The sequence below is a fragment of the Streptomyces spinoverrucosus genome, assembly GCF_006539505.1.
GTDB lineage: Bacteria > Actinomycetota > Actinomycetes > Streptomycetales > Streptomycetaceae > Streptomyces > Streptomyces spinoverrucosus.
On record NZ_BJND01000016.1, the window covers coordinates 171,232 to 226,102 of the forward strand.

General features: G+C 71.1%; 54 protein-coding genes and 7 tRNA genes (2 of these 61 running past the window's edge). 45 read left to right on the forward strand and 16 right to left on the reverse strand.

What is annotated here, in order from left to right:
• The 5 genes in view from SSP24_RS10960 to SSP24_RS10980 are tightly spaced (at most 27 nt apart) and all read left to right on the forward strand, a layout consistent with a single transcriptional unit that may run on beyond the window.
• On the forward strand, positions 1–295 hold the 3' portion of the coding sequence (locus SSP24_RS10960; RefSeq protein ID WP_141309314.1) for a DUF58 domain-containing protein. Its footprint begins 614 nt before the window's first position; 295 of the gene's 909 nt are visible here — the last part of the coding sequence; the start codon falls outside the window, past its left edge; its stop codon occupies positions 293–295.
• Positions 292–1,242: a VWA domain-containing protein gene (locus tag SSP24_RS10965; protein ID WP_141309315.1), complete on the forward strand. Its 951-nt coding sequence runs from the start codon at positions 292–294 to the stop codon at positions 1,240–1,242. Before SSP24_RS10960 ends, SSP24_RS10965 begins: the two co-directional genes overlap by 4 nt.
• Positions 1,243–1,266: 24 nt before the next feature.
• The gene (locus tag SSP24_RS10970) at positions 1,267–2,139 is read left to right on the forward strand and encodes a S1C family serine protease (RefSeq protein ID WP_218037077.1); all 873 of its coding nucleotides are present in this window, start codon (positions 1,267–1,269) and stop codon (positions 2,137–2,139) included.
• Positions 2,140–2,166: 27 nt separating this feature from the next.
• Positions 2,167–2,835 carry a response regulator transcription factor gene (locus SSP24_RS10975; RefSeq protein WP_141309316.1) on the forward strand — a complete coding sequence of 223 codons (669 nt, stop codon included), beginning with the start codon at positions 2,167–2,169 and terminating at the stop codon, positions 2,833–2,835.
• On the forward strand, positions 2,832–4,046 hold the full coding sequence (locus SSP24_RS10980) for a sensor histidine kinase (RefSeq protein WP_141309317.1): 1,215 nt from the start codon (positions 2,832–2,834) through the stop codon (positions 4,044–4,046). Before SSP24_RS10975 ends, SSP24_RS10980 begins: the two co-directional genes overlap by 4 nt.
• 2 nt (positions 4,047–4,048) lie before the next feature.
• Here SSP24_RS10980 and SSP24_RS10985 read toward each other — a convergent pair whose 3' ends face one another.
• On the reverse strand, positions 4,049–4,723 hold the full coding sequence (locus SSP24_RS10985; RefSeq protein ID WP_141309318.1) for a lysophospholipid acyltransferase family protein: 675 nt from the start codon (positions 4,721–4,723) through the stop codon (positions 4,049–4,051).
• A 330-nt stretch (positions 4,724–5,053) separates the two neighbouring features.
• Between SSP24_RS10985 and SSP24_RS10990 the strand changes: the two genes are divergently transcribed.
• From SSP24_RS10990 to SSP24_RS11000, 3 genes are all read left to right on the forward strand, one after another.
• Positions 5,054–6,226 carry a glycerophosphodiester phosphodiesterase gene (locus SSP24_RS10990; protein ID WP_141309319.1) on the forward strand — a complete coding sequence of 391 codons (1,173 nt, stop codon included), beginning with the start codon at positions 5,054–5,056 and terminating at the stop codon, positions 6,224–6,226.
• A gap of 76 nt (positions 6,227–6,302) precedes the next feature.
• Positions 6,303–6,809 carry an RNA polymerase sigma factor gene (locus tag SSP24_RS10995; protein WP_141309320.1) on the forward strand — a complete coding sequence of 169 codons (507 nt, stop codon included), beginning with the start codon at positions 6,303–6,305 and terminating at the stop codon, positions 6,807–6,809.
• A 44-nt stretch (positions 6,810–6,853) separates the two neighbouring features.
• Positions 6,854–7,351: a GNAT family N-acetyltransferase gene (locus tag SSP24_RS11000; protein ID WP_141309321.1), complete on the forward strand. Its 498-nt coding sequence runs from the start codon at positions 6,854–6,856 to the stop codon at positions 7,349–7,351.
• A 69-nt stretch (positions 7,352–7,420) separates the two neighbouring features.
• Here SSP24_RS11000 and SSP24_RS11005 read toward each other — a convergent pair whose 3' ends face one another.
• Positions 7,421–7,855, reverse strand: a complete 435-nt coding sequence (locus SSP24_RS11005) for a hypothetical protein (protein ID WP_141309322.1) — start codon at positions 7,853–7,855, stop codon at positions 7,421–7,423.
• Positions 7,836–8,195 carry a hypothetical protein gene (locus SSP24_RS11010; RefSeq protein ID WP_141309323.1) on the reverse strand — a complete coding sequence of 120 codons (360 nt, stop codon included), beginning with the start codon at positions 8,193–8,195 and terminating at the stop codon, positions 7,836–7,838. Before SSP24_RS11010 ends, SSP24_RS11005 begins: the two co-directional genes overlap by 20 nt.
• 69 nt (positions 8,196–8,264) lie before the next feature.
• Here SSP24_RS11010 and SSP24_RS11015 point away from each other — a divergent pair, with 69 nt between their 5' ends.
• The 9 genes from SSP24_RS11015 to SSP24_RS11055 all read left to right on the forward strand — a co-directional run bounded on the left by SSP24_RS11015 (position 8,265) and on the right by SSP24_RS11055 (position 20,326).
• Positions 8,265–8,915 (forward strand): HAD family hydrolase, encoded by a 651-nt coding sequence (locus tag SSP24_RS11015; RefSeq protein ID WP_141309324.1) that lies wholly within the window; start codon positions 8,265–8,267, stop codon positions 8,913–8,915.
• Positions 8,916–9,263: 348 nt separating this feature from the next.
• On the forward strand, positions 9,264–10,298 hold the full coding sequence (locus SSP24_RS11020; protein ID WP_141309325.1) for a methionine ABC transporter ATP-binding protein: 1,035 nt from the start codon (positions 9,264–9,266) through the stop codon (positions 10,296–10,298).
• Positions 10,295–11,032 carry a methionine ABC transporter permease gene (locus tag SSP24_RS11025; protein ID WP_167529561.1) on the forward strand — a complete coding sequence of 246 codons (738 nt, stop codon included), beginning with the start codon at positions 10,295–10,297 and terminating at the stop codon, positions 11,030–11,032. Before SSP24_RS11020 ends, SSP24_RS11025 begins: the two co-directional genes overlap by 4 nt.
• 61 nt (positions 11,033–11,093) lie before the next feature.
• Entirely contained in the window at positions 11,094–11,921 is an 828-nt protein-coding gene (locus SSP24_RS11030) for a MetQ/NlpA family ABC transporter substrate-binding protein (RefSeq protein WP_141309326.1), read from the forward strand.
• 145 nt (positions 11,922–12,066) lie between these two features.
• Positions 12,067–12,705: a GNAT family N-acetyltransferase gene (locus SSP24_RS11035; RefSeq protein ID WP_141309327.1), complete on the forward strand. Its 639-nt coding sequence runs from the start codon at positions 12,067–12,069 to the stop codon at positions 12,703–12,705.
• Positions 12,706–12,820: 115 nt separating this feature from the next.
• Complete coding sequence (gene cbiE / locus SSP24_RS11040; protein WP_141309328.1) at positions 12,821–14,032, forward strand: precorrin-6y C5,15-methyltransferase (decarboxylating) subunit CbiE; 1,212 nt, start codon at positions 12,821–12,823, stop codon at positions 14,030–14,032.
• 364 nt (positions 14,033–14,396) lie between these two features.
• On the forward strand, positions 14,397–18,074 hold the full coding sequence (cobT, locus tag SSP24_RS11045) for a nicotinate-nucleotide--dimethylbenzimidazole phosphoribosyltransferase (RefSeq protein ID WP_141309329.1): 3,678 nt from the start codon (positions 14,397–14,399) through the stop codon (positions 18,072–18,074).
• Between the two features lie 136 nt (positions 18,075–18,210).
• A complete protein-coding gene (gene cobA, locus SSP24_RS11050) occupies positions 18,211–19,443 on the forward strand; it encodes a uroporphyrinogen-III C-methyltransferase (protein ID WP_141309330.1) in 1,233 nt (410 codons plus the stop codon).
• A gap of 64 nt (positions 19,444–19,507) precedes the next feature.
• Positions 19,508–20,326, forward strand: a complete 819-nt coding sequence (locus SSP24_RS11055) for a TrmH family RNA methyltransferase (RefSeq protein ID WP_141309331.1) — start codon at positions 19,508–19,510, stop codon at positions 20,324–20,326.
• 3 nt (positions 20,327–20,329) lie between these two features.
• On the opposite strand, the gene SSP24_RS11060 is transcribed toward SSP24_RS11055, so the two are convergent.
• On the reverse strand, positions 20,330–21,754 hold the full coding sequence (locus tag SSP24_RS11060) for a serine/threonine-protein kinase (RefSeq protein ID WP_167529568.1): 1,425 nt from the start codon (positions 21,752–21,754) through the stop codon (positions 20,330–20,332).
• Between the two features lie 196 nt (positions 21,755–21,950).
• Between SSP24_RS11060 and SSP24_RS43990 the strand changes: the two genes are divergently transcribed.
• The 4 genes from SSP24_RS43990 (at position 21,951) to SSP24_RS11080 (ending at position 24,142) form a co-directional block, all read left to right on the forward strand.
• The gene (locus SSP24_RS43990) at positions 21,951–22,220 is read left to right on the forward strand and encodes a DUF8836 family protein (protein ID WP_141309333.1); all 270 of its coding nucleotides are present in this window, start codon (positions 21,951–21,953) and stop codon (positions 22,218–22,220) included.
• Positions 22,221–22,425: 205 nt separating this feature from the next.
• A complete protein-coding gene (locus SSP24_RS11070) occupies positions 22,426–22,632 on the forward strand; it encodes a hypothetical protein (RefSeq protein ID WP_141309334.1) in 207 nt (68 codons plus the stop codon).
• A 206-nt stretch (positions 22,633–22,838) separates the two neighbouring features.
• Entirely contained in the window at positions 22,839–23,774 is a 936-nt protein-coding gene (locus tag SSP24_RS11075) for a phosphotransferase family protein (RefSeq protein ID WP_141309335.1), read from the forward strand.
• Between the two features lie 80 nt (positions 23,775–23,854).
• On the forward strand, positions 23,855–24,142 hold the full coding sequence (locus tag SSP24_RS11080) for a TFIIB-type zinc ribbon-containing protein (RefSeq protein WP_141309336.1): 288 nt from the start codon (positions 23,855–23,857) through the stop codon (positions 24,140–24,142).
• A gap of 79 nt (positions 24,143–24,221) precedes the next feature.
• Here the strand turns inward: SSP24_RS11080 and SSP24_RS11085 are convergent.
• From SSP24_RS11085 to SSP24_RS11105, 5 genes are all read right to left on the reverse strand, one after another.
• Positions 24,222–24,293: transfer RNA gene (locus SSP24_RS11085), tRNA-Val, on the reverse strand.
• A 46-nt stretch (positions 24,294–24,339) separates the two neighbouring features.
• A tRNA-Val gene (locus tag SSP24_RS11090) sits at positions 24,340–24,411 on the reverse strand.
• A gap of 26 nt (positions 24,412–24,437) precedes the next feature.
• A tRNA-Val gene (locus SSP24_RS11095) sits at positions 24,438–24,509 on the reverse strand.
• A 1-nt stretch (position 24,510) separates the two neighbouring features.
• Positions 24,511–24,584: transfer RNA gene (locus SSP24_RS11100), tRNA-Cys, on the reverse strand.
• A 38-nt stretch (positions 24,585–24,622) separates the two neighbouring features.
• Positions 24,623–24,695 (reverse strand) — tRNA-Gly (locus SSP24_RS11105).
• A gap of 178 nt (positions 24,696–24,873) precedes the next feature.
• Here SSP24_RS11105 and SSP24_RS11110 point away from each other — a divergent pair.
• The 3 genes from SSP24_RS11110 to SSP24_RS11120 are packed head-to-tail and all read left to right on the forward strand — an operon-like array spanning position 24,874 to position 27,698.
• Positions 24,874–26,001 (forward strand): chorismate-binding protein, encoded by a 1,128-nt coding sequence (locus SSP24_RS11110; protein ID WP_229864950.1) that lies wholly within the window; start codon positions 24,874–24,876, stop codon positions 25,999–26,001.
• On the forward strand, positions 25,998–26,819 hold the full coding sequence (locus tag SSP24_RS11115; RefSeq protein ID WP_141309337.1) for an aminotransferase class IV: 822 nt from the start codon (positions 25,998–26,000) through the stop codon (positions 26,817–26,819). The genes SSP24_RS11110 and SSP24_RS11115 overlap by 4 nt, the downstream gene beginning before the upstream one ends.
• Positions 26,820–26,873: 54 nt before the next feature.
• Positions 26,874–27,698, forward strand: coding sequence for a GNAT family N-acetyltransferase (locus SSP24_RS11120; protein WP_167529562.1), 825 nt, complete (start codon positions 26,874–26,876; stop codon positions 27,696–27,698).
• A 63-nt stretch (positions 27,699–27,761) separates the two neighbouring features.
• Here the strand turns inward: SSP24_RS11120 and SSP24_RS11125 are convergent, their stop codons facing one another.
• Entirely contained in the window at positions 27,762–28,280 is a 519-nt protein-coding gene (locus tag SSP24_RS11125) for a DsbA family protein (protein ID WP_141309339.1), read from the reverse strand.
• Positions 28,281–28,504: 224 nt separating this feature from the next.
• Here SSP24_RS11125 and SSP24_RS11130 point away from each other — a divergent pair, with 224 nt between their 5' ends.
• Together SSP24_RS11130 and SSP24_RS11135 are read left to right on the forward strand one after the other, a co-directional pair.
• Complete coding sequence (locus SSP24_RS11130; protein WP_141309340.1) at positions 28,505–28,951, forward strand: hypothetical protein; 447 nt, start codon at positions 28,505–28,507, stop codon at positions 28,949–28,951.
• Positions 28,952–29,061: 110 nt separating this feature from the next.
• Positions 29,062–29,265, forward strand: coding sequence for a hypothetical protein (locus SSP24_RS11135; protein WP_141309341.1), 204 nt, complete (start codon positions 29,062–29,064; stop codon positions 29,263–29,265).
• Positions 29,266–29,354: 89 nt separating this feature from the next.
• On the opposite strand, the gene SSP24_RS11140 is transcribed toward SSP24_RS11135, so the two are convergent.
• Both SSP24_RS11140 and SSP24_RS11145 read right to left on the reverse strand, forming a co-directional pair.
• Positions 29,355–29,915, reverse strand: coding sequence for a CGNR zinc finger domain-containing protein (locus SSP24_RS11140; RefSeq protein ID WP_141309342.1), 561 nt, complete (start codon positions 29,913–29,915; stop codon positions 29,355–29,357).
• A gap of 402 nt (positions 29,916–30,317) precedes the next feature.
• Positions 30,318–30,731, reverse strand: a complete 414-nt coding sequence (locus SSP24_RS11145) for an SsgA family sporulation/cell division regulator (protein ID WP_004002642.1) — start codon at positions 30,729–30,731, stop codon at positions 30,318–30,320.
• A gap of 191 nt (positions 30,732–30,922) precedes the next feature.
• On the opposite strand from SSP24_RS11145, the gene SSP24_RS11150 reads away from it, so the two are divergent.
• From SSP24_RS11150 to SSP24_RS11190, 9 genes are all read left to right on the forward strand, one after another.
• Positions 30,923–31,375, forward strand: coding sequence for a TIGR02611 family protein (locus tag SSP24_RS11150; RefSeq protein WP_141309343.1), 453 nt, complete (start codon positions 30,923–30,925; stop codon positions 31,373–31,375).
• A gap of 76 nt (positions 31,376–31,451) precedes the next feature.
• Positions 31,452–31,523: transfer RNA gene (locus SSP24_RS11155), tRNA-Val, on the forward strand.
• A gap of 569 nt (positions 31,524–32,092) precedes the next feature.
• Positions 32,093–33,379 (forward strand): ABC transporter substrate-binding protein, encoded by a 1,287-nt coding sequence (locus tag SSP24_RS11160; protein WP_141309344.1) that lies wholly within the window; start codon positions 32,093–32,095, stop codon positions 33,377–33,379.
• Positions 33,379–34,350, forward strand: a complete 972-nt coding sequence (locus tag SSP24_RS11165) for a carbohydrate ABC transporter permease (RefSeq protein WP_141309345.1) — start codon at positions 33,379–33,381, stop codon at positions 34,348–34,350. Before SSP24_RS11160 ends, SSP24_RS11165 begins: the two co-directional genes overlap by 1 nt.
• On the forward strand, positions 34,347–35,222 hold the full coding sequence (locus SSP24_RS11170) for a carbohydrate ABC transporter permease (protein WP_141309346.1): 876 nt from the start codon (positions 34,347–34,349) through the stop codon (positions 35,220–35,222). The genes SSP24_RS11165 and SSP24_RS11170 overlap by 4 nt, the downstream gene beginning before the upstream one ends.
• Before the next feature lie 7 nt (positions 35,223–35,229).
• Complete coding sequence (locus SSP24_RS11175; RefSeq protein WP_141309347.1) at positions 35,230–35,820, forward strand: hypothetical protein; 591 nt, start codon at positions 35,230–35,232, stop codon at positions 35,818–35,820.
• A gap of 95 nt (positions 35,821–35,915) precedes the next feature.
• Positions 35,916–38,660, forward strand: a complete 2,745-nt coding sequence (locus SSP24_RS11180) for an exo-rhamnogalacturonan lyase family protein (RefSeq protein WP_141309348.1) — start codon at positions 35,916–35,918, stop codon at positions 38,658–38,660.
• 146 nt (positions 38,661–38,806) lie between these two features.
• Positions 38,807–39,265: an SRPBCC family protein gene (locus SSP24_RS11185; protein ID WP_141309349.1), complete on the forward strand. Its 459-nt coding sequence runs from the start codon at positions 38,807–38,809 to the stop codon at positions 39,263–39,265.
• A 39-nt stretch (positions 39,266–39,304) separates the two neighbouring features.
• Positions 39,305–39,376: transfer RNA gene (locus SSP24_RS11190), tRNA-Val, on the forward strand.
• Positions 39,377–39,420: 44 nt separating this feature from the next.
• On the opposite strand, the gene SSP24_RS11195 is transcribed toward SSP24_RS11190, so the two are convergent.
• A complete protein-coding gene (locus SSP24_RS11195) occupies positions 39,421–40,146 on the reverse strand; it encodes a 3'-5' exonuclease (RefSeq protein ID WP_141309350.1) in 726 nt (241 codons plus the stop codon).
• 189 nt (positions 40,147–40,335) lie between these two features.
• On the opposite strand from SSP24_RS11195, the gene SSP24_RS11200 reads away from it, so the two are divergent.
• From SSP24_RS11200 to thrS, 3 genes are all read left to right on the forward strand, one after another.
• Positions 40,336–40,902: a DUF4365 domain-containing protein gene (locus SSP24_RS11200; RefSeq protein ID WP_167529563.1), complete on the forward strand. Its 567-nt coding sequence runs from the start codon at positions 40,336–40,338 to the stop codon at positions 40,900–40,902.
• Positions 40,899–42,116, forward strand: coding sequence for a hypothetical protein (locus tag SSP24_RS11205; RefSeq protein WP_141309352.1), 1,218 nt, complete (start codon positions 40,899–40,901; stop codon positions 42,114–42,116). The genes SSP24_RS11200 and SSP24_RS11205 overlap by 4 nt, the downstream gene beginning before the upstream one ends.
• A gap of 99 nt (positions 42,117–42,215) precedes the next feature.
• Positions 42,216–44,192 carry a threonine--tRNA ligase gene (gene thrS / locus SSP24_RS11210; protein ID WP_141309353.1) on the forward strand — a complete coding sequence of 659 codons (1,977 nt, stop codon included), beginning with the start codon at positions 42,216–42,218 and terminating at the stop codon, positions 44,190–44,192.
• Between the two features lie 32 nt (positions 44,193–44,224).
• Here thrS and SSP24_RS11215 read toward each other — a convergent pair whose 3' ends face one another.
• Complete coding sequence (locus SSP24_RS11215; RefSeq protein WP_141309354.1) at positions 44,225–44,881, reverse strand: potassium channel family protein; 657 nt, start codon at positions 44,879–44,881, stop codon at positions 44,225–44,227.
• 79 nt (positions 44,882–44,960) lie between these two features.
• Here SSP24_RS11215 and SSP24_RS11220 point away from each other — a divergent pair, with 79 nt between their 5' ends.
• Positions 44,961–45,509, forward strand: a complete 549-nt coding sequence (locus SSP24_RS11220) for an HIT family protein (RefSeq protein WP_174864639.1) — start codon at positions 44,961–44,963, stop codon at positions 45,507–45,509.
• A gap of 41 nt (positions 45,510–45,550) precedes the next feature.
• Here the strand turns inward: SSP24_RS11220 and SSP24_RS11225 are convergent, their stop codons facing one another.
• Positions 45,551–47,212: an AbeC-like domain-containing protein gene (locus SSP24_RS11225; RefSeq protein WP_141309356.1), complete on the reverse strand. Its 1,662-nt coding sequence runs from the start codon at positions 47,210–47,212 to the stop codon at positions 45,551–45,553.
• A gap of 214 nt (positions 47,213–47,426) precedes the next feature.
• Entirely contained in the window at positions 47,427–49,625 is a 2,199-nt protein-coding gene (locus SSP24_RS11230; RefSeq protein ID WP_141309357.1) for an elongation factor G-like protein EF-G2, read from the reverse strand.
• A 271-nt stretch (positions 49,626–49,896) separates the two neighbouring features.
• On the opposite strand from SSP24_RS11230, the gene pgsA reads away from it, so the two are divergent.
• The 6 genes from pgsA to pdxT all read left to right on the forward strand — a co-directional run.
• Positions 49,897–50,580, forward strand: a complete 684-nt coding sequence (gene pgsA, locus SSP24_RS11235; protein WP_141309358.1) for a phosphatidylinositol phosphate synthase — start codon at positions 49,897–49,899, stop codon at positions 50,578–50,580.
• Positions 50,577–51,485: a phosphatidylinositol mannoside acyltransferase gene (locus SSP24_RS11240; protein ID WP_141309359.1), complete on the forward strand. Its 909-nt coding sequence runs from the start codon at positions 50,577–50,579 to the stop codon at positions 51,483–51,485. Before pgsA ends, SSP24_RS11240 begins: the two co-directional genes overlap by 4 nt.
• Entirely contained in the window at positions 51,482–52,645 is a 1,164-nt protein-coding gene (locus SSP24_RS11245) for a glycosyltransferase family 4 protein (protein WP_141309360.1), read from the forward strand. The genes SSP24_RS11240 and SSP24_RS11245 overlap by 4 nt, the downstream gene beginning before the upstream one ends.
• A 40-nt stretch (positions 52,646–52,685) precedes the next feature.
• Positions 52,686–53,228, forward strand: coding sequence for a LemA family protein (locus SSP24_RS11250; protein ID WP_141309361.1), 543 nt, complete (start codon positions 52,686–52,688; stop codon positions 53,226–53,228).
• 126 nt (positions 53,229–53,354) lie between these two features.
• On the forward strand, positions 53,355–54,266 hold the full coding sequence (gene pdxS / locus SSP24_RS11255; RefSeq protein WP_141309362.1) for a pyridoxal 5'-phosphate synthase lyase subunit PdxS: 912 nt from the start codon (positions 53,355–53,357) through the stop codon (positions 54,264–54,266).
• 7 nt (positions 54,267–54,273) lie between these two features.
• On the forward strand, positions 54,274–54,871 hold the 5' portion of the coding sequence (pdxT, locus tag SSP24_RS11260; protein WP_141309363.1) for a pyridoxal 5'-phosphate synthase glutaminase subunit PdxT. Its footprint extends 14 nt past the window's final position; only the first 598 of its 612 coding nucleotides appear in the window; its start codon is at positions 54,274–54,276; its stop codon lies beyond the right edge, outside the window.

A 54,871-nucleotide genomic window follows, 5' to 3' on the forward strand; every position in this document is an offset into this window, starting at 1 on the left:
CCACCAGGTCCTCGCCGTCGAGACGGTCGACCCACGGGAGCTGGAACTGCCCGCCGTCGGCCTGCTCACGGTGGTGGACCCGGAGACCGGGCGGCGCCGCGAAGTCCCCACGCACGCACGGCGGTTGCGCGAGCGCTACGCCGAGGCCGCGCTGGAGCAGCGGGCGCTGATCCGGCAGTCCATCCGCCGGGCGGGCGCCGCGCATCTGCGGCTGCGCACGGACCGGGACTGGGTGCGGGACATCGTGCGGTACGTGGCGGCGCAGCGTCGGCGCACGGGAGGAGGCGCGGCATGAGCCTGCGTTCCCCCGGCTGGCTGCTGCTGCTCCTGCCGCTCGCCGCGCTGATCGCCGCGTACCTGGTGACACAGCGCCGGCGCAACCGGTACGCCGTCCGCTTCACCAACCTCGACCTGCTGGACAAGGTCGCCCCGAACCGGCCCGGCTGGCGGCGGCATGTCCCGGCCGCGGCCTTCTGCGCCATGCTCGCGCTGCTGGTCGTGGGGTTCGCCCGGCCGACCGCCGAGGTCCAGGTGCCGAGGGAACGGGCCACGATCGTCGTCGCCTTCGACGTCTCCACCTCCATGGAGGCCACGGATGTGGAGCCGACCCGCTTCGAGGCCGCCCAGCAGGCCGCGCTGGCGTTCGTGGACCGGCTGCCGGAGCGGTTCAACGCGGGACTCGTCCCGTTCAGCGGCTCCGCCACGGTCGCGGTGCCGCCGACCACCGACCGCGAGGTGCTGCGCTCGGCGATCCAGCGGCTGACCACCGGCGCGGGCACGGCCATCGGCGACGCCGTCGTCGCCGCCCGCGACGCGGTCCGCGCCCTCGACGAACGGGCCGAGACCGAGCCGCCGCCCGCCCACATCGTGCTGCTCTCCGACGGCTCCAACACCACCGGCCGCTCGGTGGAGTCGGCGGCCCGGGAGGCGGCGGCCGACCGCATCCCGGTGTCGACCATCGCCTACGGCACGCCGGACGGCACGATCACCCTCCCGTCCGGCGACAGCGTGCCGGTCCCCGTCGACGGCCCCGCCCTGGCCGGGCTCGCCTCGACGACCGGCGGCGACTTCCACGAGGCGGCGACCGGGGAGGAGCTCCAGGCGGTCTACGAGGACATCGGCAGCTCCGTCGGCCATCGCACCGAGGAACGGGAGATCTGGCAGTGGTTCGTGGCGGCGGGACTGCTCACGGCGCTGCTCGCCGCCGCCACGTCCTTGCTGTGGTTCTCCCGGATTCCGTGACCACCGACTCAAGGAGGCAGGACCGTGACCGATCCCAGCTCCCACCCCGGTCTGGGCGCCCCGCGAGGGCCCGCGTTCCTGGCCGGGCGGGCACCCGCGTTCCCCGGCCCGCCCGCACCATCGGCCGAGGCGCCGGCCGCCGCGCACGCCGCCCCGCCACCGGCCCCACCGTCCGGCCGTACCCCCCGTCCTTTCGTCGCAACCCTCCTCGCCGCCGTCCTGGCAGGCGGTGCCGCGGGATACGCGGCCGGGGCCCTCGGCGACGCCGACCCGGCCTCCGCTCCGGCGGCCGCGCTGCGGGCGGGGGACCTCGAAGCGGTCGCCGCGCGGGTCCTGCCGAGTGTGGTGTCCGTCGAGACGACACGCGGACAGGGGTCGGGGTTCGTCTTCGACGAGCGGGGGCGGATGCTCACCAACGCCCATGTGGTGGAGGGTAGTTCGGAGGTGACCGTCGAGTTGCAAGACGGGCGGCGGCTGCGGGCGGAGGTGATCGGCGACGACCCCCAGTACGACGTGGCCGTCCTGGAACCCGAGACCGCGCGCGGCCTGGACGCCGCCGAGCTGGCCACCGGCGGACGACCGGCCGTGGGGGACACCGTGCTCGCGATCGGGTCGCCGCTGGGCCTGAGCGGGACGGTGACGTCCGGGATCGTCAGCGCGCTGGACCGGCCGGTGCGGCTGGGGGACGGCGGGCAGCGCAGGGCGGTGCAGACCGACGCGTCGATCAATCCGGGCAACTCGGGTGGGCCGCTGGTGGACGCGGAGGGGCGGGTGATCGGCATCAATACGGCCATCGCGACGTTGGACCAGGAGAGGGGCGGGTCCATCGGGATCGGGTTCGCGATTCCGGTGGGGGACGCGGTGGATGCGGCGCGGACCATCATTGACGGCGGGTGAGCGCCTGCTGGGTCATCGGGAGGTCACATGAGACTGCTCGTTGTCGAGGACGAGGAAGACCTGGTCGTCGCTCTGCGGGTCGGGCTGGTGCGTGCCGGATACGCCGTCGACGTGGCGCCCGATGTCGACACGGCGACCGAGAAGCTCGCCGTCAACGACTACGACCTGGTCCTGCTGGACCTGAACCTCCCCGACGGCGACGGATTCGCCGTGTGCCGCGACATCCGCGCCACCCCCGGAGGACCCCGCATCCTCATGCTCACCGCGCGTGACCGGCTCGCCGACCGAGTGCGCGGGCTCGACGAAGGGGCCGACGACTACCTGGTGAAGCCCTTCGCGCTGCCCGAGCTGCTCGCCCGTATCCGAGCCCTGCTGCGCCGCGAGGACGGCGGCACCTCGGTCGTCGAGGTCGGTGAGCTGCGCCTGGACACCGCCCGGTTCGAGGCCTACCGCGGGCAGCGGCGGCTGCAACTCACGCCCAAGGAGTTCGGCGTCCTGCACTACCTGATGACCCGTCCCGGGCGTGTCGTACCGGCCGAGGAACTGCTGGAGCACGTCTGGGACGAGCACGCCGACCCGTTCACCAACACCGTCCGCGTCACCGTCGGCTCCCTGCGGCGCAAGGTCACGGGCGAGGACGAGCCGCTCATCGAGACGGTGATACGGCAGGGCTACCGCCTCAAGGAGACGCCATGAAGCGACCGCGCCGCCCGGCTCTCCCCGCCTTCACCCACACCATCCGCTTCCGCCTCACCGTCCTCTACTCCGGCCTGCTCTTCCTGCTCACCGCCCTCGTCCTGGGCGCCACCTACCTGGCGGTGGAGCGCAGCGGCGAGGCACACCCGGTGAGCAACCAGTTCCGGGCGAAGAAGTACGTCAACGACGTCTACATGGGGGAGATCGACGTCGTGAAGCTCCAGGAGGTCGAGGCGGCCGTCAACTACGAGACCCTCGGCAACCTGCGCAACTTCTCCTTCGCCCTGCTCGGCGGGCTCGCCGTCGCCAGCCTGGTCATCGGCTGGATCCTCTCCGGCCGTGTGCTGCGCCCCGTACGCGCCATCTCCCGCACCGCCGCCGAGATCCAGGCCACCGACCTGTCCCAGCGGATCCGGCTGACCGGCCCCAAGGACGAGCTGCGCGAACTCGCCGACACCGTCGACTCCATGCTCGACCGCCTCGACGAGGCCTTCCGCGCCCAGCGCCAGCTCATCGACGACGCCTCGCACGAGCTGCGCAGCCCCCTCGCGATCATCCGCGCCAACGTGGACGCCGTACTGACCTCCGAGGAGTCGGACGAGGAGGAACGGCGCGCCGCCGCGCGGAGCGTGGACCGGGCGACGACCCGGATGACCCGGCTGATCGAGGACCTGCTCGCCACCGCCCGCCGCAACGCCCCCGCCCTCGCCGACACCGACGTCGACCTGGCGGCGGCGGCCGGTGAGGCCTGCGAGGAGTTCGCCCCGCTCGCCACCGAACGCGGCCTCACCCTGCACCGCCGCTTGACCTCGGGCCTGACCGTCATCGGCGATCACGACGCCCTGCGCCGCGCTGTCGGCAACCTGCTCTCCAACGCCGTACGCCTCGCCCCACCCGGCACCCGCATCACCGTCGCGGCCGGCCGCTCGGACGGCTGGCTCTGGACGGCCGTACGGGACGAGGGCCCCGGCATCCTCGACGACGACCAGACCCGCGTCTTCGACCGCTTCTGGCGCGCCCGGGGCAACGGCGGCAGCCGCGACCGCCACGCCGGACTGGGCCTGGCGATCGTCCGCCAGATCGTCGAGTCCCACGGCGGCCAGATACGCCTCTTCTCACGCGTCGGGGAGGGCTCGACGTTCGTCCTGTGGTTCCCCGCACCCGGCACCGGCCACAGCAACGGCGGACCGCCGGAGGACGCGCCTCTCTAGGGCTACGCCGCTTCCTTGGCCTTCGTGGCGTACATGTCCACGTACTCCTGCCCGGACAGCCGCATGACCTCCGTCATCACGGAGTCCGTCACGGCCCGCAGCACGTAGCGGTCCCGGTCCATCCCGTCGTACCGGGAGAACTCCAGCGCCTCACCGAAGCGCACCGTCACCCGGGCCGGCCGGGGAAAGCCCGCCCCGCCGGGCTGGATCCGGTCGGTGCCGATCATGGCGAACGGGACGACGGGCGCGCCGGTCATCAGGGTGAGCCGGGCGATGCCGGTGCGCCCCCGGTACAGGCGGCCGTCGGGGGAGCGGGTGCCCTCCGGGTAGATGCCGAAGACCTTGCCCTCCTCCAGGATCCGGCGCCCGGTCATCAGCGCCGCTACCCCGCCCTTGCCGCCGTCGCGGTCGACCGGGATCATGCCGACGCCGGTGAAGAACCACGCCATCAGCCGGCCCTTGAGGCCCTCGCCGGTGACGTACTCGTCCTTGCCGATGAAGAACACCTGACGGTCGCAGACCAGCGGCAGGATCATCGAGTCGATGAACGTGAGGTGGTTGCCGGCCAGGATCACCGGGCCGTCGCCCGGAATGTGCTCCACGCCCTCCACCCGGGGGCGGAACATCAGGCGCATGATCGGACCGAGCACTGCCTTGATGAGCGCGAAGCGGGACAACGGGCCCTCCGGGGTCAACGGATTCGGTGTGAGTCTGTGCGGGTTGTGAGTCTGTGCAGGTGAGGACGATACTCGCGGCCCCCGGACGAGCGCACATCGGGGACATGGGGTTCACCGAGGTCTTACGCACTGTTGACGTACGTTTACCTGCGGTGGCGTGCCGCAGCCTACGCGTAACCCGGCGGCGACGATGTGACCGACATCGCGCAGGCGACGACATCCATCGTCATCCATCGTCAGCCACGCGTTCGAAATGAGGCCTCCCGTCTGACACATCGACACCCCTACGATCTGCCAGCACCGACCACATGCACGGCAGGGAGGCCGCTGATGGGAACGCAGAAGTCGAACGAGCAGCCGCAGGAGCAGACGCACACCGGGCGGCGTGCGCTCCTCGGCGCTGCCGTGCTCGGCGCGGGCGGAGCCGTCCTCGGTCTGTCCGGCACGGCGAGAGCCGATGCGCGTCATGGAGGCCGAGGAATGAAGAGCCTGCCCGTGCCGACGATCGTCGCCCACCGCGGCGCCAGCGGCTACCGCCCCGAGCACACCCTCGGCTCCTACCAGCTGGCCCTCGACATGGGCGCCGACATCGTCGAGGCCGGCGACCTGGTGCCCACCAAGGACGGTCATCTCGTGTGCCGGCACGAGCCCGAGATCGGCGGAACCACGGACGTCGCCGACCACCCCGAGTTCGCCGACCGCAAGACCACCAAGGTCCTCGACGGCGTCTCCGTCACCGGCTGGTTCACCGAGGACTTCACCCTCGCCGAGCTGAAGACCCTGCGCGCCACCGAGCGCATCCCGGCCAACCGCCCGCACAACACCCTCTACAACGGCCGCTGGGAGATCCCCACCTTCGAAGAGGTGCTCCAGTGGCAGGACCAGCAGACCCGGGCGCGCGACAAGCAGGTCTGGATCTACCCCGAGCTCAAGCACCCCACGTACTTCCGGGGGCTCGGCCTCTCCCTGGAGGAGCGGGTCGCCAAGCTGCTGCGCAAGTACCGCAAGGACCGCTGGAACTCGCCGGTCATCCTGCAGTCCTTCGAGCCGACCAGCATCCAGCGCCTGCACAAGCTGGTCGACAACCCGCTCGTCGTGCTGCTGTCCGACGCGAGCAGCCGCCCCTGGGACTTCGTGGAGCACGGTGACCCGCGCACCGTCGCCGACCTGATCAAGCCGGCCGGCCTGCGCGAGATCGCCTCCTACGCCCAGGGCATCGGCCCCACCCTCGACCTGATCATCCCGAAGGACAGCGCCGGCCGCCTCACCCGGCCGACCACCCTCGTCGCCGACGCCCACAAGGTCGGCCTCAAGTTGCACCCCTGGACCCTGCGCAACGAGAACCCGTTCCTGCCCGCGAACTTCCGCAAGGGCACCGACGCGGACGCCTACGGCGATGTCTTCGGCGCCTACAAGGCGTACTTCGCCACCGGCATCGACGGCATCTTCACCGACCAGCCGGACACCGGTCTGCTGGCCCGCGAGGACTTCGTCAACAACTGAACCATCCCCACCCCGGTCGGGGTGACAGTCGGCAGCCCGGGCAACCCACCGCCCGGGCGGCCGCGTCGTGCCGCATATGACGCACGACCTGCTCATCTCCCTGCGCCCCCTGCTCACCGCCGAGGCATCCGCCGAGGCACACGCCGCCGGCACCGAGCCCGGCGACCTGGAACAGGCGGTCTGGCTCCGCCTCCTGGAACTCCTCGACGCCGACGGTCCGCCCAGCGACCCCGAGCGCTGGCTGCGCCGCGCCGTGCGCTTCGAGGCCCGCCGCTCCCGTCGTACGACCCGGCGCGAACGGCCGTACGACACCGAGCCCGCCGACGAGACCGCCCACACGCCCGAACAGCTCGCCGTCACCGCGGCCCGCGCCCGGGCCCTGCGCGCGGCGGTGCGCCGACTGCCCGGCCGTTGCCCCGCCCTCCTGGAAGCCCTGATGTCCCCCAACGACCTCACATACCGGGAGATCGCGGGGGAGTTGGGTATCTCACAGGGGAGTCTCGGGCCGGAACGTTCCAGATGTCTGGGATGTCTGCGGCGATTGCTGGCCTCGGAGGTTGCGGCTCGCGGAGCACGGGGATAGGAGTGAGGGACAACAGGCAACAGGTGAGCGGGAGGCGTGCACACATGGGCATGAGCGTGATCATCTCCGAGGCGACCGACCAGGACGTCGAGCAGATCTTCAAGCTGCAGTACCTGTGCTTCCAGAGCGAGGCGGCGCTGTACGGCAACTACCGCATCGACCCGCTCGTCCAGCCCCTCGATTCGGTCCGTCAGGAAGTCGCGGAGGACTGCGTCTTCGTGGCCCGGCTCGGCGACGAGGTGGTCGGCTCGGTGCGCGGCACGATCACCGAGGACGGCGCGGCCTCCATCAGCCGCCTCTGCGTCCATCCCCGCCTCCAGGGCCACGGCATCGGCGCCCGCCTCCTCGGCGCGGCGGAGTCGGCCCTCGCGCAGCAGCGCGGCGCCAAGAAGTTCCGCCTCCACACCGGCCACCGCAGCGAGGGCAACCTCCGCCTGTACCGCAAGGTGGGTTACGAGACGGTGGGCACGTCAGAGGGCACGGACGGCGTCCCGATGGTCGTACTCGAAAAGCAGGCAGGCCCGTACGCCACAACGGCGTGAGGTGACGTCCCTAAGGGGCGCGGGGAACTGCGCGATCAACCACAACGCACCCGCACCCGCCGACAACGCTCAACCAGGCTGCTCGGCCCGCGCCCTCCGCAACCAGAACATCGCAGTGACCGGCAAAAGCACGGGAATGAACAAATACCCCATGCCGAAGTCGGACCACACAGTCGCGTCAGGAAACGCGGACGGCTCCACCAACGTCCACGTACCCACCGTCAACACCCCGAGCAGCTCGGCCCCGCAGCACACCAACGCCGCCCGCCGCGCCGTCTCCCCACCCCGCACCAACGAGTACGTGATGAACCCGTACACGACACCGGCAAGCGCCGACAGCGAATAAGCCAGCGGCGCCTTGTCGAACTCCGTCGCGATCTGAAACACGGATCGCGACACCGCCCCGACGACCATCACGCCGTACAGCCACACCAGCAGCATCCCGGGCCCGCTGATCAGCCGGGACTGCGTCGCGCTCGCCACCTCAGCCTCCCCAGATGTCATAGAGCCGCACCTCCAGGACAGCCAGCACCACACCGCCGGCGGCAACCGTCACCGAACCCCACTTGGAGCGCTCGGCCAGCGACATGAACCCCGCGGCCGGGACGCACGCGAACGCCCCCAGCAGATACGCCACGAAAATGGTCGTCCCCTGCTCCGGCCGCTCGCCGCGCGCCAGCTGCACCACGCCGACCACCAGCTGCAGCAAGGCCAGCACCGACACCACGGCCATCCCGATGAAGTGCCAGTCCTTGGTCGGCTCGTCACGGTACGCGGCCCACCCGCACCACGCGGCAAGCAACAGCGCGGCGACCCCGGTCGCCACCGTCAGGGCATCAAGCATGCAGCGACCCTAATACGGGCCAAAAGGCCTGATGCGGCCGCCCCCGGGGTGCCCCGTAGGGTCGAGGGCATGAAGATCCACGCGCAAGCCCTCCTGTTCGACAACGACGGCACCCTCGTCTCCTCCCTCGAATCCGTCCACCGCTGCTGGACCAGCTGGGCGGGGGAGTACGGCATCACCGCGGAGCGCTTCGCGCAGGTCGAGTTGCACGGCCGGACCGCCGCCGAGATAGCCGCCGACCTGCTGCCGCCCGAGATCGTCCCGGAGGCCGTCGCGCGGATCGAGATGCTGGAGGTGGCGGACGTACCCAACGGCGGCGTGCGCCTGCTCCCCGGCACGTACGACTTCCTCACCGCCCTGCCCGCCGACCGCTGGGCCGTCGTCACCTCGGCCACCCGCCGCCTGGCCGAGGCCCGCCTGGACGCCGTCGGCATCCTCCCCAAGACCCTGATCGCCGCCGACGACGTCACCCGCGGCAAGCCCGACCCCGAGCCCTACCTGCTCGCCGCCCGCGAACTGGGCGTCGACCCGGCCGCGTGCGTCGTCTTCGAGGACGCCCCCGCCGGACTGAGGGCCGGCCGCGCCGCCGGGATGACCACCGTGGCCTTGGCCACAACCCACCCCGCCCACGAGCTGACCGCCGACCTGGTGGTCGAGGACCTGTCGGCCTTGTCCGCCCTGGTCACCGCCGACGGCGTGGAGATCTCCACCCGGGACTGACGACTGTCCACCGCTGTCCGCAATGCGGACAGCGGTTCTTGGTCGGCTTCATACGTCTGCTTTACTGATCGCATGACCACGACGAGCAGCCGCATCCCTGCGACCGAGGCGACCATGACGCCCGGTGCTCGCTGTATGTGTCGTCGAATGTGCGCCTTCTAGAGGGCCCCTGCATCTCTGAGCCTCGCGCCCCGAAGCGAGCCGCCGTGGCATGTCCGTACGCCGTCCGCCGTACGTGACCCAGCTTCCCCCACTGCCTGAACGGCGTGGGGGACCCCCATCGCGCACCTCTTAACCTCCGTACCAGGGCACACCCACGCCCGCGTACTCGACAGTGACGGAACCCACGTGATCACCACCTCGGGCCTGACCAAGGTCTACCGCTCCCGCGGCCGCGAGGTCACCGCCCTCGACGGCGTCGATCTGCACGTCCGCGAAGGCGAGGTGTACGGCGTCATCGGCCAGTCCGGCGCCGGCAAGTCCTCGCTCATCCGCTGCGTCAACCTCCTGGAGCGCCCCACCTCCGGCACGGTCACCGTCGCCGGCCAGGACCTCACCGCCCTCGCCGGGCGCGGCCCGCGCGCCGGCCGGGAACTCCGCCGCGCGCGCAGCCGGATCGGCATGGTCTTCCAGCACTTCAACCTGCTGTCCTCCCGGACAGTGCAGGACAACGTCGAGCTGCCGCTGGAAATCCTCGGCACATCGGGGAAGGAACGTTCCCGCAAGGCACTTGAGCTGCTCGACCTGGTGGGTCTGGCGGACAAGGCCAAGGCCTACCCCGCCCAGCTCTCCGGCGGCCAGAAGCAGCGCGTCGGCATCGCCCGCGCCCTGGCCGGTGACCCCAAGGTGCTGCTCTCCGACGAGGCCACCAGCGCCCTCGACCCGGAGACCACCCGCTCGATCCTGAAGCTGCTGCGCGACCTGAACCAGCAGCTCGGCCTGACCGTCCTGCTCATCACGCACGAGATGGACGTCGTCAAGAGCATCTGCGACTCGGCCGCCCTGATGGACAAGGGCCGCATCGTCGAGTCCGGCACGGTCAGCGAGCTGCTCGCCACCCCGGGCTCGGAGCTGGCCGCCGCGCTCTTCCCGGTCGGCGGCGAGGCCACCGGCGACGACAGGACGGTCCTCGACGTCACCTTCCACGGCGAGTCCGCCACCCAGCCGGTCATCTCCCAGCTGGCCCGCACCTACAACATCGACATCTCCATCCTCGGCGCCGCCATCGACACCGTCGGCGGCCTCCAGGTCGGCCGGATGCGCATCGAACTGCCCGGCCGCTACGAGGACAACGTCGTGCCGATCGGCTACCTGCGCGAACAGGGCCTGCAGATCGATGTCGTCGGCGCCGAGCCGGTACTGGTCAAGGAAGGTGCCAAGTGACCTGGTCCGAGATGCAGCCCCTGCTGGAGCAGGCGTGTACCGAGACGCTCATCATGGTCGGCTGGTCCACCCTGATAGCCGTCGTCGCCGGACTTCCCATCGGCGTGCTGCTCGTCCTCACCGACAAGGGCGGCCTGTTGCAGAACACCGTGGTGAACAAGGTCATCGGTCAGATCGTGAACGTCGGCCGCTCGATGCCGTTCATCATCCTGATGGTCGCGCTGATGAGCTTCACCCGCTGGGTCACCGGCACCACCATCGGCAGCGAGGCCGCGATCGTGCCGCTGGCCATCGGCGGCATCCCGTTCTTCGCCCGCCTGGTCGAGACGGCCGTCCGCGAGGTGGACCACGGGCTCGTCGAGGCTGTCCAGTCGATGGGCGGCAACACCTGGACCATCGTCCGCAAGGCCTTGGTCCCCGAGGCGCTGCCGTCCCTGATCGCCTCCACGACGACCACGATCATCGCCCTCATCGGCTACTCCGCCATGGCCGGCACGGTCGGCGGCGGCGGCCTCGGCGACCTCGCCGTCCGCTACGGCTACCAGCGCTTCGAGACCGGCCTGATGTGGATCACCGTGGCGATCCTCGCCGTCGTCATCTCCCTCATCCAGTTCGCCGGCGACTCCGCGGCCCGCTCCCTGCACAGCCGCGGCGGCCGCTCCGGCCCCGGCCCCAAGCTCCGCCTGCTGAAGGCGAAGGAGCCGGCCGCGACCGACGTCACCAAGGTCGCGTAACCCCTGTACTCCCCGTCCACCCACGACGGGGTCGCACCACCCAGAAGGAAAGGCACTTTTCGTGCGTAACACCGCCAAGATCACCACCGCCGCCCTCGCCGCCGGAGCCCTCACCTTCGGGCTCACCGCCTGCGGCTCCTCCGACTCCGGCGCCGCCTCCACCGACGGCCCGCTCGTCGTCGCCGCCAGCCCGACCCCGCACGCCGAGATCCTCACCTACGTCAGGGACAACCTGGCCCAGCAGGCGGGCCTCGACCTGGAGGTCAAGGAGTTCACCGACTACGTCACGCCGAACACGGCGACGGAGGACGGCTCGGTCGGCGCCAACTACTTCCAGAACCAGCCGTACCTCGACGACTTCAACAGGAAGAACGGCACCCACATCGTGCCCGTCGTCACGGTCCACCTGGAGCCGCTCGGCCTGTACTCCCACAAGGTCAAGAGCGCCGACGACCTGAAGAGCGGCGCCACCGTCGCCGTCCCCAACGACACGGTCAACGAGGCGCGGGCACTGAAGCTGCTCGCCGACAACGGCCTGATCACCCTCAAGGACGGCGTGGGCAACGAAGCGACCCCCGCGGACATCACCGAGAACCCGAAGAAGCTGAAGTTCAAGGAGCTGGAGGCGGCCCAGACCCCGCGCTCCCTGGACGACGTGGACGCCGCGGTCGTCAACGGCAACTACGCCATCGAGGCCGACCTCAAGCCCGCCGGGGACGCGCTCGTCCTGGAGTCCGCGAAGGACAACCCTTACGGCAACTTCCTCGCCGTGAAGGAGGGCAACGAGGACGACCCGCGCGTGAAGAAGCTCGCCGAGCTGCTCACCTCCCCCGAGGTGAAGAAGTTCATCGAGGACGAGTACGACGGCTCGGTCATCGCGTCCTTCTGATCCTTCTGAGCGACGCCGCTTTTGTTCGCACCCGGGGTTCACTTCATCACGAAGAGTGGACCCCGGGTGTGTGGTTCAGTGCTTTCATGCTGCATGCTGGGCAGTTCAGCAGGTCCTGACGGTTCGAAGGTTACGGAGCGGCTACATGACGAGCACCTTCCCCACCATCTCCATCAGCACGGAGCGGTTGGTGCTGCGTCCCCTCGACGAGGACGACATCCCCGCCCTGGCCGAGATGATGAACGACGAGCAGGTCACGGCCTGGACGGACGTCCCCCAGCCCTTCACCGAGGCCGGCGCCCGCACCTGGATCACCGAGTACGCCCCCACCGAGCGCGCCGCCGGCCGAGGCCTCGACCTCGCCGTCACCGAGTTCCTCACCCAGCGTCTGGTCGGCATCATCCAGCTCGGCAAGACGAACTGGCATGTGCGCTCCACCGAGATGTCGTACATCATCGCCCCCTGGGCCCGCGGCGAGGGCTATGCCTCCGAGGCTGCCCTGGCCACCGCCCAATGGCTGTTCGGCGACCAGAAATTCGAACGCATCGAGCTGCGCACGGCCGCCGACAACACGGCCTCGCAGCAGGTCGCCCAGAAGATCGGCTGCATCAGCGAGGGGGTGCTGCGGGGCGCTTGCATAGCGCGCACCCGCACCGACGACGGTGCCTGGGCCGAGGTGCGCACCGACTACATCGTGTGGAGCCTGCTGCCCGAGGACATCGAGGGTGCGGGGGACCAGCTGGCCGACACGAGTGGTTTCACTTCGTACTCCGACTGGAACTGATGGCACGGGCGACGCCGCCCGCGCGGGTCCGGGCCGCACCAGGTACTCTCACGGAGCCTGCCCGCCCGCGGGCTGCCCCCGACGACCTGCGCAAACCCCCTGGAGACTGACGACGATGGCCGACCGGGTCACGGTGATCGGCTGGGACGGCTCTCCGCTGACCGCCGCGGCACGCGCCGCCCTGGGCGCCGCCACCCTGGTCGCCGGTGCTGCCCACCACCTGGCACTGCCCGAGGTGCCGCCCACGGCCGAGCGCATCCGGCTCGGCAGCCTCGCCCTCGCCGCCCGCCGGATCGCCGCTCATCGCGGCACCGCGGTGGTGCTCGCCGACGGCGACCCCGGCTTCTTCGGCGTCGTACGGACCCTGCGCTCACCCGAGTTCGGCCTGGAGGTCGAAGTCGTCCCCGCCGTCTCCTCCGTGGCCGCCGCCTTCGCGCGCGCGGGCATGCCCTGGGACGACGCCCACGTGGTCGTCGCACACCCTCGCACCCTGCGACGCGCGGTGAACGTATGCCGCGCCCACACCAAGGTCGCGGTCCTCACCTCACCCGGCGCCGGCCCCGCCGAACTCGGCCTGCTCCTCGACGGCATCCACCGCACCTTCGTCATCTGCGAGGAACTCGGCACCGCGCGCGAACAGGTCACCGTCGTCACCTCCGACAAGGCCGCCGACCACACCTGGCGCAACCCCAACGTCGTCATCGTCATCGGCGGCCCGGTCGGGGCACAGGAGGGCGGCGGCTGGATCGCCGGACGGGACCCGGGCACGGGCCCCCGCGGCTGGACCCTGCCCCCCGAGGCGTACGACGGTGAACTGGGCGAAGGCGAGACCGAGCTGCTCCGCGCGGCCCAACTCGCCCGGCTGGGGCCCCGTGTCGGCGACCTGGTGTGGGACATCGGCTGCGGCAGCGGCGCCTTCGCCACCGAGGCCGCCCGCGCCGGCGCCGCCGTCATCGCCGTCGACCGGGACTCCGGCGCCTGCGCCCGCACCGACGCCGCTGCACGCCGCTGCGCGGTCCAGCTCCAGATCGTCCACGGCACCGCCCCGCACGTCCTGGAGAACCTGCCCGAACCCGACGTCGTCCGCGTCGGCGGCGGGGGAGCGGCCGTGGTCTCCGCGGTCGCCGACCGCCGCCCGCAGCGCATCGTCGCGCACGCCGCCACCCGCGACGCGGCCGAACTCATCGGCCGTGACCTCACCGAGCACGGCTACGACGTCGAGTGCGCCCTGCTGCAGTCCGTCGAACTCGACACCCGGGCCTGGACGGAGAAGGAGCGGAGCGTCGCGTTCCTGCTCAGCGGCGTGCTGCCCAGTCGCGCGTCCTGATCCGTTGCCGTCCCCGTGATCCGGTTGTCGTACCGCGCGCGGTAGGCTGGCCGATCGTTGTACCGCACTCGGACGCCCGGCGCTTCGTCGGTCAATGTCCGGAAAGCACGCCCGTTTTGGGCTGAGTGTGGTACGGCAGAACCCGAGGACGCGCAACGTGGCGCAGTCCACAGCGGGCCGTCGCGAATGAAGCTGACGTGACGGCGGAAGGGCCGCGACAATGCCACTGAATGGCTTTGTCGCCTTTTCCGGCGGGTCGTTCGTGCCGCTGGGCACGCACGCTCGTTCTTCACAGCGGGGCGGTCGATGCGCCGTTCCGGGTGAGCTGGTCGTAGGAGCATCAACCGATGGGCGAGGGGTACGCATGACCGACACCGGCCAGGTCCCGGGCGAGGGACTGCCGGAGAACGCAGGCCTGGTGGAACAGCCGGGCGTTCCCGTTCCCGGCGCGTACACCTATGTCTCCGAGACGCCCGCCGAGGACGAAGACCTGCTGCTGCCCGGCGCGCAGGGCGCCTGGGGCAACGAGGTGGCCCCGCCCCCGCCCGAGCCGGTCGTCGAGGCCGTCCACGAACCCGGGGCGCACGAGCTGTCCGGCCGCGACAGCGGCTCGGTCGACCTGACCGGCGTCCGCCTGCCGGGCCCGACGCCGCCCCCGCCGTCACCGGCGCCCGCCTCCACGCCGCGCCGCCCGCTGCACCTGGGCCCGCCGATCCCCGACGCCTCCGCCAGCCCGGTCCGCTCCCTCGCGGACCGCGGCCCCGCGGGCGCGCCGGTACGGCAGCCGGGGCCGCCCACGACCGGGCCCGAGTACCTCGACGTCCCGCGCGTCCGCGAGATGCCGCCGCAGGCGGCGGTGCCGCAGGGCGCGGTGCCGTGGGGCGGCGCTGCCCAGGCTGCCGCGACGCAGCCTGCTCCGGTGCAGACGCCGGTGAGCGCTGAGGCGACGCCTGCGGAAACGGTTGTTCCGGCGGGGCGGGTGCACGGGCAGACCCATGTGGAGGCCCAGGCGGAGGTGCAGGCACCGGCGCTGGTGCAGGCCCAGGCCCAGGTGGAGGCGCCCGAAGCGGCGCAGGTGCAGGGCCAGGCGGAGGTGCAGGCACCGGCGCAGATGGAGGCTCAGGCCCAGGTGGAGGCGCCCGCATCGGCACAGGTGCAGGCCCACGCTGAGATGCACGTACCGGACGATGTGCAGGCGCAGGCTGAGATGCACGTACCCGCCGAGGCGCAGGCGCAGGCTGAGGCGCACGTACCGGCCGAGGTGCACGCGCAGGCCCAGAGCGAGCCGGAGCCGTTGGGTGCGGCGCAGGCCGCGGTGGCGCGGATCGCCTCGGAGGCTGTGGCGTCCGGGGCTTCCGGGCAGGGTGAGGCCTACGCCGGGGAGGCGGGGGCCGCTGCCGACCCGTCGTCCGGCCCGGACGCGGGGACCGGCGATGACGCGGCGGTTCCGGCAGATGTCCCAGCCGATGCGGGGGCCGTCGACGCGCAGCCGGTGCCGTCGGACGCCGGGGAGACCCCGGGTACCCCGGCCATCGCGGAGGAAGCGGAGCCGATTGCTGAGCCCGCGCCTGTTCCCGAGCCGGAGCAGCTTCCCGAGACCCCGGAGGGCGCGCCTGCTCACGGCGCCGAGGAAGCACCGGCTGCGGAGGCGGCACCGACCGCCGAGGAGGCACCGTCAGTCGACGTGGTGCAGGCCCAGGACGCAGACGTGGCCGAGCCCGAGCCCGCGCCCGCCGCCGAGGCCGTCCCGGCACCAGCTCCCGAGCCCGACCCCGCCCCCGAGCAGCCCGCTGCCGTGGACATGGAAGCGCAGACCGTAGCCCCGGCCGCGGACGAGCCCCTCACCCAACCGGTCCCGCACCACGCGTACATCGACCCCGAACCGGAACCCGTCGCGCCCGCCGAGGAACAGCCGCAGGACACCGCTCCCGACGCCACCCCGGCGCCCCAGCCGGAGCAGCCGCTGGGCCAGTTCGTCCCGGTGGAGGGCTCCGTGCCGACCACCCCGCACCTCGCGCCCACCCCACCGCACCCGATCGTCCTCCCCACCCAGGAGCAGCTGCCCGAGCCCCCGGCACAGCCGGAAGCCGCGCCCACGGTCCCCGCGCCCCGCGAAGCCGACCCCAAGCTCACCCCGGCCGCACCGGAAGAGACCCCAGCCCCCGAACCCGTACAACTGGTACAGAACGCGGAGGACTTGGAAACCCGGGCCGCCGACCAGGAAGACCAGGAAGACGAAGCCCAGCAACCCACGCAACACCCGAAAGAAACAAGCACAGCCCCCGCGGCAGAAGCCCCCCAGCCCACCGGCCCGGCCGCGCCCCCCTACGACGACGCCGAGCGCGAGGCCGTACTGAAGGTCATGCGCGAGCGGCGTGACATCCGCAACGGCTTCCGCAGCGACCCCATCCCGCACGAGGTGCTGCTCCGCGTCCTGGAGGCCGCCCACACCGCACCCTCGGTCGGCCACTCGCAGCCCTGGGACTTCGTCGTCATCCGCTCCGCCGAGACCCGGCGCACGATGCACGAACTGGCCATGCGCCAGCGCGACGCCTACGCCAAGTCCCTCCCGAAGGGCCGGGCGAAGCAGTTCAAGGAACTGAAGATCGAGGCCATCCTCGACACCCCGGTGAACATCGTCGTCACCGCCGACCCGACCCGCGGCGGCCGCCACACCCTCGGCCGCCACACCCAGCCGCAGATGGCCCCGTACTCCTCCGCGCTCGCGGTCGAGAACCTCTGGCTCGCCGCCCGCGCCGAGGGCCTCGGCGTCGGCTGGGTCAGCTTCTTCGACGAGCGCGAGATGGTCCGCGCCCTCGGCCTGCCCGAGCACCTGGAGGTCGTGGCGTACCTGTGCGTCGGGTACGTCGACGAGTTCCCGGAGGAGCCCGAGCTGATGCAGGCGGGCTGGTCCAAGCGCCGCCCGCTGTCCTGGGTCGTCCACGAGGAGACGTACGGCCGTCGGGCCCTGCCCGGCGAGGAGCCGCACGACCTGCTCGGCGAGACCGTCGCGCAGATCCGGCCGCTGGACGCCAAGGCGCTCGGCGAGGCGTGGGAGCGGCAGAAGCGGATGACCAAGCCGGCCGGCGCGCTCGGCATGCTGGAGATCATCTCCGCCCAGCTGTCCGGTCTGTCCCGCCAGTGCCCGCCGCCGATCCCGGAGCCCGCCGCCGTCGCGATCTTCGCGGGCGACCACGGTGTGCACGCCCAGGGCGTCACCCCCTGGCCGCAGGAGGTCACCGCCCAGATGGTGGCCAACTTCCTCGGCGGGGGAGCGGTCTGCAACGCCTTCGCCAACCAGGTGGGCGCCGAGGTGTGCATCGTCGACGTGGGCGTCGCCGCCGAGCTGCCGTCCACCCCGGGCCTGCTGCCGCGCAAGGTCCGCCCGGGTACCGCCGACATGACCACCGGCCCCGCGATGACCCGCGAGGAGGCCAAGCAGGCCATCGAGGTGGGCATCGAGACGGCCCGCGACCTGGTGGCGGCCGGCAACAAGGCCCTGCTCACGGGTGAGATGGGCATCGCCAACACCACCGCGTCCGCCGCTCTCATCTCGGTTTACACGGGCGCGGACCCGGCGGAGGTCACGGGCCGGGGCACCGGCATCAACGACGAGACCCTCGCCCGCAAGACCGAGGTCGTCCGCCGCGCCATCGAGCTGCACCAGCCGGACCCGGCCGACCCCATCGGCGTCCTCGCCGCGATTGGCGGCCTCGAACACGCCGCCGTCGTCGGCCTCCTCCTCGGCGGCGCGTCCCTGCGGACGCCGGTGATCCTGGACGGCGTCAGCGCCGGCGCCGCGGCCCTGGTGGCCCGCGCGATCGCCCCCGAGGTGCTCGCGGCCTGCATCGCGGGCCACCGCAGCGCGGAGCCCGGCCACGTGGCCGCCCTGAACAAGCTGGGCCTGCGCCCCCTGGTCGACCTGGACCTCCGCCTCGGCGAGGGCACGGGCGCGCTGCTGGCGCTGCCGCTGGTCCAGAGCACGGCCCGGGCGATGCACGAGGTGGCGACGTTCGACTCGGCGGGGGTCACCGAGAAGTAGGTCCCTGGGCCGGGTGGGCGTTCCGTCGCGCCCACCCGACCCGGGCCGTACGCTGAACGCACTCTAAAATCCGCACGTCAGGGCTGCTCCAGAGCCGTAGCACCCACCGCACGCCCGCACGAGGAGCCGCACCCTCATGGCCGAACACCCCGCCTACCCCGTAGGCCTCCGCCTCACCGGCCGCCGCGTGGTCGTCCTCGGCGGCGGCCAGGTCGCCCAGCGCCGCCTGCCCGCACTGATCGCGGCCGGCGCGGACATCCTCCTCGTGTCCCCGGCGGCCACCCCCTCGGTGGAGGCCATGGCGGACGCGGGCGAGATCACCTGGGAGCGGCGGCCCTACGCCGAAGGCGACCTCGCCGACGCCTGGTACGCCCTGATCGCCACCAGCGACCACGAGGCGAACACCCGCGCCTCGACGGAGGCGGAGCGGCACCGCGTCTGGTGCGTCCGCTCCGACGACGCCAACGCGGCGACCGCCTGGACCCCGGCCACCGGCCACAGCGAGGGCGTCACCGTCGCGATCCTCACGACCGACACCAAGTCCCGCGACCCCCGCCACACCGCCGCCATCCGTGACGCGGTCGTCGAGGGCCTGCGCGACGGCACCCTCGTCGCCCCCCACCACCGCACCCGCACCCCCGGCGTCGCCCTGGTCGGCGGCGGCCCCGGCGACCCGGACCTGATCACGGTGCGCGGCCGCCGCCTGCTCGCCGAGGCCGACGTCGTCATCGCCGACCGACTCGGTCCCCGCGACCTGCTCGCCGAACTGCCCCCGCACGTCGAAGTGATCGACGCGGCGAAGATCCCCTACGGCCGTTACATGGCCCAGGAGGCCATCAACAACGCCCTGATCGAACACGCCAAGCAGGGCAAGTCCGTCGTCCGCCTCAAGGGCGGCGACCCCTTCGTCTTCGGCCGTGGCATGGAGGAGGCCCAGGCCCTCGCCGAGGCCGGCATCCCGTGCACGGTCGTGCCCGGCATCTCCAGCTCCATCTCGGTCCCGGGCGCAGCCGGCATCCCCGTCACCCACCGGGGGGTCGCGCACGAGTTCACCGTGGTCAGCGGCCATGTCGCCCCCGACGACGAGCGCTCCCTCGTCGACTGGCCGTCCCTCGCCAAGCTCACCGGCACGCTGGTGATCCTCATGGGCGTCGACAAGATCGGCAAGATCGCCGAGACCCTCGTCGCGCACGGCAAACCCGCCGACACGCCCGTCGCCCTGGTCCAGGAGGGCACGACCGCGGCGCAGCGCCGCGTCGACGCGACGCTCGCGACGGTCGCCGAGACGGTGCGCGAGCAGGAGGTCAAGCCGCCGGCGGTCATCGTCATCGGCGAGGTCGTCAACGTAGGGCCGCAGACCTCCGCGTAACCCGGGGTAACACAACCCGTCCCGAGCCGTTGGCACCGTACGCACGACAAGGCAGTATCACCCTGTGGCCGATCTCATCACCGTCGAGGATCCCGACGACCCGCGCCTGCGCGACTACACGGGCCTGACCGACGTCGAACTGCGCCGCAAGCGCGAACCCGCCGAGGGCCTGTTCATCGCCGAGGGCGAGAAGGTCATCCGGCGGGCGAAGGACGCGGGCTACGAGATGCGGTCGATGCTGCTGTCCGCCAAGTGGGTCGACGTCATGCGCGACGTCATCGATGAACTCCCGGCCCCCGTCTACGCGGTCAGCCCCGAACTCGCCGAACAGGTCACCGGCTACCACGTGCACCGCGGCGCCCTCGCCTCCATGCAGCGCAAGCCCCTGCCCACGGCCGCCGAGCTGCTCCGGTCCGCCCGCCGCGTGGTGATCATGGAGTCGGTCAACGACCACACCAACATCGGTGCGATCTTCCGCTCGGCCGCCGCGCTCGGTATGGACGCGGTCCTGCTGTCACCGGACTGCGCCGACCCGCTGTACCGCCGTAGCGTCAAGGTCTCGATGGGCGCGGTCTTCTCCGTGCCGTACGCCCGCCTGGACACCTGGCCCAAGGGCCTGGAGTCGGTCCGCGAGGCCGGTTTCACGCTGCTCGCCCTCACCCCCGACGAGAAGGCCAGGCCGCTCGACGAGGCCGCCCCGCACCGTATGGACCGCGTGGCCCTCATGCTCGGCGCCGAGGGCGACGGCCTGTCCACGCAGGCCCTGGTCGCCGCCGACGAATGGGTCCGCATCCCGATGTCCCACGGCGTCGACTCCCTCAACGTGGGCGCGGCCGCCGCTGTCGCTTTCTACGCGGTCGCGACGGGCCGCCCGGAGCAGTAGGCCCTACGGGGACGCCTCCATCGTCGACTCGTACCGCTCGGACATCATCGCGCCCTTGTCCAGCGGCCGGTAGTCAGGCTGCACGTGCTCCTGCCACTCGCCCACACGGCCCCGCTCGTCGCCGAGTCCGCGCGCCGACCCCTGGCAGCCCTGCACCACGCCGATTCCCAGCGCCACGAGCAGCGTCACGACCACGAACACGAACAGCCGCTGCCGCAGCAGTCGCGGATTGGCCGGCCGCCGCCCGGTCCCGGAGGCCCGCGGCGCCGGACGACCGGCGGCGCCGCGCGGTGTCGTACGGCTGCCGCTGCCGGAGCGGGGCGTGTTGCGCGCCGGCGTGTTCCGCGAGTCGGGCGTGGGCCGCGCCCCCGAACGCGACGGGGTACCGCCATTGCGGGAGGGGGCACCGCCACCCCGGGCCTGAGCGCCGCCCCGTACCGGCGCGGGACCCCGCGAGGTGCCCGCACTGCGGGGCGCCGGAGTCACCGGCCCGCCCTGCTGCCGGCGCGGGGCGCGGTCCGGATAGGTGTCGGCGAGCCGCCCGGTGGGCCGGTCTGCCTCGCCGCTGCGCGGCGCGGGCGGCCGCCCCTCGATCAGGCCGTGCGCCTCACGGGCGGCGATCTCCTTCAGCCGCAGCGACAGCTCCAGAGTGCTGGGCCGCTCCTCGGGGTCCTTCGCCAGACACGCCCGTACGAGCGGAGCGAGCGCGTCCGGTACGCCGTGCAGCTGGGGCTCCTCGTGGACGACCCGGTACAGCATCACCTCCGAACTGCCGTGCCCGAAGGGCGAGTCGCCGGTCGATGCGTACGCCAGGGTGGCGCCCAGCGAGAACACGTCCGTGGCCGGTGTGACCGCGGCGCCGCGCACCTGCTCGGGCGCGAGGAAGCCGGGGGAGCCGACGGCCGTGCCGACGTGGGTGAGCGTGGAGGCCCCGGTCGCCCAGGCGATGCCGAAGTCGATGATCCGGGGGCCCTTGGGGGAGAGGAGGATGTTGGACGGCTTCAGGTCCCGGTGGACGACCCCGGCCTCGTGCACCGCGACCAGCCCCTCCGACAGCGCGGCCCCGACCGCGGCGACGTCGGCGGCGCCGAGCGGCCCCCCGTCGGCGACCTTGTCGTGCAGGGAGGGCCCGGGCACGTACTGGGTGGCGAACCACGGCCGCTCCGCCTCCAGGTCCGCCGCGACGAGCCGCGCGGTGCACCCGCCGCGGATCCGCCGCGCCGCGGAGACCTCGCGGGCGAATCGCGACCGGAACTCCTGATCCTCCGCCAGGTCGGGCCGGATCACCTTCAGGGCGACCCGCTGCCCCTTCCTGTCGGAGCCCAGGTAGACCACGCCCATCCCGCCCGCGCCGAGCCGTCTGTGCAGCCTGAACGAGCCGACGACGCGCGGGTCCTCGCGCCTCAGGCGCATCATCGCCATGTTCATCCCCGCTGCCCGGTCCGTGTGACGTGGCACAGCTTACGTTTCCGTGGCCGCCTGCGCGCAGAGGCCGCGCCCTCTCGGCCGGATGGATTGTCAGTGCCGGGTGCGAGACTTGAGGGGTGGTCAGGAAGCACGCCCACAGGGCGCCTTTGCGCCGTCCGCGCTTCCAACCACCCGTCGCAGAAGGGGGATTGGGCCCATGAAGGGTGACCGTGTGGAGATAGTCGTGGACGCCGGGGACACGACACGTACATACGAGGTGGTGGCGAGCAGGGCGGGGCGCCGAGTGGAGACGGCGGTACGCCGAGGTGTCGTGGAAGTGAGCGAAGTCACGCGAACCGGCGTTGTGGTCCGTACGGCGCGGTTCATGGCGAACCGGGTGCTGGCCCTGGTCGAGCAGCCGGTACCCCGCGAGGACAGCTCGGAAAAGCCCGGACACACCGGGCGCCCCCTCCGGGAAGACCCTTAGACCTAGGTCCGCTTCTCCACCCAGGGGAGTAGTCCCCGCCCCGGGGCTCATCCTCCGGGAGGCCCGCCAATCGGTACGAGGGCATGACGCCCGGCACCCCCTCGCGCCCCTAGATTTGAGGTCAAGCGGCGGGTGCAGCACTCGTCCCCCGAGGTCAGACACCCGCCGCTGCCGACGACAACTGAGAACGGTCAGGAGAGGGACCATGGCCTACACGGCACCGCGGACACTGATCCGCGAGCAGGGACGCAAGGCGCACGCCGCGTTCCGCCCGCGCCGCACGGGCCGCCGCCACCCCCTGGTGGCAACGGCCATGGCCCTTCCCCTGGCGGTCCTGCTCCTCGTCGTCTTCGACGGCTGGGAGACAGTGGCCACACAGGCGTCGTCCGTGGGCGTGATGCTGGGGCGCTGAGCGGCGACCCCAGGCCCGGAAGAGCGGTCCGGGCGGGGACATCCACCCATAACCCCGTGGGGACGGGGGTGCGGCGGACGGCAAAATGCCGGCGCAGCTGGGGAGCTGCGCCGGCATTGCTTTGTTCGGATACGGGCCGAGGGCTTACGACCGAGCCCGCCCCGCCGACGTACCCTCCCAGCACCCACCCCGCTCCAAGGAACCCCGTGACCGCACCCCTCCTCTCCGACCTGGCCGCCCGAGCCAGGGCCGCAGCCCACCCGCACGCCGACACCTGCGCGTGCGGAGCGGTGGTCACCCTCGCCGATCGCGTCGACGCCACGGTCGTCCGGCACGCCGGCACCGTCGCCAAGGCCCACGCCCCGGACACCGACCGCGCCGCACTCACCGCCCGCCTCACCACGGCCGCCCGCATCCCCGGCGTACTGCTCCCTCCCCTCGCCCCGGCGCCCGTCCCCCTGCACGGCCGGCTCGTGACCTTCTGGCCGTACGGCAGCCCGGTCGACCCCGGCACCCCGGACGCCGCCCCCTGGGAAGCCGCCGCCACCCTCCTCGCCCGCCTGCACCGCACCCCACCTCCCGTCCCCCTCCCGCCCATGCGCGGCCCCGCGAAGGCCGCCCACGCGATCGCCCGGCTCCGCGCGGCCGCCCCGCACCCCGCCACCACCGCCGTACTCCACGCCTGGGCCACCCTCCCCGCCTGGACCCGCCATGAAGACGCTCTCCCGGACACCGGCACCCTCTGCCACGGCGACCTCCACCTCGGCCAGCTCGTCCGCCAACCCGCGCGCACCGGCCCCTGGCTGCTGATCGACGTCGACGACCTCGGCGTGGGCCCCGCGGCCTGGGACCTCGCCCGCCCGGCCGCCTGGTACGCCTGCGGACTGCTCCCGGCCGACGCGTGGACCCGCTTCCTGACCGCCTACCGAGCGTCCGGCGGCCCCGCCGTCCCGCCGGACGGCGACCCCTGGCCCGCCCTGGACGTCCCGGCCCGCGCGCTCACCGTCCAGACGGCCGCCCGGGCCGTGACCAAGGCCCTCACGGCGGACCGTCCCCTGGACGAGGTGGAGCAGTGCCTCGTGGACGCCTGTGCCCGAATGGCTTCCGTCCCCGCCCAGTTGCCCCGGAACGCCGCGAAGTAGGGTGCAACCGACCGCAGCCGGACAGAGTCTGTCCTGGCGATACGCGAAGCAGGACCGACCGGCGAGGAGTTGAGCCGACCATGCAGTGTCCGAAGTGTCACGCGCCCATGCACACGTACAACCGCAACGGCGTCCAGATCGAGCAGTGCGCGAACTGCCGTGGAATCTTCCTGGACTACGGCGAACTGGAGGCCCTGACCCGGCTGGAGTCCCAGTGGTCCCAGCCCGCCCCGCCGCCCCCGCCCGCGGCGCAGGCGTACCCGGCCCCGCCCGCGCCCGCCTGGGGCGCCCCGCACGGCGGGCACCACGGCGGCCACTACGGCCACCGCCGCCAAAAGAGCTTCGGCCACATGCTCTTCTCCAGCTGAGCGCCGATGCTGTTCGCCGGCTGACCGGCACGCACCCATGACGAAGCCCCCGGCCGAGACGGCCGGGGGCTTCGGGGTGTGGACGATACTGGGATTGAACCAGTGACCTCTTCCGTGTCAGGGAAGCGCTCTCCCGCTGAGCTAATCGTCCTCGGGACCACGATCGTCACTACGTGGAGCCGATCATGGGCACTGCGTGCGCGATACTGGGATTGAACCAGTGACCTCTTCCGTGTCAGGGAAGCGCTCTCCCGCTGAGCTAATCGCGCGGGTAGGGATCTTCGAGAAGATCCAGTGGACGATACTGGGATTGAACCAGTGACCTCTTCCGTGTCAGGGAAGCGCTCTCCCGCTGAGCTAATCGTCCTTGGAGGTGGAGACGGGATTTGAACCCGTGTAGACGGCTTTGCAGGCCGTTGCCTCGCCTCTCGGCCACTCCACCAGGAGTGTAGGGGACCGCGAGGATCCCCTCTTCCTTCGAGCGGACGACGAGGCTCGAACTCGCGACCTCAACCTTGGCAAGGTTGCGCTCTACCAACTGAGCTACGTCCGCCTGTCGTTTCGGTCCGCTTGCGCGTCCCGGCGACGTGTTGAACTCTAGCGGATTCCGGGGCCAGTACAAAAACGCGTTTGTGCAGCGTGCTGCGCTGCACCTGGTCACGGACGTGGTCGGACCACCTGGAAGGACACGGCAAGGCCACCTGCGGGACACCCACCATAGACTCGACAACGTGCTCGATCTCCCTCCCCTCGCCCGCTTCGGCGACCGCGTCGCCACCGGCCTCCTCGACGTCACCAGCGACCCCGCGGCCCTCGACTCCACCGGTTTCTGGGCCGTCGCCGCCGACTTCGAGGGCCGACTGACCTGCGCACGCTTCGCCGACGTACGAGAGGAACCAATACCCGCCCCCGTACCCGGCGCCTGGCGCGGCCCGGCCGTCGGCGACTGGACGTCGTCCCTCGACCGCGCCTCGTACACGGCGGGAGTACGCCGGATACGGCAGCACATCGCGACCGGCGAGGTCTACCAGGTGAACCTCTGCCGCGTCCTGTCCGCGCCCGTCGCACCGGACGCCGACCCCGACGCCCTCACCGCGCTGCTGGCCCGCGGCAACCCGGCGCCGTACGCCGGAACGATCCGCCTGCCCGGGCACGGTGTGGAGATCGCGAGCGCGTCCCCCGAGCTCTTCCTGCGCCGCGCGGGCCGGATCGTCGAGTCGGGCCCGATCAAGGGCACCGGCCGCACCGAGACGGACCTGCTGGAGAAGGACTACGCCGAGAACGTCATGATCGTGGACCTGGTCCGCAACGACCTCGGCCGCGTCTGTGCCTCCGGCACCGTGACCGTCCCCGATCTGTGCGTCGTGGAGAAGCACCCCGGCCTGGTCCACCTCGTGTCCACCGTGCGCGGCGTGCTGCGCGCCGACGCGGGCTGGCCGGAGCTGCTCGCCGCCGCCTTCCCGCCCGGCTCGGTGAGCGGCGCGCCCAAGTCGAGCGCCCTGCGGATCATCGACGCCCTGGAGACGGCACCCCGGGGGCCGTACTGCGGCGGCATCGGCTGGGTCGACGCCGACCGGGGGACCGGCGAGCTGGCCGTCGGGATCCGAACGTTCTGGATCGACCGGGCCGAGGGGGTGCTGCGCTTCGGTACGGGCGCGGGTATCACCTGGGGGTCGGACCCCGAGGGGGAGTGGCGGGAGACCGAATTGAAGGCCGCCCGGCTGCTCGCGGTAGCGTCGGGAGCGTACGAGGTGAGTGGAGAGGGACTGCAATCGAGCTGTGTCCATCCGGGGGAAACCCCCCGGAGCCCCGGACGCGGCCAGGTCCCCGGCACGGATATGCGAGGTGGGGACCAGTGAAGATCTGGCTCGACGGCGGGCTCCAGGACATCGAGTCCGCCCGTGTCTCCGTCTTCGACCACGGACTGACCGTGGGCGACGGCATCTTCGAGACGGTGAAGGCGGTCGACGGCACGCCGTTCGCGCTCACCCGCCACCTCGACCGGCTGACCCGCTCGGCACGCGGGCTGGGCCTGCCCGATCCCGACCACGACGAGGTCCGGCGCGCCTGCGCCGCCGTCCTGGACGCCAACCCCATGCCGCTGGGCCGGCTGCGCATCACGTACACCGGCGGCCACGGCCCGCTCGGCTCCGACCGCGGCGAGCACGGCCCGACCCTGGTCGTCGCGCTCGGCGAGACCCGGCGCCGCCCCGACTCCACGGCCGTGATCACGGTCCCCTGGACCCGCAACGAGCGCGGCGCCCTGACCGGCCTGAAGACCACCTCGTACGCCGAGAACGTCGTCGCCCTGGCCCGCGCCCACGAACAGGGCGCCTCCGAGGCGCTGTTCGCCAACACCGTCGGTCAGCTCTGCGAGGGCACCGGCTCGAATGTCTTCGTCGTCCTCGACGGCGAGATCCACACCCCGCCGGTCGCCTCCGGCTGCCTCGCGGGCATCACGCGCGCGCTGACGGTCGAGTGGACCGGCGCCAAGGAGTCCGACCTGCCGCTGGACGTGCTGGAACGCGCCGACGAGGTGTTCCTGACGTCGACCCTGCGCGATGTGCAGGCCGTGCATCGTGTCGACGGGCGTGAACTGCCGGGCGCCCCGGGGCCGGTGACCGCGAAGGCGATGCGGATCTTCGAGGAGCGGTCGGGCGACGACCTCGACCCGTAGAACGCCGGACATATTCAGCAGACGTGGGGGTCCGGACCGGGTAGAACACCCCTGATGACCACCACCCTGCGGCCGACCGAGCCGCTTCAGCGCGCGGCCGACGGGACGCGCTCCCGCCACTACCAGGTGTGCGTGAACAGCCGTCCCGTCGGCGCGATACACCTCGGCACATCACCCGCCTTCGGCGACTCGGTGGCGCGGATCGTCGACCTGCGCATCGACGAGCCGGACCGGCGACGCGGCCGCGGCACGGTCGCCGCGCTCGCCGCGGAGGAAGTGGCGCGCGGCTGGGGCTGCCGGCAGATCGAGGCGGCCGTCCCCGGCGACGCCGAGGCGGGCCTCCGGCTCGCCACGGCACTGGGATATGTCCTGCGCAACCGCGGCATGGAGAAGCACCTCGGCGACACCCCACCCGAACTGCCCGCGGGCAGTCACGCGCGGCCCATGACCGAGGCCGGGTTCGCGGCATGGCAGGCGTATGAGTCGGAGCGGTACGCGCGCACCTGGATCGAGCGGGGCGTACCCGAGGCCAAGGCGTACGCCAAGGCGCGAAGCGACCACGAGCGGCTTCTGCCGGACGGGTTGGCCACCGCAGACATGCTGTTCAGCGTCCTGGAACAGGACGGGACGCGGGTGGGCACCCTGTGGGTGGCGTTGCAGGAGGACAAGGCCTACGTCTTCGACGTCGAGACCGAGGCGGCACACCGGGGACGAGGACACGGCCGGACGCTCATGCTGCTGGCCGAGCGTCAGACGATCGAGTCCGGCCGACGCGTCCTCGGCCTCAACGTCTTCGCGGGGAACACCCCGGCCGAGCGGCTCTACGAGTCACTCGGCTACACGACGATGCGGTACATCCTGTACAAGGACCTGCTCTGAAGGGTACGGGGAGCTGCTCGGAGGTCCCGGTCCGAAGGGTCCCAGTCCGAAGGGACCCGGACGTCACTCCCGCTCGGCCAGCAGCCGGTCGGCGATCTCCTCGATCCGCTCGCGCAGCCCCTCCTGGCTCTTGCCACCGTCGAGGCGCTCGCCGCCGATCACATACGTCGGAGTACCGGTCACGCCGATCGCCTTCCCCTCGGCCTGGTCGGCGTCCACGATCAGGATGTGCCGGCCGTCGATCAGCGCGGTGTCGAACTCCTCGGCGTCGAGGCCGAGTTCCCGGGCCACCTCGACCAGGAAGGGTTCTCCCTTACGGTCCAGCTCCTCGACCCGGGCCAGCACCGCCTCGACATACGGCCACCCCTGCCCCTGCTCCGCGGCCTCCTCGGCGGCCTGCGCGGCGGCGAAGGCGTGCTTGTGCTTCTCCAGCGGGAAGTGCCGCAGCCGCAGTTCCAGCCGGTCGCCGTAACGGGCGCGCAGGGCACGGAGATCGTCCAGGGCACTACGGCAGTCCGGGCACTGGAGTTCGCACCAGACGTCGAGGACGGGCGCGGGTCGGGCGGGGGAGGAGTCGTTCATGGGCTCAGTCTCCCAGCACCGGCGCCCCGGACCCAATCGGCTCCGGTGGCCATGGGCACGACCCCGACACGCCCCCGAGTCCTACGCCACCACCGGCACCTGCGGAGGAGCCGACCCGGAGATGTCCCTGATGTCCGGGCGGGGCATGGCCTGTCGGGGTTCGGGGGGTGCAGGATGGAAGGGGCGACGCGCCCCGCCCGCTCGAGCCTGCCCTGGAGGACCGGATGATTGCCGAGACCGTGTGTTCCGCCGTTGCCGCGGCCGGCCTGGGCATCGCGGCGGTGACGGCGTTCCGCAAGCGTTTCCTCACGGCTGCCCGCATCGCGGCCTACGCGCTGGTCCCCCTCGGCCTGGTGATGACCGGTGTCGTGCAGTGGGCCGCGGACACCGCCTTCAGCCCGGTGGCCTGGGCGGGCTTCGGTGTGCTCGGCGGTGCCTGGCTGCTGTTCACCGGCACGCGGGCGGTGGAGCGGCGACGCGGTCGCAAGGGGCGCGCGGTGAGCGCCGCGGCCCAGCACGACCCGGTGGCCCCGCAGGCCTCGGCGCCCTCCCTCGGCCCGGCGTCCCGCACGACGGCCAAGCCCCGGACCAAGCCGCAGGCCACGTCCCGTACGGATGCCGCGGACGACTTCAGCGACATCGAGGCCATCCTCAAGAAGCACGGCATATGACGTCCGCATGCCGGACTGAAACGACCCATTCCTTGGGATGATCGGAAGCTGTCCGGCTCGCGCCACAGACGTGCAGGTGATCACGGATTTCGGCGAACTCCCGCATCTTCGTGCGTCTTGATCGCGCCGAGGGTGCCCCCTGCGTCATCATTCGCCGCGAGATGCTGGACACGACACAGAGCGAGGCCGCGCCGCCGAAGGACGAGCCGCGCGGGTGCCTCTTCGCCCTTTCCCAGCCACCGCTGATGATCTTCCTTGCGGTGATCGGGAGTCTGCTGCTCATGGCTGCGTTGCACGATCTGTTCCTGCTGTGAGCCGTACGCGCGGTCCCCGGCGCCACCCGCCGGGAACCGCGTCGGCATCGACGTCCCCCTGATCAGCTCACGTGCCGTGGAGTCGGGCGTCAGCCCGTCGCCTCCTTGCGGCGCGCCCGGTAGGCCGCCACGTGCAGCCGGTTTCCGCAGGTGCGGCTGTCGCAGTAGCGCCGAGAGCGGTTGCGGGAGAGGTCGACGAAGGCGCGTCGGCAGTCGGGGGCCTCGCAGCGCCGCAGCCGTTCACGCTCGCCGCCGACCACGAAGAAGGCCAGCGCCATCCCGCAGTCGGCGGCCAGGTGGTCGGCGATGGAGGCGCCGGGTGCGAAGTAGTGCACATGCCAGTCGTAGCCGTCGTGGTCCGTGAGGCGGGGCGTGGTGCCGGCGGCGGCTACCAGCTCGTTGATCATCCCGGCCGCTGTGCGGACGTCCGGAGCCGCGAAGATCCCCGCGAACCGGCCGCGGATCTTGCGCACCGCCGAGAGATCGAACTCCGAGAGCACCCCGACATCGCTGATCTCGTGCCTTCGTACGAAATCCGCGAGAGCCGCGACGTCCGGCAGCCCGTCCGGCGTCGTCTCGTCCTCCGGTGCGGTATTCACCAGATCGACCACGGCTTCGAGCGCGCACCGGGTGTCGTGGGTGATCAGCACGTTTCGCTCCCTGGCCTGGGGGGTCGGGCGGGCGCCCGCCGATGCTGGCCGATGGTAGTGGCTCCCGCCGCCGTCCCATCGGCTGCGGCCGCACCCGGCCCCCGCTTGCCCGTAGAACGCGGCGCGGGGGTGCTGCGGTTCCCGGCGGTCGCAGCCCGTGAGTCGGCGATCACACGCATACCGGCGCCGCCCCCGCATGGATGCGCGGTGGCGGCGCCGGTGTGTGCCGTATGCGGTTGTCCTGGGCGCCTTGGGGCCTGTCCGGAGGATCCTGCCGGAGACGGGCCCTGGCACGTTCACATGGGCCGATCAGTGCCGTCGCCCTGCTCCGACCTGATCCGCCGGACAGGCCCGAGCCGTCTCCCCGAGTGGACGGCCGGGCAGCTTGGTGTGGGTCTCGCCCTAGCTTTCCGCCAGGATGTGCGAGAGCTCCTGGTCAAGGTCGAAATGCCGGTGCTCCGTGCCCGGCGGCACGGCGGCGTCGGTTCGCTTCAGGAACGATTCCAAGGCCCGCGCCGGGGCCTCCAGCAGCGCCTCCCCCTCGGGGGAGCTCAGGGCGATGCAGACGACGCCCTGACCATGGCTGCGCGACGGCCAGACGCGGACGTCGCCGGTTCCTGTGGGCCGGTGAAGCCCCTCGGCGAGAAGGTCGCGGGCGAACACCCACTCGACGGTCTCCTCGGCTCCGGTGTGGAAGGTGGCGTGCACGGCGTAGGGGTCGGCCGTGTCGTACCGCAGGCCTGCGGGGACAGGCAGGGAGGACTCGCTCGACACAACGAGGCGCAGGTGCAGCTCGCAGCTGACCGTGGTGTTCATAAGCGCCAGGGCCTTTCGCTCAGTGTGCGCTCGGGGATTCGCACGTCGGCGAAATCGACATGCCACCTACGGTGCCGTTGTAAACCCCTCTGAGGGTTTTGCGTGTGTTTACGTAACTCTTCCGGCCGAGAACCTGTTCGCCGGGTGCGCCCATTCCGGTGACTGGAATCGTTCAGGTAGGGTTTGGCCGTATGAATACGGGGAGTAGCAAGCCTGGCGAGGTCGCCATGGCTGCCGACGAGACGGGGACGGACGGGGTGCAGAGCGAGCGGGAGCTCGGTTCGAGAGCGCCGGAATTCATCAAGGCGCGGCGCCTGCTCCACGTCAGCTGGCAGGTGGGGGTCTTTCTCGTCGGGCTCGGGGTGGTGATCACCGGCATCATCCTGCTGCCGTTGCCGGGCCCCGGCTGGGTGATCATCTTCGGCGGCATGGCGATCTGGGCGACCGAGTTCGTCTGGGCCCAGCTGGTGCTGCGCTGGACCAAGCGCAAGGTCACCGAGGCGGCGCAGCGTGCCCTCGACCCCAAGGTGCGCCGGCGCAACATCATCCTGACGACGGTCGGCTGCGTGATCGTGGCCGCGATCGGCGCCTTCTACGTCTGGAAATTCGGCTTCGCGATGCCTTGGAAGATCGAGGACCAGTGATCCGCGGCGGGGTGCGGGGGCGGCCCACTGTGGTCACCCGCACCCCCTGACTTGGGGTAATCTTCTTCCTGCGCCCGGGCGATTAGCTCAGTGGGAGAGCGCTTCGTTCACACCGAAGAGGTCACTGGTTCGAACCCAGTATCGCCCACCCGGAGACGCGGCCCACCTGCGAGACAGCAGGTGGGCCGTTGTCGTGTCCGCTGCCGACGAGCGCGTCGTGATGGTGGGGCGCTGCGCGTCATACGGGGCGGTTGTCACCGTCCGTGGTCTCGCGTCGTGCCGGGTCGAGGTGTCACCGTCGGTGGTGCCACGTCGTACCCGGGGCACCCCTCGGTGGTCTCCGCGTCGTACGGCTCGGACGGTCACCATCGCGTCGGCCGACCCCGCCCCGGCGAATCCCGGCCCCCGGGGCCCAGTGGGCCCCGGTTCCGCCCCCGCCACAACCGGCCCCCGCCCCGACGATTTTCAGCCGGACACCACCCCCGTCCGCCCCTCCGCCCCACGTCCGGCCCACCGACCACGCCCCTCCCACCTGCGGCGTCGCCGCGCCTGCCCCGACCTCCCGTCGCCGGGGCCGCCCGCATCGCCGGCCCGGCCCGCAAGAAATTCCTGTCCGAATCATTGACGCACCCTCAACCCCTTCGTACCTTGTGCCAGCAAGCGCTTACTTGAAACGATTCACGAAGCGGCGACGACGCTGCGGGGAGGGGTCCGGCTGTGGGAACCAACGGGAATCTTGAGAGGCGAACGATCCTGAAGGCGGCCGGGGCCTCCCTGGCCACGGTGGGCCTGGCGGCCACGACCGGATGCGGTGGTAACAGCGGCGCCGGGGACGGAACGGTGACGATCCGTTACGCGTGGTGGGGTGCGGAGGAGCGGACCAAGAGAATCAACCAGACCATCGCGCTCTTCGAGAAGAAGTACCCGAAGATCAAGGTGGAGACGGACTTTCAGGATTACGTCGCCTTTTGGGAGAAGTTCCAGACCCAGGCAGCCGGTGGAAATCCGCCCGACGTTTTCCAGAACTCCGTCGCGTTTCTTCGGAAGTACGACAAGAGGGGCGTGCTCCTCGACCTCAAGTCACAGGTGGACGCCGGAAATCTGAGCATGGACAACTTCCGGGCCGGTGTCGAGAAGGTCGGCGAGGTGGACGGAAAGCTGCTCGGTGTTCCGGTCGGATCCAACACGATGTCACTTGTCATTGACGAGAAGGTCTTTGAAAAGGCCGGCATCAAGGCCGAGCAGGGCTGGACCTGGGACGAGTACTTCGCCGCCTTGGAGAAGATCCGCAACACCCAGAAGGTCGCGGGCGACACCGGCTACTTCGGGATCATGTACCTCTACGACCTCTACCTGCGGCAGAACGGCAAGGCGTTCTTCACCGAGGACGGACTCGGTTTCACCGAGGCCGATCTGACGGAGTGGTGGACGGACGGGTACAACCGCGTCAAGGCCGGGATCATCACCGACCCGAAGAAGGTCGAGCAGCTCAAGCCCAAGTCGTCGCTGGCCGCCGGTGAAGGGGCGTCCGAGTTCACCTGGGACAACTTCACCGTGCGCTACACCACCGAGGGCGACAGCACCTACGGGCTCGCGCCGATACCGACCACCGACGGCAAGCAGACCGGCCAGTACCTCTCCTCGCTGATGCTGAGCGCCTCCTCGCGGACCAAGCACCCCAAGGAGGTCGCGCAGTTCATCGACTTCATGGTGCACGACCCCGAGGTCGGCAAGATCATGGGCTACGACCGCGGCATCCTGGCCACCACCGAGCAGTTCGAGGCCTACCAGCCGACCGACGCCCCGCAGAAGGCCATCGCCCAGTACGAGAAGGACGTCGCCGAGGCGGGTGTACTCGGGCCCATCACCCCGCACCCGTCCGGCGCCGACACCGTCGAGGCCGCCTTCCTGCGCATCGCGGGTGATGTGGGTCTGGGCAAGTCCAAGGTCTCCGACGCGGTGAAGCAGTTCTTCTCCGAGGCCGAGACCGCCCTCGCCGCCTGATGGGAACCGCAGTGACGACGCTCGTCAAGGACTCCCCGCCGCAGGCACCGCAGAAGCGCCCCGCCGCTCCTGGCGACGCCAAGCGGCGGGGCCGCCGGGAGAATCTCGCCGGCTACCTCTTCATGTCCCCGTGGATCGCTGGATTTCTGCTGCTGACCGCGGGGCCGATGGTGGCCTCGCTGTATTTCGCGTTCACGGACTACAACCTCTTCACCGCGCCGAAGTGGATCGGCTTCGACAACTTCACCAAGATGTTCGAGGACCCACGCTGGCAGAAATCGGTGGAGGTGACGGCCAAGTACGTCGTCATCGGCACGCCGCTGAAACTGCTGCTGGCGCTGGGGGTCGCCCTGCTGCTCGCGCAGAGCCGGCGCGGGCAGGGCTTCTACCGGGCCGCGTTCTACGCCCCCTCGCTGATCGGCGCGAGTGTCTCGGTCGGCTTCGTGTGGCGCGCGCTGTTCTCCGACGACGCCATCGTGGACCGTACGCAGTCGCTGTTCGGCATGGACGTGGGCGGCTGGGTCGGCAACGCGGACTGGATCCTCTACTGCCTGGTCGCGCTCACCGTCTGGCAGTTCGGCGCGCCCATGGTCATCTTCCTCGCCGGACTCAAGCAGGTGCCGCGCGAGCTCTACGAGGCCGCCGAGGTGGACGGGGCCGGACCGCTCAGGCGGTTCTGGAGCATCACGCTGCCGATGATTTCCCCGGTGCTGTTCTTCAACGTGCTGCTGGAGACCATCCACTCCTTCCAGATATTCGGCTCGGCGTACGTCGTCTCCAACACCAGCTGCGGTCCGGCGGACGCCACGCTCGTCTACACCTGTTACCTGTACCAGAAGGGCTTCAAGGAGGCCCAGATGGGCTTCGCCTCCGCGATGGCCTGGATGCTGCTGCTCGCCGTGGCCCTGGTGACGGCGGTCCTCTTCTGGTCCCAGAAGCGGTGGGTGCACTACGAGGAGGCCGCCCGATGAGCACGACCACGCCCACGACCCGATCCTTCTCCCTGGGCCGCAAGCGCACCGGCTCCCTCGTCTGGCACCTCAGCGCCCTGCTCGTCCTCGCGGTCGTGCTCTATCCGGTCGTCTGGGTCATCGGCGCCTCGTTCAAGCCCAGCCGGGAGATCATCGCCAGCCTGGATCTGTTTCCGACGAGTCCCATCCTCGACAACTTCAAGGGTCTCGCCGACGGCATCGCCGACATCTCCATCGCGACCTTCTTCCAGAACTCCCTCTTCTACGCCCTCGGGTCGGTCGCGGGCATCCTGATCTCCTGCTCGCTGACCGCGTACGCCTTCGCCCGGATCAGGTTCGCCGGGCGGAACCTGATGTTCTCCCTCATGATCGGCACCCTGCTGCTGCCGTATCACGTGCTGCTGATCCCGCAGTACGTGATGTTCCAGAAGATGGAGCTGATCAACACCTATGTGCCGCTGCTGATCGGCAAGTTCCTCGCCACCGAGGCGTTCTTCGTCTTCCTCATGGTGCAGTTCATGCGGAACCTGCCGAAGGAGCTGGACGAGGCCGCCCGGATCGACGGGTGCGGGCACCTGCGGATCTACTGGTCGATCGTGCTGCCGCTGTGCCGGCCCGCACTCATCACCAGCGCCATCTTCACCTTCATCAACGCCTGGAACGACTTCATGGGCCCGCTGATCTACCTCAACGAGCCCGGCAAGTACACCGTCTCCCTCGGCATGATGATGTTCCGCGACCAGGAAGGCGTCGCCAACTACGGCGGCATGATCGCCATGTCGCTGGTCGCCCTGCTCCCCGTCCTGCTCTTCTTCCTCGCCTTCCAGCGCTATCTGATCGACGGCATGGCGACGTCGGGTCTGAAGGGTTGATGCGGCCATGGCCGAAGCGCGTGTGAAGGCCCGTCGGGAGTCCGTGTTCGCCGAGCGGTTCGCCGTCTTCGCCGAGTGTCTGCTGACCGGGGTGTGGATCGCGGTCGCCTCGCTGGGCGTGGTCACCTACCCCGCCGCGTTCGCCGCGGGTGCCCGGCATCTGCGCCGACGTACGGCCCACGAGGGCGGCGGCTGGCGGGAGTTCCTCGCCGACTTCCGGGCGGCCGTGCGGCGCGGCTGGCTCGTGGGGGTCGCCGGGTGGGCTGCGGCGGTCGCGGTCTGGGTCGACGTACAGGCCGCGCGGGCCGGGATTCCCGGCGGGCCGCTCGTCGGAGCCGTCGGGCTGTGCGCGCTGTTCGGGGTCGTCGTCGCCGGGTTGCGTGCGGCGGCGACCTGGACGCCGGGGGCTTCCTGGCGTGCGCTGCTCGCCGATGCCGGGCGGCGGACCGTCCGCGACCCCGCCGGGTCCTTCCTGCTCGTCGGTGGACTGGTGGTCGTCGCCTGCTCCGGCTGGTTCATTCCGCCGCTGGCGGTTCCCGTCCTCGGGGCCGTCGCGGCGGCCGCCGTCGCCGTGGAGGAGCGGTACCGGCATCGCTGACCGGCGGTGCACCAGGTCCGGCGCCCTCGGCGCCGCGGCCATCCCTGTCATGCCCCTGACCATCCGAAATGCTTCCCGCACGGAAAGGAAAGGCCATGTCCCCCATCCCCCGCAGGTCCGTCCTCAAGGCGGCCGCCGTCGCCGGAGCCGCCGCGCAGTTCAGCTGGGCGCTCGGATCGACCGCCCAGGCCGCACCGGCCGCGCCGAGAGCCGACGACCCCGTGACCCTGGACTGGCTGGAGAACGGCGGCCTCGGCGCCGCGCCCGGCTCCACCGTCGGTGTCCCCTGGCCCAAGGGCGTCCACCACGAGGACCAGACCTTCGCGCTCACGGACGCGAGCGGCACGGCCGTGCCCATGCAGTCCTGGACGCTCGCCTACTGGCCGGACGGCTCCCTCAAGTGGACCGCACACGCCGTGAGTTCCGGCGGCTCCGGCAAGCTCACCCTCACCCCCGGCGCGGATCCCGCCGCGCCCGCCCACAAGGTCACCGTCGACAGAAGAGGCGGCACTATCGACATATCGACCGGCGTCATCACCGCGAAGATCGGCAAGTCGGGCTCCACCCTCGTCAAGTCGGTCACCCGCGGCGCCACGGAGATCGCCAAGAACGGCCGGCTCGTCCTGCTCCGCCAGCCCGAGGTCGAGGACGACGACCAGGGCACCGTGAAGTACGAGCGCTTCGAGAGCGCCATCTCCGAGGTCGCCGTCGAACAGGACGGGCCCGTCCGCGCGGTCGTCCGCATCGACGGCAGGCACCGCAAGGGAAACCGCAGTTGGCTGCCGTTCTCCATCCGGCTCTACTTCTACGCCGGTGCCGAATCCTTCCGCATGGTGCACACCATCACGTACGACGGTCGGCAGGAGCCCGGCAAGGCCAGCGGCGACTTCATCCGCGGCATCGGCGTCCGCTTCTCCGTGCCGATGCGGGACGCCGCCTACGACCGCCACATCCGCATCGGCGGCGAGGGCACCGGCCTGCTGCGTGAGGCGGTCAAGGGCATCACCGGGCTGCGCCGCGACCCGGGGGCGGCGGTGCGGACGGCCCAGTTCGAGGGCAAGAAGCTGCCGGACCCGTCGACCTGGGACCAGCGGGTCACCACCCGCCTGCAGTACATCCCCGAGTGGGGCGACTACACCCTCTCGCAGCTCTCGGCCGACGGCTTCACCGTGCGCAAGCGCACCAAGAAGGGCCACGGCTGGATCGGAGCGGGCGGCGGCCGGCGGGCCAGCGGCTTCGGATACGTCGGCGGCGCGAGCGGCGGATTCGCCTTCGGCCTGCGGGACTTCTGGGAGAAGTTCCCCGCCCAGCTCGACATCCGCGACGCCCACACCGACGAGGCCGAGGTCACCCTCTGGCTCTGGTCGCCCGAGGCGCAGCCCATGGACCTGCGCTTCTACCACGACGGCATGGGCCAGGACACGTACCCCGAGCAGCTCGAAGGCCTCAACATCACCTACGAGGACTACGAACCGGGCTTCGGCACCCCCTACGGCATCGCCCGCACCAGCGAACTCCTCTTCTGGGCCCACGAGTCCACGCCCGGGGCCGAGGACATGGCCCGGCAGGTCGAGGCCGTCCGCACCCCGCCGCAGCTCGCCGCCCCGCCCCGGCAGCTCATCAAGGCGGGCGTCTTCGGCAAGCTGTTCTCCGAGCCCGACCGCTCCACGCCCGCCAAGGCGAAGATCGAGGACCACCTCGACTTCCTCTTCACCTACTACAAGGACCAGGTGGAGATGCGCCGTTGGTACGGCTTCTGGGACTACGGCGACATCATGCATTCGTACGACCCGGCCCGCCACCAGTGGTGCTACGACGTCGGCGGCTACGCCTGGGACAATTCCGAGCTTTCGCCCGACCTGTGGCTGTGGTTCGCGTACATGCGCTCGGGCCGCGCCGACATCTTCCGCTTCGCCGAGGCCATGACCCGGCACACCGGCGAGGTCGACGTCTACCACATCGGCGAGTGGGCCGGGCTCGGTACCCGCCACGGCGTCCAGCACTACGCCGACAGCGCCAAGCAGCAGCGCATCGCCAACACCACCTACCGGCGCTACTACTACTTCCTCACCGCCGACGAACGCGTCGGCGACCTGATGCACGCCAACGTCGACTCCGACGAGACCTTCCTCGTCCTCGACCCGATCCGCAAGATCCGCACCGAGCCCTACACCCCCGACCGCAACGCCCTGTCCATCGGCTTCGGCACCGACTGGAGCGGCCTGGTCTCCGCCTGGCTCACCGAGTGGGAGCGGCGCGGACCCAAGTGGGAGAAGGCCAAGGCGCGGGTGTTGTCCACCATGGAGACCATCGCCGCCCAGCCCAACGGCTTCGTCCAGGGCAACGCGCTGTACGACCTGGATACCGGCAAGTTCGCCATCGCGGCGGAGCCCAAGGTCGGGGTGTCGCACCTGTCGGCGATGTTCGGCCTGGTCGAGCTGTGCGCCGAGCTGATCGACCAGGTGGACATGCCGAAGTTCAAGGAGGCGTGGCTCGACTACTGCCGCTACTACAACGCCAGCCGGGCCGAACAGTCCGCCCGCTACGGCACCCACTTCGGCACCCTGCTCCTCTTCCAGGGCCACTCACGCCAGGACGCCTACGCCGCCGTACAGACCGGCGACGACACGCTGGCGGCCCGCGCGTGGCAGCAGTTCTACAGCAGCCGGGACGCCTGGGACTACAAGGAGTCCACGGACTGGTCCACGAAGAAGATCGAGGGCCCGACAGCCCTGGTCCCGGGCAGCGAGGCGGCCTGGGTTTCCACCAACGCCACAGCGCTGTACGGGCTGGCGGCGATCCAGAACCTGGCACTGGTGGGCGACAGGATGCCCTCATAGGCAAGTGCGGGAAGAGCGCCGCCGCACGGGCGGCGGCGCTCGTTCAGGAGTGTGGTCCAGGTCACGTCGTACGCCATGAGTACGCGTACTCAGAACGTACTCAGACACGGCATACGGGAAGGTCCCCGTACGGGCAGACTCCGCCCATGGACTGGACCCACTACCGCTTCCGCAGCTTGTGGCCCCTGCCCGCCCCGCCCGCCACCGTGTACGGCGTGCTGGAGCGGCCCGAGGAGTATCCGCGCTGGTGGCGGCAGGTGCGCGAGGTCGAGCGCAGGGGCGACGGCACGGGTCTGATCCGGATCCGGTCGCTCCTGCCGTACGACATGACCTTCACCGCGCGCGAGGTGCGCCGGGATCCAGGGGCCGGGGTGCTGGAGATCGCGATGTCCGGGGACATCGAGGGCTGGGCGCGCTGGACGGTCGCGCCGGTCGGGGCCGGGTGCCTGGCCCGCTACGACCAGGTGGTCGACGTGAACAAGCCGCTGCTGCGGCGGTTCGCCGTGCCGGGACGGCCCGTCTTCCGGGCCAACCACTGGTTGATGATGCGAGCCGGACGGCGTGGCCTGCTCGCGTACCTGGACGGCCGTCCTCAAGCGGTTTGAAGGAAACGCCGGGGCACCTGTATTGTTCAGTGCGTTCCCGGGCGATTAGCTCAGTGGGAGAGCGCTTCGTTCACACCGAAGAGGTCACTGGTTCGAACCCAGTATCGCCCACCGGGAAGAGCCGGTCCGCCGCAGCGGACCGGCTCTTTGCATGTTCACGCCGCCGCCGACAGCCCCGGACGCAGGGGCCACGCCGGGTCCACCGCCTCCTCGCTGCCGCTGCGCGCGAACCACGCCTGCAGGCCGCGCGCCTGTGCCGCGTGCCACACCGCCTGCAACGTGTGCAGCTCGGCGGGGGAGAGGCGCTCCAGCCGGGACGCGAAACGACGCCCTATGGCCCGTACGACCTCCAGGGAGGCCATCGCGTCCGCGGCCGCGTCATGCGCGCCGTCGAGCGGGACGCCGTAGTGCGCGCACAGGTCGGTGAGCGTACGGCGGCCCTTGCGGTAGCGGTCCAGGTGCTTGTCCAGGACCCGCGGGTCCAGGACAAGCAGCGGCACCGACTCGAACCAGTGACCCAGCGACGAGGCGCGATGCCGGCGCAGCTCGCGGTCCAGCAGGGTCAGGTCGAACGGCGCGTTCATCACCACCAACGGACGCCCGGCCGCCGCCTGTTCGGCCAGCTCGGTGGCTATCTCGTGCATCACCGGCGCAGGCCAGCGGCCGTTGAGCGCCAGGTGATCCTCCGTCAGCCCGTGCACCGCCGTCGCCTCGGCGGGCACGGGCACGCCCGGGTTCACCAGCCAGTGGTGCACCCGGGTGCGCGTGCCAGGGGCGTCCTGGACGACGAGGGCGGCCGACACGATCCGGTCGGTCTCGACGTCCACGCCCGTTGTCTCCGTGTCGAATGCCGCCAGAGGGCCCTCGTACCAGCACGTCATACGTACACAACTCCTCGTTCACCCACGGCAGCTGACGCACCGTCTTCTGCCCGTTTGGTGATACCCGGGCCGTTTGCGCCGTACGCCGGGGGGAGACAACAGAAGTACGGGTCCGCGCAGTTCAGCGGCATGTTCGGCGTGCGCGTGCCCGGCGCGGGGACAATCACTTTGCTTGGAAGGCTGTTGGTCATGGCGATAGCGCAGCCCGAGCGGGGCGGGCTGCTGCCCGAACGCACGGGCCCCCATCGCGGTTCACTCGCCACCACCGCCTGCATGGAGACACTGCAGGTGGGATATCTGCACGCCGTAGCGGCGGCCGCCGGCTGCTCGCTCTCCCAGCCCTTTCCGGACAACGGCATCGACTGGCACGTCAGCCACAGCGCGCCCGGGCACACGGTCGACGACGAGGTCACCATCAAGGTGCAGCTCAAGGCGACGTACCAGATAGCGCCCAAACCACCCGGGCGCTTCTTCTCCTTCACGCTCGACAACGACCACCTGGCGAAACTCGCCCGCACCCCGGTCTCGGTGCACAAGATCCTCGTCGTGATGCTCGTCCCGCGCTCGCAGGACGATTGGCTGCGCGCCAGCCACGACCGGCTCGACCTCAGGCACTGCTGCTACTGGGTCAACCTCGCCGGTCACCCCATCAGCGGGCGGCACCGGACCAACGTCCGCATACCGACCTCACGCATCTTCGACGACCGGGCGCTGTGCGAGATCATGACGCGGGTCGGGACGGGAGGCAGACCATGACGCACCGCCCGCTCGACGAGCCCCTGAGGCCCGTGCGGCCGCATCCGGAGGTCCCCTGGAACCAGCCGCCCGAGCCCGGACAGGTCGACCCGGCCGTGCTCGGCGCGCTGCTGCACCGGCACGGCTGGCAGCGGCGCGGCGGCGCCGCCGGGCGGTACGGCCGCTGGACCCCGCCCGGGCCGGGGGCGAACGGCACCAGCCTGCTCGTGCCGGAGAGCCGGGCCTTCCCCGACAGTGACGACCTGCTCGGCGAGGCGCTCGTCGCCCTCTCCCGCAGCGCCACGCCGTCCGCGCGCGAGGTGCTGGTCGGGCTGAGCGTGCCCAGCGACGAGATCCGCTGGTGGCGGGATGTGCCGAGCGGACCGGCCGGGGTGGCGTCCTGGACCGTCGAGGAACAGCTGCGCGCCGCCGCCCGGCAGATGCTGCTCGCCGGGGCGCTCGCCACACGCGCGCGTGCGGGCTACTACGGCGCCCGGCACAAGCGCGCCGCCGCCGTGATGCTGCAGAGCGTCCTGGTCGGTGCCGCGACCGGCGGCCGCGGCCTGACCGCCTTCGTGCCCGTCGACCCGGCCCGCCCCCTCGCCGTCCGCCTCCACCAGGCGCTGTACGCCGTCCGCGAGGCCATCGACTACCAGCGCGCCACCGGCGGCATGGACGCCTTCGACGGAGCCGTGGAAGCGGGCGTGAGCCGCGAGCTGACCGAGGCCCTCATCGTCCTGGTGCGGGGTACGGAGGGGGCGCGCATCGCCGTCGAGTGGGCACCCGGCGCCGGTCCGCCCGAGGGCGGCGCCGCCCCGGACGAGGCGGTCGAGTTCTCGCCGGGTGATCTGCCCGTGCTGCGCGAGGCCGGGGCCCGCTATCTGCGCGAGGAGCCGTCCGTGCCGGTGCGGATCACCGGCGAGGTGGTCCGGATGCGCAGGTCGGAGCGGCGCGGCGAGGGGACCGTACGGCTGCGGGTGCTGGCCGGCGCCGAGATCCCGCACGTGCGGCTCACCCTGGACGAGGAGGACTACCGGATCGCCGGGCAGGCCCACCTCGTCGGGCTGCCGGTGCGGGTGCACGGGCGGCTGGAGAGCCGGGGCGGCTTCCGGCGGCTGACGGGCGCCTCCGGGGTCGTACCGGTGCAGGTGGACGAGGCGGAGCGGGATCAGCTGTTGAAGTCGTTGCAGGAAAACCTCGACTTCTTCGAGGAGGCGTGCAGCGGGGAGGACTGAGGGGTCCGATTTCGCCTGGGGTGGGGCGGGGTCGGTACGATCCCTTATTGCGCGCGCTCTCGGTATGGCGCCGCATCCACCTTCAGTCAGGAGAGACCGGTGTCAGACGTCCGTGTGATCATCCAACGCGATTCCGAGCGGGAAGAGCGCACGGTGACGACGGGCACTACGGCCGCCGACCTCTTCGCCGGCGAGCGCTCGATCATCGCCGCACGCGTGGCTGGTGAGCTGAAGGACCTCGCGTACTCGGTGGCCGACGGCGATGAGGTCGAGCCGGTCGAGATCACCTCCGAGGACGGCCTGAACATCCTGCGCCACTCCACCGCGCACGTCATGGCGCAGGCCGTGCAGGAGCTGTTCCCCGAGGCCAAGCTGGGCATCGGCCCGCCGGTCAAGGACGGCTTCTACTACGACTTCGACGTCGAGAAGCCGTTCACGCCCGAGGATCTCAAGGCCATCGAGAAGAAGATGCAGGAGATCCAGAAGCGCGGCCAGCGCTTCTCGCGCCGCGTGGTCACCGACGAGGCGGCCCGCGAGGAGCTGGCGAACGAGCCGTACAAGCTGGAGCTGATCGGCCTCAAGGGCTCCGCGTCCTCCGAGGACGGCGCGGACGTCGAGGTCGGCGCCGGTGAGCTGACGATCTACGACAACCTGGACGCCAAGACCGGCGAGCTGTGCTGGAAGGACCTCTGCCGGGGTCCGCACCTGCCGTCCACCCGCCTCATCCCGGCGTTCAAGCTGATGCGCAACGCGGCTGCCTACTGGCGCGGCAGCGAGAAGAACCCGATGCTCCAGCGCATCTACGGCACCGCCTGGCCGTCCAAGGACGAGCTGAAGGCGTACCTGGACTTCCTCGCCGAGGCCGAGAAGCGCGACCACCGCAAGCTCGGCTCCGAGCTGGACCTGTTCTCCATCCCGGAGCAGATCGGCTCCGGCCTCGCCGTCTTCCACCCCAAGGGCGGCATCATCCGCCGGGTGATGGAGGACTACTCGCGGCGCCGCCACGAGGAGGAGGGCTACGAGTTCGTCTACACCCCGCACGCGACGAAGGGAAAGCTCTTCGAGACGTCGGGCCACCTGGACTGGTACGCCGAGGGCATGTACCCGCCCATGCAGCTCGACGAGGGCGTGGACTACTACCTCAAGCCCATGAACTGCCCGATGCACAACCTGATCTTCGACGCGCGCGGCCGGTCCTACCGTGAACTGCCGCTGCGGCTGTTCGAGTTCGGCACCGTGTACCGGTACGAGAAGTCGGGCGTCGTGCACGGCCTGACCCGCGCGCGGGGCTTCACGCAGGACGACGCGCACATCTACTGCACGCGTGAGCAGATGTCCGAGGAACTGGACAAGACGCTCACCTTCGTCCTCGGTCTGCTGCGCGACTACGGTCTGACCGACTTCTACCTGGAGCTGTCCACCAAGGACCCGGAGAAGTTCGTCGGCTCGGACGAGGCCTGGGAGGAGGCCACCGAGACGCTGCGCCAGGTCGCCGAGAAGCAGGGCCTGCCGCTGGTCCCGGACCCGGGCGGCGCCGCCTTCTACGGCCCGAAGATCTCCGTCCAGACCAAGGACGCCATCGGCCGCACCTGGCAGATGTCGACCATCCAGCTCGACTTCAACCTGCCGGAGCGGTTCGACCTGGAGTACACCGCCGCCGACGGCTCCAAGCAGCGGCCGGTCATGATCCACCGCGCGCTGTTCGGCTCCATCGAGCGGTTCTTCGCGGTGCTCCTGGAGCACTACGCGGGCGCCTTCCCGGCGTGGCTCGCGCCCGTCCAGGCGATCGGCATCCCGATCGGGGACGCGCACGTCGAGTACCTGGAGAAGTTCGCCGCGGCGGCGAGGAAGAAGGGCCTGCGGGTCGAGGTGGACTCGTCGTCCGACCGGATGCAGAAGAAGATCCGCAACGCCCAGAAGCAGAAGGTCCCCTTCATGGTCATCGCGGGCGACGAGGACATGTCCAACGGCTCGGTGTCCTTCCGCTACCGGGACGGCTCGCAGGAGAACGGCATTCCGTTCGACGAGGCCATCGCCAAGATCGCGAAGGTCGTCGAGGAGCGGGTGCAGGTCTGACGTGTGAGTGAAAGGCCCCCGGGAGGTTCCATTCAGCCTCCCGGGGGCCTTTCCTCGTCCTCCCGGGCGAACACCTGGATCAGCCACGACGAGAACGACCCGGTGACCGTGCCCAGCAGTGCCAGCCCGCACGCCATGATCCCGACGGCGATGAGGCGGCCCATCGGCGTCACCGGGGCGATGTCGCCGTAGCCGACGGTCGCGAGGGTCGAGCACGTCCACCACACGGCGTCCCCGAAGGTCCGCATGGTCGCGCCGGGCGCCCCGCGTTCGAAGTGATAGACGGAGAGGGCACCGGTGAAGCCCAGCAGACCGACGCTCAGCCCCGCATAGGCGATCACACGCGTGTACAGCGTGAGCCGTCCCTCGCCGCGCCGCCGCCGTACGGCCTCGTACAGCTTGACGACCCGCACCGGCCGCATCAGCGGCAACACGACCACCAGCGTGTCCAGCCAGTGCGTCGCTACGAAGCTCAGGCCCCGCCCGCTGAGCCGCCAGCGCACCGCGTAGTCGACGGCGAAGAGTGCCCAGGCGGCGAGCAGTACGACGAGGCTGAGGTCGCGCCAGAAGGCGGGGAGCGTGCGGGCGAGGACGAGGATTCCGTAGGCGGCGAGGTAGAGCAGTGACGCGAGGGCGAGGGGGACCTCGGTGCGGCGCTCCCAGCGGGCCTGGAGGCTGTCGTCGTCCATCGGGCCAGCTTGGCCCCGGGCGGTTTTCGACGAGCCCCGGCGACACGCCGCGAACGGGCGAAGCCATATGCTGCCTAGCATGACGAGTGAGCCGGAGCAGCAGATCGGAGTGGGGACGCAGGACGCGTTCCAGCGCCTGTGGACCCCCCACCGGATGGCGTACATCCAGGGCGAGAACAAGCCGACCGGTCCTGGGGCCGACGACGGCTGCCCCTTCTGCTCGATCCCGGCGAAGTCCGACGAGGACGGACTGATCGTCCAGCGCGGTGCGCAGGTGTACGCGGTGCTGAACCTGTACCCGTACAACGGCGGCCACCTCATGGTCGTGCCCTACCGCCATGTCGCCGACTACACCGACCTCACCGAGCCCGAGACCGCGGAGCTGGCCGCGCTGACCAAGCAGGCGATGACGGCCCTGCGCACCGCGTCGGGGGCCCAGGGGTTCAACATCGGCATGAATCAGGGCTCGGTCGCAGGGGCGGGCATCGCCGCGCATCTGCACCAGCACATCGTCCCGCGCTGGGGCGGTGACACGAACTTCATGCCGGTCGTGGGGCACACGCGCGTGCTGCCGCAGCTGCTGGCCGACACACGGAAGATGCTGGCGGAGGCCTGGCCGACGGCGTGACGGTGCGGCGTTCCGGCCGCCTCCGCCTCGCCGCCGTCGGCCTACGCGTCGTACAGGTCCGCCTTGCGCGGCGTGGGGTCCTGCACCGCCGTGCTGAGGAACGCCGAGCGATTGCCGAACTTTTCGGTGTCCACGCCGTTCTCCTGAAGCACCCGGATCGCCGCCGAGTGGACGACCCGGAGCACCGGGGTGGCGGCGCGCAGGGCGTCGTCGGCCATGAACCGGTGCCGCCACGGCTTGGCGGCCCAGGCGTGCCGCAGGCCGAACGGCTCGGGCAGGGTCAGTGAGCCGCCGAGCCAGTTCAGCAGCGGCGGGTACCAGGTCAGCGGGGCCCGGGCGGCCAGTCGTACCACCTCGTCGGTGTCGACCAGGGGCAGCTTCACCGTCCGCGTCTCCCAGCGCTTCAGGGACTTCTGCACCGACTTCTCCTTCGCCGCCGGCTTGGTGGTGAAGAGCGGGTGCACCGGTCCCAGGGCGTGGCCGGTGACCTCGATGCGCAGCGTCTCGTAGAGCACGGTCACGGTGATCAGCATGGTGATCACGAGCTGCCCGTCCCAGAGCGTCCACTGCACGCCCAGGTAGTGCCGGTCGCCGCTGCCGAACTGCTGCTTGTTGCAGATGTCCTGTATGGCGTGCGACTTGACCTGGTAGGCCTCGACGTCCGTGCCTGACGGCCGGGACACCTCCTTCGCGTTCTCGCCGATGGGCGTCACGATCCAGTGCCGTATCGACGGCTTGGTGAAGCCGCCTGTGTTCAGCGGGCCGCGTTCCAGCATGCGCAGCTGGTCGTGGATGGACCGTATGACGTCCCAGCTGCGGAACGGGTGGATCTCCCGGTCGGGGTCGGCCGGGGCGAGGTCCTCCGCGAGCTGCCAGCTGCCCCAGCGGGTGCCCATGCCGAGTATGCCCTTGGGGCCGGCGTAGAAGACGGAGTTGGACTGCTGCTCGGCGCTGAGCCGGGCGAGGGACTGGCGCAGCTGCTCGGCGGCGGTCTCGCCGGGGCTGCTCGGCACCGCCTCGGGCACCTTGGCGCCGACGCTGCTGCCCGCGAGCAGGTTGTCCCAGCGCTCCCGCAGGTCCTTCGCGGTGCGCTCGCAGATCAGCTTGGCCCAGAACCAGCCGATCACCGGCATGACGACCGCCGCGCGCGCGTACCAGGCCCAGAAGCCGGTGAACGGCATCCGGATCAGGAAGATCACGGCCAGTGCGCCGACCGCGACGAGCAGCGTGGTCGCGAGCGTCGAGGCCCGTTTGTCCTCGCGCCGGGCGATGGTGGTGCGCAGGGTGAAGACCAGCAGCCAGACCAGCAGCCCGGGCAGGAAGAGCAGACCGCACAGGACCATGACGATCGTGAGCAGGTTGTCGCGCTCCCGGCGGATGCGGTTGGCCGCGAGGCAGTGCTCGACGACGACCTGGGGTTCCGCGCCGAAGGACTGGATCAGCGGCGCCCGGCCGGAGCCGAGCATGCGGTCGACCACCGCCCGGGAGAACGCCTCACCGAGGTTGGGCCGGAAGATCTTCGCCCACTTCTGGCCGGGCTTCACCTTCGACTCGTGCCACTCGTTGTTGGCCTTGAGTATCTCCTCGACCTCGTTGTCCCGATAGGCCGCCGAGGCCAGCGCGAACGTCGCCGTCTGTCCTTCGTCGCCCGTGCGCGGCACCTGCGGCCCGAAGATGTCCGCGTAACCGCTGTCAACGGTCATTCCCGCCCCCGATCGCCGCCAGTGTCGCTCCTGCGGCCTTCCCGACTTCTGTGCTCCGCACACCTGTTGATCAAGTCATCAGCGTATCGGCAGCCACTGACATGCGTCGGCGGACGCCCGAAGCCGCCCGCCGACCCGGAGATATCCGCTGCGCACAAGCCGCGTGCGTGCGCCCGATCGCAACTGCGCGGCGCCGCACGCCTCTTGCGCGCCCCTACGAAGCCTCCTGCTCCTGTTTGCGCACCCGCTCGGCGACTTGAGGGGGCATCGGCTCGTGCCGGGCGTAGCGCCGGCTGAACCGCGCGGTCCCGTGCGACAGGGAGCGCAGATCGACGGCGTACCGCCCGATCTCGATCTCGGGCACCTCGGCGCGTACGAGGGTGCGCCCGCCGGCGGTCTGCTCGGTGCCCAGCACCCGGCCGCGCCGCCCGGACAGGTCGCTCATCACGGCGCCCACGTAGTCGTCGCCGACCAGCACGCTCACCTCGGCCACCGGCTCCAGCAGATGGATCTTCACGTCGGCAGCGGCCTCCCGCAGCGCGAGCGCGCCCGCCGTCTGGAACGCGGCGTCCGAGGAGTCCACGGAGTGCGCCTTGCCGTCCAGCAGTGTGACCCGGACGTCGACCAGCGGATAGCCCGCCGCGACCCCCTTGGCGGCCTGCGCGCGAACGCCCTTCTCCACCGACGGGATGAACTGCCGTGGCACCGCGCCGCCGACGACCTTGTCGACGAACTCGATGCCCGAGCCGCCGGGCAGCGGTTCCACCTCGATCTCGCAGATGGCGTACTGCCCGTGCCCGCCGGACTGCTTCACATGCCGGCCGCGCCCGCCGGCCTTGGTCGCGAACGTCTCGCGCAGGGAGACCTTGTGCGGTACGACATCGACCTGGACGCCGTAGCGGCTGCGCAGCCGTTCCAGGGCGACGTCCGCGTGGGCCTCGCCCAGGCACCACAGCACCACCTGGTGGGTGTCCTGGTTCTGTTCCAGCCGCATGGTCGGGTCCTCGGCGACCAGCCGGGCCAGGCCCTGGGAGAGCTTGTCCTCGTCCGGTTTGCTGTGCGCCTGGATGGCGAGCGGCAGCAGCGGGTCGGGCATGTCCCAGGGCTCCATCAGGAGCGGGTCGTCCTTGGCGGAGAGGGTGTCGCCGGTCTCGGCGCGGTTCAGCTTCGCCACGCAGGCGAGGTCACCGGCGACGCAGTGCGACACCGGGCGCTGCTGCTTGCCGAACGGCGTGGACAGGGCGCCGATGCGTTCGTCGACGTCGTGGTCCTCATGGCCCCGGTCGGCCAGTCCGTGCCCGGAGACGTGGACGGTCTCGTCCGGGCGCAGCGTCCCGGAGAAGACGCGCACGAGCGAGACACGGCCGACGTACGGGTCGGACGAGGTCCGCACGACCTCCGCGACCAACGGCCCGTCGGGGTCGCAGGGTTTCAGCTCGCGCGGCCTGCCGTCGATGGTGGTGACCTGGGGCTGGTCGTGCTCCAGCGGGGTCGGGAACCCCCCGGTGACCAGCTCCAGCAGCTCGACCGTGCCGAGGCCCTGCCGGGCGCCGTCGGTGGCGGGGGCGGCGGCCAGCACGGGGAAGAACGTCCCGCGCGCGACGGCCCGCTCCAGGTCCTCCACGAGCGTCTTGACGTCGACCTGCTCCCCGCCGAGGTAGCGGTCCATGAGGGTCTCGTCCTCGCTCTCCGAGATGATCCCCTCGATCAGCCGGTTGCGGGCCTCCTCGATCAGCGGCAGCTGGTCCTCGCCCGGCTCGGAGTCCTTGCGCTCGCCGGTCGAGTAGTCGAACAGCTTCTGCGACAGCAGCCCGATCAGTCCGGTCACGGGCGCGTGCCCGTCCGGCGCCTGCGGGCCGTGCAGCGGCAGGTAGAGCGGCAGTACGGCGTCGGGGTCGTCGGCGCCGAAGGCCTCCGCGCAGACCCGCGTCATCTCCTCGAAGTCCGCGCGTGCGGCCTCCAGGTGCGTGACGACGATGGCGCGCGGCATGCCGACGGCCGCGCACTCCTCCCACACCATGCGGGTCGAGCCGTCCACGCCGTCCGAGGCCGAGACGACGAAAAGGGCCGCGTCCGCCGCTCGCAGACCGGCCCGCAGTTCCCCGACGAAGTCGGCGTATCCGGGGGTGTCGAGAAGGTTGACCTTGATGCCGTTCCACTCGACCGGCACCAGGGAGAGCTGCACCGAGCGCTGCTGCCGGTGCTCGATCTCGTCGTAGTCGGAGACGGTGCCGCCGTCCTCCACGCGGCCCGCCCGGTTCACCGCCCCAGCGGTCAGTGCGAGGGCTTCCACCAATGTCGTCTTGCCCGCTCCGGAGTGGCCGACCAGCACCACATTCCGTACGGACGCGGGTTGGTCGGCCGCCACTGCCCTGCCGGCGGCTCCGGGGTGTGCGTTGGCCTTGTCGCCCATGATCCTGCCTCCCGTGCACGGTGAGGTCACTGTGGGCGCGGACACGCGGGACCCGCGTGCTGGGCGGCTCCGGCGACGCCCGCGATTCTTCGAGCTTTCCACTCTCGTCACGGTGCGTCCATACGGAGGACGCGAAGGCGCCAACCGGCGTCGGTTGCGGACCGCCCGAGGAGCCGTGGGTGCCGGGCGGTCACCCGCACGCGCGCGTGGCTACGATGGGCCAGCCGACGGCCAGCGGGGCCGCGCGGCGCCAGCGACCCTCGGGAAGGCCATGCTGAACAAGTACGCGCGTGCATTCTTCACGCGTGTCCTCACACCGTTCGCCGCGTTTCTCATCCGGCGGGGCGTTAGCCCCGACACGGTCACGCTGATCGGCACCGCCGGCGTGATGGCGGGCGCGCTGGGCTTCTACCCCCGGGGCGAGTTCTTCTGGGGCACGGTCGTCATCACCCTGTTCGTCTTCTCCGACCTCGTCGACGGCAACATGGCCCGCCAGCTGGGCCGCTCCAGCCGCTGGGGCGCCTTCCTGGACTCCACCCTGGACCGGGTCGCCGACGGCGCCATCTTCGGCGGCTTCGCCCTCTGGTACGCCGGTGGCGGCGACGACCTCGTCCTGTGCGCCGTCTCGATCTTCTGCCTGGCCAGCGGCCAGGTGGTGTCGTACACCAAGGCGCGTGGGGAGTCGATCGGACTGCCGGTCGCCGTGAACGGGCTCGTCGAGCGCGCCGAGCGCCTGGTGATCTCCCTGGTCGCGGCCGGGCTCGCGGGCCTGCACGCGTTCGGCGTGCCGGGCATCGACGTGCTGCTGCCGATCGCCCTGTGGCTGGTCGCCGTGGGCAGCCTGATCACGCTGATCCAGCGAGTCGTCACGGTCCGCCGGGAGTCCGCCGAGGCGGAGGCGGCGGAGCGCAAAAACGCCGACAATGCCTCTCAGGGGAGGGAGACGGCGAAATGAGCGCTCGGGACACGCTGACGGACGCCCTGTACGGCCTCGGCTGGAGCACGGTGAAGAAGCTCCCCGAGCCGGTGGCCACACGGCTCGGGAACACCGTGGCCGACCTGGCCTGGAAACGGCGCGGCAAGGGCGTACGGCGGCTGGAGAGCAACTACGCGCGCGTGGTGCCCGACGCCACCCCGGAGCGCCTCGCCGAGCTCACGCGCGCGGGCATGCGCTCGTACCTGCGCTACTGGATGGAGTCCTTCCGGCTCCCGGCCTGGAGCGCCGAACGCGTCAAGAGCGGCTTCGACCCCAAGGACGTGCACTTCCTGACCGACGGCCTGGCAAGCGACAAGGGCGTGATACTGGCGCTTCCGCACCTGGCCAACTGGGATCTGGCCGGCGCCTGGGTCACCACCGAGCTGGGCGTTCCCTTCACCACGGTCGCCGAGCGCCTGAAGCCGGAGACGCTGTACGACCGTTTCGTCGCCTACCGCGCGGGCCTCGGCATGGAGGTCCTGCCGCACAACGGCGGCTCCGCGTTCGGCGCCCTGGCCCGGCGGCTGCGCGACGGCGGCCTGGTCTGCCTGGTCGCCGACCGTGACCTGTCCGCCTCCGGCGTCGAGGTGCAGTTCTTCGGCGACACCGCCCGGATGCCGGCCGGACCGGCCCTGCTGGCCCAGCAGACCGGCGCCCTGCTGCTGCCGGTGACGCTCTGGTACGACGAATCGCCCGTCATGCGAGGCCGCGTGCATCCCCCGATCGGGGTACCCCAGTCAGGTAGCCGGGCCGAGAAGACGTCTGTCATGACGCAGGCGCTGGCAGACGCCTTCGCCTCGGGGATCGCCGACCATCCGGAGGACTGGCACATGCTGCAGCGGTTGTGGCTCAAGGACCTCGACCCCGCGAAGGGGACTCCGTGAGGATCGGCATCGTCTGCCCGTACTCCTGGGACGTGCCAGGGGGCGTCCAATTCCACATCCGGGACCTCGCCGAGTACTTCATCCGCCTCGGGCACGAGGTGTCCGTCCTAGCCCCCGCCGACGACGACACCCCGCTCCCGTCGTACGTCGTCTCGGCCGGCCGCGCGGTCCCCGTGCCGTACAACGGCTCGGTGGCCCGGCTGAACTTCGGCTTCCTTTCGGCGGCGCGGGTCCGCCGCTGGCTGCACGACGGCGCCTTCGACGTGATCCACATCCACGAACCGGCGTCCCCGTCCCTGGGCCTGCTGACCTGCTGGGCCGCGCAGGGCCCGATCGTCGCCACCTTCCACACCTCCAACCCCCGCTCGCGCGCGATGATCGCCGCGTACGCGATCCTTCAGGCGGCGCTGGAGAAGATCAGCGCCCGGATCGCGGTCAGTGAGTACGCCCGCCGCACGCTGGTCGAGCACCTCGGCGGGGACGCCGTGGTGATCCCCAACGGCGTCGACGTCGACTTCTTCGCCAAGGCCGAGGCCAACCCCGACTGGCAGGGCGACACCATCGGCTTCGTCGGCCGGATCGACGAGCCCCGCAAGGGCCTGCCGGTGCTGATGCGGGCGCTGCCCAGGATCCTCGCCGAGCGGCCGCAGACACGGCTGCTGGTCGCGGGCCGCGGGGACGAGCGGCAGGCGGTGGAGTCACTGCCCGCAGAGCTGCGCTCCCGGGTGGAGTTCCTCGGCATGGTCAGCGACGAGGACAAGGCCCGCTTCCTGCGCAGCGTCGACCTGTACGTGGCACCCAACACCGGCGGCGAGAGCTTCGGGATCATCCTGGTCGAGGCGATGTCGGCGGGCGCGCCCGTGCTGGCCTCGGACCTGGACGCCTTCGCCCAGGTCCTCGACCAGGGCGCGGCGGGGGAGCTGTTCGCCAACGAGGATGCGGACGCGCTGGCAGAGGCGGCGCTGCGGCTGCTGGGCGACCCCAAGCGCCGCGAGGAGCTGCGCGAGCGGGGCAGCGCGCACGTCCGCCGGTTCGACTGGTCGACCGTCGGCGCGGACATCCTGTCGGTGTACGAGACGGTGACGGACGGCACCACGGCGGTCGCCGCCGACGACCGTTCCGTCGGACTGTTGGGCCGGTTCGGACTGGCCCGCGACTGACTGATCCGAGCCGAGTGCCACCCCGGTAGCCTTGCCGCCCGTGACCGCAACCCTCATCTGGATCCTCGTCGCCCTCATCGCCATCGGCGTGTACCTGAGCTGGACGGCGGGACGACTGGACCGGCTGCACGCCCGGATCGACGCCACCCGTGCCGCCCTGGACGCCCAGCTGCTGCGCCGCGCCTCCGTCGCCCAGGAACTGGCCACCTCCGGGGTGCTCGACCCGGCGGCCTCCATCGTCCTGTACGAGGCGGCGCACGCGGCCCGGCAGGCCGAGGAGGAGCAGCGGGAGGTCGCCGAGAGCGAGCTGAGCCAGGCCCTGCGCGCGGTGTTCGCCGACCCGCAGCAGGTCGAGGCGGTCCGGGAGGCGCCCGGGGGAGAGGCGGCGGCCCGGGAACTGACCGAGGCGGTCCGCCGGGTGCCGATGGCCCGGCGCTTCCACAACGACGCGGTGGGGGCGGCCCGCAGGCTGCGCGAACACCGCAAGGTGCGCTGGTTCCGGCTGGCCGGACACGCCCCCTTCCCACTGGCCTTCGAGATGGACGACGAACCGCCGACGGCCCTGGTGGACCGGGCCGCGTAGCCCGTCGTACGGACAGCGGGGCCGGAAAACGATCCACCGGCTTCGCATTGGCCCTTGCTGTGGCCTGCACACCTCCCGTTTCCTCGGTGTTTGCAGAAACCCTCTTTCCCATCAGTGAGGTCACCCGTGTCCAGCACGCTCTCCGACAACCAGGCCCCCGAGACCGGCACCGCCCGCGTGAAGCGCGGCATGGCCGAGCAGCTCAAGGGTGGCGTGATCATGGACGTCGTCACGCCGGAGCAGGCGAAGATCGCCGAGGACGCGGGCGCCGTCGCCGTCATGGCCCTTGAGCGCGTCCCCGCCGACATCCGCAAGGACGGCGGCGTGGCCCGGATGTCCGACCCGGACATGATCGAGGGCATCATCAACGCCGTCTCGATCCCGGTCATGGCCAAGTCCCGCATCGGCCACTTCGTCGAGGCCCAGGTCCTGCAGTCGCTCGGCGTCGACTACATCGACGAGTCCGAGGTCCTCACCCCCGCCGACGAGGTCAACCACTCCGACAAGTGGGCGTTCACCACCCCGTTCGTCTGCGGCGCCACCAACCTCGGTGAGGCCCTGCGCCGGATCGCCGAGGGCGCGGCCATGATCCGCTCCAAGGGCGAGGCCGGCACCGGCAACGTCGTCGAGGCCGTCCGCCACCTTCGCCAGATCAAGAACGAGATCGCCCGCCTGCGCGGCTACGACAACCACGAGCTGTACGCCGCCGCCAAGGAGCTGCGCGCCCCGTACGAGCTGGTCAAGGAGGTCGCCGAGCTGGGCAAGCTGCCGGTCGTGCTGTTCTCCGCCGGTGGCGTGGCCACCCCCGCCGACGCCGCGCTGATGCGCCAGCTCGGCGCCGAGGGCGTCTTCGTCGGCTCCGGCATCTTCAAGTCCGGCGACCCCGCCAAGCGCGCCGCCGCCATCGTGAAGGCCACCACCTTCTACGACGACCCGAAGATCATCGCGGACGCGTCCCGCAACCTCGGCGAGGCCATGGTCGGCATCAACTGCGACACCCTCCCCGAGGCCGAGCGCTACGCCAACCGCGGCTGGTAATCACCCCATGAGCAACGAAGCCCCTGTCATCGGCGTCCTGGCCCTCCAGGGCGACGTACGGGAGCACCTCATCGCCCTGGCCGCGGCCGACGCCGTGGCCAGGCCGGTGCGGCGCCCCGAAGAGCTCGCCGAGGTCGACGGCCTCGTCATCCCCGGCGGCGAGTCCACCACCATCTCCAAGCTGGCCATCCTGTTCGGCGTGATGGAGCCCCTCCGCGCGCGTGTGCAGGACGGTATGCCCGTCTACGGCACCTGCGCGGGCATGATCATGCTGGCCGACAAGATCCTCGACCCGCGCTCGGGCCAGGAGACCATCGGCGGCATCGACATGATCGTGCGCCGCAACGCCTTCGGGCGCCAGAACGAGTCCTTCGAGGCGGCGGTCGACGTCAAGGGCATCACGGGCGATCCTGTGGAGGGCGTCTTCATCCGCGCCCCCTGGGTCGAGTCCGTCGGCGCCCGGGCCGAGGTGCTCGCCGAGCACGACGGCCACATCGTCGCGGTCCGCGAGGGCAACGCCCTCGCCACGTCGTTCCACCCGGAACTGACCGGCGACCACCGCGTGCACAGCCTGTTCGTGGACATGGTGCGCGCGAACCGGACAG

Excerpts from the sequence above, each read along its gene's own strand:
- SSP24_RS10965 (WP_141309315.1), top strand. The coding sequence starts at position 292 with ATGAGCCTGCGTTCCCCCGGCTGGCTGCTGCTGCTCCTGCCGCTCGCC.
- SSP24_RS10975 (WP_141309316.1), top strand. The coding sequence starts at position 2,167 with ATGAGACTGCTCGTTGTCGAGGACGAGGAAGACCTGGTCGTCGCTCTG.
- SSP24_RS10980 (WP_141309317.1), top strand. The coding sequence starts at position 2,832 with ATGAAGCGACCGCGCCGCCCGGCTCTCCCCGCCTTCACCCACACCATC.
- SSP24_RS10990 (WP_141309319.1), top strand. The coding sequence starts at position 5,054 with ATGGGAACGCAGAAGTCGAACGAGCAGCCGCAGGAGCAGACGCACACC.
- SSP24_RS10995 (WP_141309320.1), top strand. The coding sequence starts at position 6,303 with ATGACGCACGACCTGCTCATCTCCCTGCGCCCCCTGCTCACCGCCGAG.
- SSP24_RS11000 (WP_141309321.1), top strand. The coding sequence starts at position 6,854 with ATGGGCATGAGCGTGATCATCTCCGAGGCGACCGACCAGGACGTCGAG.
- SSP24_RS11005 (WP_141309322.1), bottom strand. The coding sequence starts at position 7,855 with ATGACATCTGGGGAGGCTGAGGTGGCGAGCGCGACGCAGTCCCGGCTG.
- SSP24_RS11010 (WP_141309323.1), bottom strand. The coding sequence starts at position 8,195 with ATGCTTGATGCCCTGACGGTGGCGACCGGGGTCGCCGCGCTGTTGCTT.
- SSP24_RS11015 (WP_141309324.1), top strand. The coding sequence starts at position 8,265 with ATGAAGATCCACGCGCAAGCCCTCCTGTTCGACAACGACGGCACCCTC.
- SSP24_RS11035 (WP_141309327.1), top strand. The coding sequence starts at position 12,067 with ATGACGAGCACCTTCCCCACCATCTCCATCAGCACGGAGCGGTTGGTG.
- cbiE (WP_141309328.1), top strand. The coding sequence starts at position 12,821 with ATGGCCGACCGGGTCACGGTGATCGGCTGGGACGGCTCTCCGCTGACC.
- cobT (WP_141309329.1), top strand. The coding sequence starts at position 14,397 with ATGACCGACACCGGCCAGGTCCCGGGCGAGGGACTGCCGGAGAACGCA.
- cobA (WP_141309330.1), top strand. The coding sequence starts at position 18,211 with ATGGCCGAACACCCCGCCTACCCCGTAGGCCTCCGCCTCACCGGCCGC.
- SSP24_RS11060 (WP_167529568.1), bottom strand. The coding sequence starts at position 21,754 with ATGAACATGGCGATGATGCGCCTGAGGCGCGAGGACCCGCGCGTCGTC.
- SSP24_RS43990 (WP_141309333.1), top strand. The coding sequence starts at position 21,951 with ATGAAGGGTGACCGTGTGGAGATAGTCGTGGACGCCGGGGACACGACA.
- SSP24_RS11070 (WP_141309334.1), top strand. The coding sequence starts at position 22,426 with ATGGCCTACACGGCACCGCGGACACTGATCCGCGAGCAGGGACGCAAG.
- SSP24_RS11080 (WP_141309336.1), top strand. The coding sequence starts at position 23,855 with ATGCAGTGTCCGAAGTGTCACGCGCCCATGCACACGTACAACCGCAAC.
- SSP24_RS11120 (WP_167529562.1), top strand. The coding sequence starts at position 26,874 with ATGACCACCACCCTGCGGCCGACCGAGCCGCTTCAGCGCGCGGCCGAC.
- SSP24_RS11125 (WP_141309339.1), bottom strand. The coding sequence starts at position 28,280 with ATGAACGACTCCTCCCCCGCCCGACCCGCGCCCGTCCTCGACGTCTGG.
- SSP24_RS11130 (WP_141309340.1), top strand. The coding sequence starts at position 28,505 with ATGATTGCCGAGACCGTGTGTTCCGCCGTTGCCGCGGCCGGCCTGGGC.
- SSP24_RS11145 (WP_004002642.1), bottom strand. The coding sequence starts at position 30,731 with ATGAACACCACGGTCAGCTGCGAGCTGCACCTGCGCCTCGTTGTGTCG.
- SSP24_RS11150 (WP_141309343.1), top strand. The coding sequence starts at position 30,923 with ATGAATACGGGGAGTAGCAAGCCTGGCGAGGTCGCCATGGCTGCCGAC.
- SSP24_RS11165 (WP_141309345.1), top strand. The coding sequence starts at position 33,379 with ATGGGAACCGCAGTGACGACGCTCGTCAAGGACTCCCCGCCGCAGGCA.
- SSP24_RS11170 (WP_141309346.1), top strand. The coding sequence starts at position 34,347 with ATGAGCACGACCACGCCCACGACCCGATCCTTCTCCCTGGGCCGCAAG.
- SSP24_RS11175 (WP_141309347.1), top strand. The coding sequence starts at position 35,230 with ATGGCCGAAGCGCGTGTGAAGGCCCGTCGGGAGTCCGTGTTCGCCGAG.
- SSP24_RS11180 (WP_141309348.1), top strand. The coding sequence starts at position 35,916 with ATGTCCCCCATCCCCCGCAGGTCCGTCCTCAAGGCGGCCGCCGTCGCC.
- SSP24_RS11185 (WP_141309349.1), top strand. The coding sequence starts at position 38,807 with ATGGACTGGACCCACTACCGCTTCCGCAGCTTGTGGCCCCTGCCCGCC.
- SSP24_RS11195 (WP_141309350.1), bottom strand. The coding sequence starts at position 40,146 with ATGACGTGCTGGTACGAGGGCCCTCTGGCGGCATTCGACACGGAGACA.
- SSP24_RS11200 (WP_167529563.1), top strand. The coding sequence starts at position 40,336 with ATGGCGATAGCGCAGCCCGAGCGGGGCGGGCTGCTGCCCGAACGCACG.
- SSP24_RS11205 (WP_141309352.1), top strand. The coding sequence starts at position 40,899 with ATGACGCACCGCCCGCTCGACGAGCCCCTGAGGCCCGTGCGGCCGCAT.
- SSP24_RS11215 (WP_141309354.1), bottom strand. The coding sequence starts at position 44,881 with ATGGACGACGACAGCCTCCAGGCCCGCTGGGAGCGCCGCACCGAGGTC.
- SSP24_RS11220 (WP_174864639.1), top strand. The coding sequence starts at position 44,961 with ATGACGAGTGAGCCGGAGCAGCAGATCGGAGTGGGGACGCAGGACGCG.
- SSP24_RS11225 (WP_141309356.1), bottom strand. The coding sequence starts at position 47,212 with ATGACCGTTGACAGCGGTTACGCGGACATCTTCGGGCCGCAGGTGCCG.
- SSP24_RS11230 (WP_141309357.1), bottom strand. The coding sequence starts at position 49,625 with ATGGGCGACAAGGCCAACGCACACCCCGGAGCCGCCGGCAGGGCAGTG.
- pgsA (WP_141309358.1), top strand. The coding sequence starts at position 49,897 with ATGCTGAACAAGTACGCGCGTGCATTCTTCACGCGTGTCCTCACACCG.
- SSP24_RS11240 (WP_141309359.1), top strand. The coding sequence starts at position 50,577 with ATGAGCGCTCGGGACACGCTGACGGACGCCCTGTACGGCCTCGGCTGG.